We start from the raw sequence: 45775 nt of genomic DNA, 5'->3' as shown, positions 1-45775 counted from the left end.
GTTAGATCTTGAAAAAGATTTCGATATTGATTTTGATGCTACGCCAGGGTATGTCAATGTTGCTGACAGGAAAAAGGAAGAGAAGAAATGATAAGTATTTAAACATAATTAGCAATTAATGATGGACTATAAGTAAGTCCTGCTTGCTTAACGACATCTGGATATATTATTAATTGTTTTAATATATTCTTCTCTCTAAAGTTAATTTCCATTTCAACATCCTTATTCCAATTAAATTTACCTGAACTTCGCAAAATTGACTGAATTCTGGCATAAGCATATTGGATAAATGGACCAGTATTTCCATTAAAATCGAATGATGCCTTTGGATCAAATAAAATTCTTTTTTTTGGATCTACTTTAAGAATAAAGTACTTTAAAGCTCCCAAACCTATCTGACTAAAAAGCTTTTTAGGATTTTCAATTCCCTCAATTTTTCCATGTTCTTCTGATATTTTCTTCGCAGAATTATACATAGTATTGATCAAATCATCAGCATCAACAACAGTCCCTTCTCTACTTTTCATTTTTCCAGTTGGAAGATCAACCATTCCATAACTTAAATGAAAGAGATTATTTGACCAATTATAACCAAGTTTTTTTAAAATTAAAAAAAGTACTTTAAAGTGATAATCCTGTTCATTCCCAACAGTATATACAACTCCACTGATTTTAGGGTAGTCCAAAAGACGCTGAAAAGCGGTACCTAAATCTTGAGTCATGTAAACTGAAGTTCCATCTGATCTTAAGAGTAATTTCTCATCTAATCCATCAGACTTTAAGTCTACCCATATAGATCCATCTTTTTTTGGGTAAAAGACTCCTTTTGAAATTCCTTCATTAATTATTTTTTTTCCTAGAAGATAAGTATCACTCTCAAAATAATTGAAATCAAAATTGACCCCTAGTTTTTTGTATGTTGTTTCAAAACCATCGTAAACCCATTTATTCATTCTACTCCAAAGCTCTTTAACATCCTTATCGTCAGCTTCCCATTTTCTTAAAAATTCTTGAGATTGTAAGAAAATTGGTGCATTTTCTTTAGCATATGCTTGTGTTTTACCCTCATTAATTAATGATTTAACTTGATCATTATACTCCTTATTATAAAGAATATAAAATTTACCAACAAAATGATCACCCTTCATTTTTTTATCAGATGGTGTTTTATTTTCGCCAAAAAGCTTCCATGCAATCATTGATTTACAAATATGAATACCTCTATCATTTATTATTTGAGTTTTTAGAATTTTTTTACCATTTGCTTTAAGAATTTGAGAAACAGAATATCCAAGTAAATTATTCCTAATATGCCCTAGGTGAAGTGGTTTGTTTGTATTAGGGGAAGAGTATTCAATCATTATTAATTCAGAATCATTTGTTGACTCGATATGACCAAATTTTAAATTATTTTTTTCTTTATATAAAAAAGTGGTGTAATATGACGAATGTAGAGATAGATTTAAAAAACCACTAACAATATTAAAATCTTTGACAATATTTAATTTTGATTTAAGCTCGGAGCCAATAGATTCCCCTAATTGATTTGGATTTGTTTTCAGTCGATTTAATAAAGGGAAAAGCACCAAAGTAATGTCTCCTTCGAAATCTTTTTTTGTAGCCTGAAATTCAAAACTCTTGACAGAAATATCATAAGTTGTATTTATAAATTTTTCAACGATTTGGCCTATTTTTTTTTCCATATCTAAAATATGAGTAAATATAATTAAACTCATTTTATTGATCGCACGCATGCCAATAAAGTACTATCTTTATTTACGATGTTAGTTAATTTATCATACAAAGACCTTAAAATAAAAAATAAGGTTGACTCGGCTGTGGGGCCTCCTTTTTCATTAACAGAAAGGTTTATGAAAAAGGGCGTAGGTTCTCCAAGGTTATTAATTGAGGAAACATCAATAGATATTCACAATTTATTAGTCTTAGATCAAAATTTAAATTATTGTAATATTGAGATGCGACCGTATGGAATAATAATCAGGTTTAGAAGTTTATTGGAAACTTTTGGCTTGGTCATTCCTTACTATAAATTGAATATTTATAAAGGTAAATCAAAGCAATACTCATTATACATTGACAGTACGTTTATTAAAATTGATGCCTCTAAAAAAGAAATACATCTTTTTTTAAAAAAAATTATAAACGATAAAATAAAGCTTATTTCAGAAAGACCTAATCCTTAGATGTAATTTTTCTTGAAATACTTCCATTGTAAATTTGACGGGGACGACCAATAGGTTCCTTGTTTAGCCTCATTTCTTTCCATTGCGCGATCCACCCAGGCAATCTTCCAAGCGCAAACATCACAGTAAACATTTCAGTTGGTATATCTAGAGCTCTATAGATGATTCCTGAATAAAAATCAACATTAGGATATAATTTTCTATCAACGAAATATTTATCGTTTAAAGCTTCATGTTCTAGTTTTTTGGCAATATCAAGAATAGGATCTACTATACCAAGATCCTTTAAAACATCATCAGCAGTTTTTTTAATAATTTTTGCTCGCGGATCAAAGTTTTTATAAACCCTATGACCAAAACCCATTAGACGAAATGGATGATTTTTATCTTTGGCCTTTATCATAAATTTACTTGTGTCTCCTCCATCTCTTTTTATCAGCTCTAACATTTCAATAACTGCTTGATTTGCTCCTCCATGAAGTCTACCCCACAAAGCAGAGATACCAGCGGAAATAGATGCGAATAGTCCAGCTTCAGATGAGCCAACTATCCTCACAGTAGATGTAGAACAGTTTTGTTCATGATCTGCGTGTAAGATTAAAAGTTTATTAAGTGCGGATGATATTACTGGATTATTTTGATATTGCTCGTTTGGCTTGCTAAACATCATCTGAGCTAGATTTTCAACATAAGGAAGAGAATTATCCGAATAATTTAAAGGTAAACCTTTAACTTTTCTATGTACCCATGCAGTAATTACTGAAAATTTGGCAATTAGCTGGACAATGGCTTGATACATTTTTTCTTCAGAATTAACATCAACAGATCCAGGGTTAAATGAAATAAGTGCTGAAGTTAATGAGGCTAGGACTCCCATAGGATGAGCACCGTGAGGAAAACTCTTTAAAATACTAGTAATATCTTCATGAACTAAGCATTCTTTTTTTATGTCCTTTTCAAATTTTTTGATTTCAATTGATGATGGCATTTCTCCAAAAATTAACAAATAGGAAACTTCAATAAAACTCGAATTATTTGCTAGTTCCTCTATATCATAACCTCTATATCTTAAAATTCCATTTTCTCCATCCAGATAAGTTATCTCACTAAGACAAGATCCTGTGTTTTTATAACCAGGATCTAAAGTTATAAGTCCTGTTTCTTGTCGTAATTTTTTTATATCAATTCCTATTTCTCCTTCTGAACCTTTTACAAGAGGAAATTCATAGTCTTTATTTTTGTAATTAAATCTTATATTTTTTTCCATTATTTATAGTACTTTAAATTTAAAAACCAGTCCTAAATATCTATTTTAAAAGCTTTAGAACCTGGATAATATGCTTTTTTTCCTAATTCCTCCTCTATTCTAAGAAGTTGATTATATTTTGACATTCTATCGCTTCTTGATGCTGATCCAGTCTTAATTTGACCAGTAGACAAAGCTACTGCAAGATCTGCAATAGTATTATCCTCTGTTTCCCCTGATCGATGGGACATTACTGATGTTAGTCCAGAATCGTGAGCCATATTAACAGCAGCTATTGTTTCGGTTAGGGTTCCAATTTGATTTACTTTTATCAGTATAGAATTGGCATAATACCCATCAATTCCCCTTTTTAATCTTTTAACATTAGTAACAAATAAATCATCACCCACTATTTGAATATTATTTCCAATCATTTCTGTTAAATATTTCCAACCATCCCAATCATTTTCATCCATTCCATCTTCGATAGAAATTATAGGATATTTGTGAGCTAATTCCGATAAATATTCAGCTTGCTCTGCTGAGTTTCTAATTTTAGCATCTTTACCTTCAAAGATTTGATAATTATATTTGCCATCTTCATAAAACTCTGAAGAAGCACAATCCAAAGCAATTTTTACATCTAGGCCTGGATTATAACCCGACTTATTTATAGCTGAAATTATAGTATCAAGCGCATCCTCAGTCCCTTGAAGTTTGGGAGCAAAACCTCCCTCATCACCAACTGCAGTACTAAGGTTTCTTGATTTTAGTACTTTTTTTAAATTGTGAAATATTTCAGTTCCAATTTGTAAAGCATGAGAAAAGTTTTTTGCTCCAATTGGTATAATCATAAACTCCTGAAAAGCAATGGGAGCATCAGAATGTGAACCACCATTTATAATATTCATCATAGGAACAGGTAAAGTTTTAGCGTTTTCTCCTCCAATATATCTATACAAGGAAAATCCAGATTCTTTAGCTGCAGCTTTAGCAACTGCTAAAGAAACTCCTAGAATTGAATTTGCTCCTAGGTTTGATTTGTTTTCAGTTCCATCAAGATCTATCATAAGTTGATCAATTTCCTCCTGACCATAAACAGATAATCCGATAATTTTTGATGAGATAGTTTGATTAATAATATCAACTGCTTTTTTAACACCTTTACCCATATAATCCGATCCACCATCTCGTAATTCAACAGCCTCATGCTCACCAGTTGAAGCACCTGAAGGAACAGACGCTCTTCCTATACTTCCATTTTGCGTAATTACATCGACCTCAACTGTAGGATTACCTCTAGAATCAAAAATTTGTCTTGCAATAACTTTATCAATTTTACTCATAATTATGATTTAAAATTTTTTATTAGTTTGATGAAATCATCAAACAAATAATTTGAATCGTTTGGGCCTGGAGCAGCTTCTGGATGATACTGAACCGAAAAACAATTTTTAGATTTAATCCTTATACCAGCAACAGTTTGATCGTTCAGATGCGAGTGCGTTATAATGATGTTCTTATTTGATTCTGCTGCTGCTCTTTTTATAGCAAAACCGTGATTTTGAGATGTTATCTCACCTTTTCCTGTTTCGTGATTAATAACAGGGTGATTTATACCTCTGTGGCCATTAAACATTTTATAGGTAGGAACTCCATTTGCTAAAGCAATAATCTGGTGGCCTAAACAAATTCCAAAGAGAGGAAAGTTGTTTTTAATAATCTCTTTTGCAAGATTTTGAGCCTGTATTAATGGTTTAGGATCTCCTGGTCCATTTGAAATAAAATATCCATCAGGGTTCCATTCAGAAAGAATTTCAAAAGACGAGTTGAACGGAAAAACCTTTACATAAACATCTCTTTTAATTAAGTGGTTTAATATGTTTTTTTTAACGCCTAAGTCTAGTGCTGAAACTTTAAATTTCGCATCTGGATTTCCAACAAAATAAGGTTTTTTGGTTGAAACTTTAGATGCCAATTCCAAACCATCCATATTAGGAAGATTTTGCAATTCGATTATTAGATCATCTATACTATCTAACTTTGTGGTTATTAATGAGTTCATAGCACCATTATCTCTTATATAACTAACCAAAGCTCGGGTATCAACGTCACAAATACCAACAATTTTGTTATCCTTAAAATAAGTGAGCAGATCTGATTCGGCAGAAGGTCTAGTTTGGGTAAAACTAAAATTTTTACAGATTAGTCCTGAAATTTTAATATTATCAGATTGTGCATCATTATTTAAAACTCCATAATTTCCAGTATGAGCATTTGTTGCAACAATTATTTGTCCGAAGTAGGAAGGGTCTGTAAATATTTCCTGATAACCAGTCATACCTGTATTAAAACAAATCTCACCGAAACCTGTTCCGTCTAACCCTATAGATTTTCCAAAAAATTTAGTACCATCAGCTAGGACAACAACTGCTTTCTTTAAGGCTTTGTATTTCATATATTTTATTTAACAAAATAAAAAAAAAAAAGGATAATCTAAAATGATTATCCTTTTCAATTGTAACACTAGAAAAGGTTAATTTAATTACCTTCTTTAGTAGATGAATCATTTTTATTAGAATCGATATTAACAGAAGATGATTCAGTCGATTTCTTAGACTTTCTTCTTCTTGTTGTCTTTTTCTTAACTTCAGAATTACTTGAGTATATATCATTAAAGTCAACAAACTCTATAAGAGCCATGTCAGCATTATCACCTAAACGATTTCCCATCCTAATTACCCTAGTATAACCACCTGGGCGATCCCCTACTTTATCAGATACAACTCCGAATAACTCTGTGACAGAATCCTTACTTCTCAATTCGCTAAAAGCAAGTCTTCGATTATGGGTTGTATCATCTTTTGCTTTAGTAATAATTGGTTCAATAAAAATCTTTAGAGCTTTAGCCTTTGTGACTGTTGTGTTTATTGATTTGTGCTCTATGAGAGAACAAGCCATATTTGAAAGCATGGACTTACGATGGGCTTTTTTTCGGCCTAAATGCATTACTTTTTTTCCGTGTCTCATAATGTTTTATATAAAAAATGTAGATTAATCCTTATCTAATTTATACTTTGAAAGATCCATACCAAAAGAAAGACCTTTTAAAATTACTAGTTCCTCTAATTCAGTCAGAGATTTTTTACCAAAATTTCGAAACTTCATTAAATCATTTTTATTGAAAGATACTAAATCGCCAAGAGTATCAACCTCAGCAGCCTTTAGGCAGTTAAGTGCTCTAACAGATAAATCCATATCAATAAGTTTAGTTTTCAAAAGCTGACGCATATGAAGGGATTCTTCATCATAAGTTTCAGTTTGAGCGATTTCATCGGCTTCAAGTGTAATTCTTTCATCTGAAAATAACAAAAAGTGATGAATTAAAGTTTTTGCAGCCTCAGTAAGTGCATCTTTTGGATTTATAGAACCATCAGTAATAATTTCAAATACTAATTTTTCATAATCAGTTTTTTGTTCTACTCTAAAATTCTCAATAGTGTATTTAACATTTTTAACTGGAGTGTAAATTGAATCGATAGCAATTACCCCTAAGTCCGCAGATGAATTCTTATTTTCTTCTGCAGGAACGTATCCACGTCCTTTCTCAATAGATAATTCCATGTTTAGTTGAACACCTTTTTCAAGATTACAAATAACATGTTCGGGATTTAAAACTTGAAAACCTGAAATAAATTTTTGAAAATCAGCAGCTTTTAATTGGTCCTGACCTGCAATATTAATAGTAACTTTTTCGTCATCAACATCATCAATCTGACGTTTAAATCGAACTTGTTTTAGATTTAAAATGATATCTGTAACGTCTTCAACAATTCCTTGAATTGTTGAAAATTCATGATCAACACCCTCAATTTTTACCGAGGTAATTGCAAATCCTTCAAGAGATGATAGAAGTACTCTTCTAAGTGCGTTTCCTACTGTTAAACCATAACCTGGTTCAAGTGGACGAAACTCAAATTTACCTTCAAAATCTGAAGAATTTATCATGACAACTTTATCGGGTTTTTGAAAATTTAATATAGCCATAGTTATTACTTATTTTTTTATTTTGAATATAGTTCTACTATCAATTGTTCTTTTATATTTTCAGGTATTTGAAGACGCTGAGGAATTGTTACAAATGTACCCTGAAGGGTATCTCTGTTCCAAGTCAACCATTCATATACACTTGAGTTATTATCTAAAGAATTAATTATGATCTGTAATGATTTTGATTTTTCTCTTACTCCTATAACATCGCCAGGTTTGAGCTGATAAGACGGTATATTTACAATATTATCATTAACGGTGATATGTCTATGTGATACGAGTTGGCGTGCACCACTTCGAGAAGGAGATAAACCTAAACGAAAAACAGTGTTATCCAAACGAGATTCACACAACTGAAGTAAAACTTCACCAGTTACACCCTTAGATCTATTAGCTTTTTCAAATAAATTTTTAAATTGTCTCTCTAAAATCCCGTAGGAGTACTTTGCTTTTTGTTTCTCCATTAATTGGACAGCGTATTCAGACTTTTTACCACGTCTACGGTTATTACCATGTTGACCTGGTGGATAATTTCTTTTTTCAAAAGATTTATCTTCACCAAAAATAGCCTCACCGAATTTTCTAGCTATTTTAGTTTTTGGACCAGTATATCTTGCCATTTCTTAGTATTTAAGCATTTGTAAGTTATGAATTAAGGTCTTATCCTTCGATAACATTACAAACACGATTAATATATTAGACGCGCCTTCTTTTAGGTGGACGACATCCGTTATGAGGTAATGGAGTAACATCAACAATTTCTGTTACTTCAATACCGTTATTGTGAAGGGTTCGAATAGCAGATTCTCTTCCATTACCTGGACCCTTAACGTATACTTTAATTTTTCTTAAACCAGCTTCTTGGGCTACTTTAGCACAATCTTCTGCAGCTGTTTGAGCTGCGTAGGGGGTGTTTTTTTTTGATCCTCTAAAGCCCATTTTACCAGCTGATGACCATGAAATAACTTCGCCTTTTAGATTTGTGAGAGATATAATTATGTTATTGAAAGAGGCATTTATATGAGCTTCACCCGTAGCCTCTACAATGACTTTTCTCTTTTTACTTGTTGTTTTTGCCATTGTTAAATATTATTTAGTTACTTTCTTTTTATTTGCAACAGTCTTTCTTTTACCTTTTCTTGTTCGAGAATTATTTTTGGTCCTTTGACCTCTTAAAGGAAGACCAGATCGATGACGAATACCCCTGTAACAACCTATATCCATTAATCTTTTGATATTAAGCTGAGTCTCTGATCTTAATTCACCTTCGATCTTAAAACTTGAAACAGAATCACGTATACGCCCTGTTTCTTCATCTGTCCAGTCCTGAACTTTTGTATCCTGACTTACTTTTGCCTGTAATAATATTTTAGCAGCTCTACTGCGTCCAACACCATATATATAAGTAAGTGATATAACTCCTCTTTTTTGTTTTGGAATATCAACTCCTGAAATTCTTGCCATAATTTATCCTTGTCTTTGTTTGAATCGAGGATTCTTTTTGTTAATAACATATAAAGTACCTTTTCTTCTTACAATTTTGCAATCGGCACTTCTTTTCTTAATAGACGCTCTTGTTTTCATAAAATAACTATTTATTAAAATCTATACGTAATTCTTGCTTTTGATAAGTCATATGGACTCATTTCTAATTTTACTTTATCACCGGGTAAAAGCTTAATATAATGTAATCTCATTTTACCTGAAATATGGGCAGTGACAACATGACCGTTCTCTAATTCAACCCTAAACATTGCATTTGACAATGCTTCTATAATATTACCCTCCTGTTCTATTGATGCCTGCTTAGCCATAATTATATTGTTGGAGTTATTGTTCTACGGTTTTTCCCTGTTTTCATTAGTCCATCATAATGACGATTTAATAAATACGAATTGATCTGTTGAATCGTATCTATCGCAACACCAACCATAATTAACAGTGATGTCCCTCCATAAAACAACGCCCATCCTTGCTGCATTCCTATTAACTTTACAACAACGGCAGGAAAAACTGCAATTGCTGCTAGAAATAGAGAACCCGGGAAAGTTATATGAGACATAACTGTGTCTAAATAATTTGATGTTTCAATTCCGGGCTTGATACCGGGGACAAAACCACCACTTCTTTTTAAATCATCAGACATTTTATTAGTAGGAACAGTTATTGCAGTATAGAAGAAAGTAAATATTACTATCAACAAACCAAATAAAATATTATACCATAAACCAAAAATATCTGAAAATTCAGCCTGCATCCAAAGTCCTATATCCGAATCACCTAAAAAGCTTCCTAAATAGACTGGAGCAAACATAAGGGCTTGAGCAAAAATAATTGGCATTACACCAGAGGCATTTAGCTTGAGAGGTATGTATTGTCTTGAACCAGCTATATTTTGTTGGGACGTCCCACTAGTAGTTCTTCTAGCATACTGAACTGGTATTTGACGAACAGCCATTACTAAAAGTATTGAAAATAAAATAATTACTATCCATAAAACAAGCTCAATTAGAACAAGCATGAGACCTCCATTATTTTCACTGACTCTTGAGATAAATTCTTGAGTAAAAGAAAGTGGAAGATTTGCAATAATTCCAACCATTATTAATAATGAGATCCCATTACCAATTCCTTTATCAGTTATTTTTTCACCCAGCCACATTGCAAAAATAGTTCCAGTAACAAGAATTGTTACTGATGTGAAAATAAATAACGGACCTCTCCCTAGGATAAAAGCACTATCAGGAACACCTAAAGCACTTAAACCAAATAAGTATGCTGGCGCTTGAACAACACAAATAGCAATTGTCAACCACCTTGTAATTTGATTAATTGTTTTACGACCACTTTCGCCTTCTTTTTGAAGCTTTTGAAGGTAGGGAATTGCAATACCCATTAACTGTACAACAATTGAAGCCGAAATATAGGGCATAATACCTAATGCAAATACAGAAGCATTAGCAAAAGCTCCTCCAGTAAACGCATTTAAAATTCCCAAAAGCCCACCAGCATCTGATTTTTGAGCTAAGGATGCAAGCTGAACCGAGTCTATTCCGGGAATAACGATTTGAGCACCCAAACGATAGACCAATAATAAAAACAAGGTGACTCCGATACGCTTTCGAAGCTCATCTATGTTATATATATTTATTATGGTTTCTAAAAACTTTTTCATACTATTCAATACTTATAATTTCACCACCTACCTTTTCAATCGCTGCTTTTGCAGTAGCAGTGAATTTATGAGCTGAAACCTTTATTGAAGATTTAATTTCTCCTCTTCCTAATATCTTTATGAGATCATTTTTTTTCGCTAAACGCATGGAAACAATATGATCGATAGTAAGGTCTCCTTTTATTTTTTTTAAATCGATTAGTTCTTGAATGGTATCAATATTAATACCGGTATATTCTTTACGATTTATATTCTTAAATCCAAATTTTGGGACTCGTCTTTGTAATGGCATCTGACCACCTTCAAATCCTAGTTTCTTTGAATATCCAGAACGTGATTTGGCACCTTTATGACCTCTTGCGGCGGTCCCACCTTTTCCCGAACCTTGACCTCTTCCGAGTCTTTTGCTATTCTTGTGGGTTGAACCACTTGCAGGCTGTAAATTACTTAAACTCATTTTTTTTTATTTTTAAGCTTCAACAACTGAAACCAAATGTTCTATTTTTTTAACCATTCCTAAAATACTCGGAGTAGCATTGTGAATAACCTCTTTACCAATACCTCTTAAACCAAGAGCTTCTAGAGTTCTTTTTTGAGATTTAATTCTTTTAATACTACTTTTTACTTGTTTAACTTTTATTTTTTCCATTTAAATAAATTAACCATTAAATACTTTATCGATAGATACTCCTCTTTGGTGAGCAATCGTTTCGGGGCTTCTTAGTTGAAGTAAAGCATCAAAAGTTGCCTTTACAACATTGTGTGGATTAGAAGATCCTTGGGATTTTGAAAGAACGTTATGAACACCAACTGCTTCTAAAACCGCTCTTACAGCACCTCCTGCAATTACTCCAGTACCTTCAGACGCCGGTTTTAAAAAAACTCTAGCCCCACCATATTTACCTTTTTGTTCATGAGGTAAAGTGCCTTTTTGAATCGGAATTCTAACTAGGTTTTTCTTGGCATCTTCAATAGCTTTTGATATTGCTTCAGCTACTTCTTTAGACTTACCTAAACCTTGTCCTAATACACCATTTTCGTCACCTACTACAACAATAGCAGAAAACCCAAACGCCCTTCCACCTTTAGTTACCTTTGTTACACGTTGAACACCAACTAGACGATCTTTTAGATCTAAGCCTGCAGGTTTAACATATTCGATATTACTATAATTTTGATACATATATTTAATCAATTAAAATTTAAGACCTGCTTCACGAGCTCCATCAGCAAGAGATTTTACCCTTCCGTGATATAAGTAACCTCCGCGATCAAACTTGACAGCATTAATACCCACTGCTATTGAACGTTCCGCAATCAATTTACCAACCATTGCTGAATTTTCAATTCTTGATGAACCGGCAACATCTTTTTCTCTTGAAGAAGCAGTTGCAAGAGTCATACCATTTTTATCATCAATCAGTTGAGCATAGATTTCTTTATTACTTCTAAAAATAGCTAATCTGGGTTGTGTTGAACTACCTGATATAGTTTTTCTAATTCTTTTTCGGATTCTATCTCTACGTTGTGTCTTTGTTAGTGCCATATTATAAAATTATGCTGATTTACCTGCTTTTCTTCTAATTTCTTCTCCCACAAATCGAATACCTTTTCCTTTATAAGGTTCAGGTTTTCTAAATGATCTAATTTTAGCAGCTACAAAACCAATTAATTGTTTGTCATATGAAGTGAGTTTAATTAATGGGTTTTTCCCTTTTTCTGAAATTGTTTCAACTTTAACTTCGGAAGCAATATTTAATACAATGTTGTGCGAATAACCAAGAGCTAAATCAAGAAGCTGCCCCTGATTTGATGCTCTGTAACCAACACCAACCAATTCTAATTCTTTTATGAATCCCTTAGATACTCCTTCAATCATATTATTGACTAAAGCTCGATAAAGACCGTGTTTTGCATTAGAATCTTTTGTTTTAAGTGGATTTATAACATTTATAACTCCATCATTATATATAAAGTTTACATCAGAATAAATCTGAGACAACTCACCAAGTTTACCTTTTACGGTTATTAGTGCATCTTGGATGTCAACAATAACTCCTTCGGGTACTACTATTGGATTATTACCTATTCTAGACATTTCTTTTCAATTTCCTATTATTAATATACATAGCAAAGCACTTCGCCTCCTACATTTTGTTTTTCTGCTTGTTTTCCAGTCATTAAGCCGCTCGAGGTAGAAATAATTGAAATCCCTAATCCATTCAAAACTCTTGGAAGGCTGTCACTACCGGAGTATTTACGAAGTCCTGGAGTGCTAATTCTTTGCAACTGTTTGATCACAGGATCTTTAGTGTTTAAATCGTATTTTAGTGCGATCTTTATATTTCCTTGATTATTTTTTGTTTCCTCAAACTTATAACTCAGAATAAAACCTTGATCAAATAGGATTTTAGTCATTTCCTGTTTTGTGTTGGATGATGGTATATCTACTACTCGGTGCCCAGCACTGTTTGCGTTACGAATTCGAGTTAAATAATCTGCAATTGGATCTGTATTCATATCTTTTTTTTTTACCAGCTAGCTTTAGTTACACCGGGAATTAAACCTTGATTAGCCATTTCTCTGAAAGTGACACGTGAAAGTCCAAACTGTCGAATGTAACCTTTTGGACGTCCAGTAAGCTTACATCGATTGTGAAGACGAACAGGGGAGGCGTTTTTTGGAAGTTTTTGAAGTCCTTCATAATCTCCCGCGTCCTTTAGAGCTTTGCGCTTAGCGGAATATTTTGCGACTATTTTAGCTCTTTTAACTTCGCGAGCTTTCATTGATTCTTTTGCCATATTAATTCTTTTTAAAAGGAAGACCTAACTCATTTAACAATGATTTTGCTTCTTTGTCTGTATTTGCATTGGTGACAAATGTAATATCCATTCCACCTATTTTATTCACTTTATCAATATTAATTTCAGGAAAAATAATTTGTTCTGTAACCCCAAGATTATAATTTCCTCGACCATCAAAACCAGTAGACTTTACACCTTGAAAATCTCTAACTCGAGGTAAAGCGACGGTTACGAGTCTATCTAAAAACTCATACATTCTTTCTCCACGAAGTGTCACCTTAGTCCCTATGGGCATACCTTTTCTTAACTTAAAGGAGGCTACATCTTTTTTAGATAAGGTTGGAACAGCTTTTTGTCCAGAAATTTGTGTTAGCTCATCAACAGCATAGTCAATTAGCTTTTTATCCGATACAGCTGCACCTACTCCTTTACTTATAACAATTTTGTCAAGCCTCGGGACTTGCATTATATTTGAATAACTATACTCTTCTTTCAAGGAGTTAATTATTTTCTCGTTATATTCTTTTTTAAGTCTAGGTTGATAGTCCATAATTATAAAACTTCATTTGATTTTTTTGAATAGCGAACCTTTTTACCGTCTTCGGTTCGATAGCCAATTCTAGTTATATTACCATCAGTGTTAAGTATTGAGAGATTTGAGATATGAATTGGAGATTCTTTCTCAACTATACCACCTTGAGGACTTTGAGCGCTAGGCTTAGTATGTTTTTTCACTAGATTAACTCCCTCAACAATAACTCTGTTGGACTCAGAAATAATTTTAACAACTTTTCCATCGCTACCTTTTTGAGCACCAGCAATTACTTTTACGTTATCTCCTTTTCTTATTTTAAATTTTTTCATTATATAAATTTATAACACCTCCGGTGCTAATGAAACAATTTTCATAAACTGTTTATCTCTTAATTCTCTCGCTACAGGACCAAAAACTCGAGTTCCTCTCATTTCACCAGTTTCATTTAAAAGCACACATGCATTATCATCGAAACGAATATATGATCCATCTGCACGTCTAATTTCTTTTGTAGTTCTAACTACAACAGCAGTAGAAACTTGTCCTTTTTTTACTGTTCCTGACGGTGTAGCATCTTTTACAGTAATAACAATTTTATCACCAACAGAAGCGTAGCGTCTTTTAGTACCTCCCAAAACTCTAATAGTTAGTACTTCTTTTGCTCCCGTATTGTCAGCAACCTTTAATCTTGATTCTTGTTGTAACATTTTATTTTGCTCTTTCTATTATCTCAACCAACCTCCAGTTTTTTGACTTACTCAAGGGGCGAGTTTCCATTATTTTGACCGTATCACCGATATTACAATCATTTGTTTCATCATGTGCAGTATACTTTTTAGTCTTTAAAACATATTTACCATACATTGGATGTTTAGTTCTTTTTACTTCAGCAACAACAATAGATTTCTCCATTTTATTACTGGTAACAGTACCAATTCGTTCTTTTCTTAGGTTTCTACTTTCCATAATAATTGTTACTTATAGGTTTATTTTTTTGCACTTTTAGCTGTTAATAAACGTGATATTGTTCTTCGTACATCTCGAATCTGAATTGGATTTTCAAGTGGCGAAATTGAATGAGTCATTTTGAGTTCATTTAATTTTTTTTTAAACTCCTCTAACTTATCGTTAATATCATCTGCCGAAAATTTTTCTACTTCTGATTGTTTCATCGTTATTCATTTATGGTTTGATAGTCCCGAGCGATAATAAATTTAGTACGAACTGGAAGCTTTTGGGCTGCAAGCCTGAGGGCTTCTTTTGCAATATCTAAGGAAACACCTGCTACCTCAAACATTATTCGACCTGGTTTTACAACAGCTACAAAATATTCTGGAGCTCCTTTACCTTTTCCCATCCTAACTTCTAATGGTTTCTTTGTTATTGGCTTATCTGGAAATATTTTAATCCACAATTGACCTTCACGTTTCATATGGCGGGTAGCAGCAATCCTAGCTGCTTCAATTTGCCTTGATGTTATAAAATGAGAATCATTAGATTTAATACCAAACATACCGTTTGACAATTGATTACCTCTTTGAGAAAGACCTTTCATCCTTCCCTTTTGTGCCTTCCGAAATTTTGTTCTTTTAGGTTGTAACATATTCCCTACAATTCAAATTATTTTCTTCCGCGGCGCTGTTGACGACCCCCAGATTTATTGTTATTTTTTGAGTTTAATCCTGACTTTTTTTGCATTCCAACAAGAGGGGATAATTCTCTTTTGCCGTAAACTTCTCCCTTCATAATCCATACTTTGACTCCCAAACGACCATATGTAGTATGTGCTTCAACTAAAGCATAATCAATATCTGCTCTAAAAGTTGATAGTGGGATACGACCTTCTTTGTATGACTCACTTCTTGCCATTTCTGCACCATTTAAACGTCCAGAAATTTGAACTTTAATTCCTTCAGCATTCATCCTTATGGAGGAGGCTATGGACATTTTAATTGCACGACGGTATGAAATACGATTTTCTATTTGACGAGCAATACTTGAAGCAACAAGCTTTGCATCAAGTTCTGGTCTTTTGATTTCATGGATGTTGATTTGCACATCTTTATCAGTAATTTTCTTAAGCTCTTCCTTTAACTTATCAACTTCGGACCCTGCTTTGCCAATGATAATTCCTGGACGAGCAGTTGTTATAGTAATTGTAATTAATTTTAGAGTTCTTTCAATAATAACGTTTGAAACACTAGCCTTAACTAATCGAACAAAAATATATTTTCGGATTTTATCATCCTCGGCTAGTTTATCTCCATAATCCCTACCACCATACCAATTCGAGTCCCAACCTCTTATAATTCCTAATCGATTTCCAATAGGATTTGTTTTTTGTCCCATAATTTAGTCTTCAATATTATTTGCACCCAAAACGAGTGTTACATGATTTGATCTTTTTCTGATTCGATGAGCACGACCTTGAGGAGCAGGACGAAGACGTTTTAGCATACTTCCACTATCAACCTTAATTTCTTTGACAAAAAGCTCAGCATTTTCAACATCACCTTCTTCATTCTTAGCTTGCCAATTTGATATTGCAGAAAGTAAAAGTTTTTCTAATCTTCGAGATGCTTCTTTAGGGCTAAATTTCAAAATAGATAAAGCCTTATCTATTTTTTCCCCTCTTACCTGATCCGCCACTAACCTCATTTTTCGTGGAGAGGTTGGACAATTGTTTAATTTTGCAAATGCAAGATTTTTCTTACTTTCTTGTATGAGTTCAGCGCTCTGCTTTTTTCTATTTCCCATATACTATCTTTTTCCTTTATTTTTAGCACCTGCATGTCCTCTAAACGAACGTGTTGGTGAAAATTCTCCTAATTTATGACCTACCATATTCTCTGTAATATATACAGGAATGTGGGTTTTTCCATTGTGAACACCTATTGTCTGACCAACAAAATCAGGGGTAATTAAGGATGCTCTAGACCATGTTTTGATAACAGTTTTCTTATTATCTTCAATGTTTTTGCCAATCTTAGCATTTAAGCTGTGATGAACAAAAGGACCTTTTTTAAGTGAACGTGCCATATCTTATTTTTTTCTTCGCTCAATGATGAACTTATTACTTGCTTTTGTTTTAGTACGTGTACGAAATCCTTTTGCAGGTATTCCATTTCTTGAACGAGGGTGGCCACCCGAAGCACGTCCTTCTCCACCTCCCATTGGGTGATCAACAGGATTCATTGCGACTGGTCTAGTTCTAGGGCGACGACCTAACCATCTTGAACGCCCAGCTTTACCTGAAACCAACAATTGATGATCAGAATTAGACACTGCTCCAATTGTTGCAAAACATATTATTTGAATAAGTCTAGTTTCACCGGAAGGCATTTTAATAGTAGCAAACTTACCATCTCTAGCCATTAACTGCGCAAAGGAACCAGCGCTTCTTGCAATAACAGCTCCCTTCTCAGGTTGAAGTTCAATACATGAAATTATTGTTCCAAGTGGAATTTTTGAAAGTGGTAAAGCGTTTCCTATATCTGGAGATGATTTATCACCTGAGGAGACTGTTTGTCCCACTTTTAATCCATTTTGTGCAATTATATACCTTTTTTCACCGTCTTTATATTCTACAAGAGCAATGAAAGAACTTCTATTTGGATCATACTCAATGGATTGAACAGTGGCACTGATATCAAATTTATTTCTTTTGAAATCAATAATTCTATAACGTTTTTTGTGACCACCTCCACGATGACGAATAGTCATTTTACCTTTGTTGTTTCTACCCCCACTTCGCTTTTTTGGTTCCAATAAAGTTTTTTCAGGTTTATCAGTAGTAATTGCATCAAAGCCATTTACTACTCTAAATCTTTGGGCGGGCGTTACTGGTTTTAATTTTCTAACTGACATCTATGTGTTATTATAAATTACTATAAAAATCAATTACATCACCGTCTGCTAAATGAACAATAGCTTTTTTTAATGCATTAGTTTTGGCTTGTTGAATACCGGTCTTAGTATGTTTTGTTTTTCGTTCGGGGCCATAGTTCATAGTTCGAACTTTCTTAACACTAACACCATATGATTTTTCAATTTCTTTTTTTATCACAACTTTATTAGCTTTTGGGTCAACAAGAAAAGTATAACGATTATTTAGTTCGCTATCAGATGTTGCTTTTTCAGTGATAATTGGTTTAATTATAATGTTCATATACCTAAACTTTATTCAAAATTAATTCTAATTCGACAATAGCACTTTCAGATAAAACCAAGTTTGACGAATTAGATATCTTGTAAGTATTTAATTCTGAGTTGGTTACGACTTCAGAGTTTTTTAAATTGCGCGATGACAAATATACATTTTTATTTTGCTCTCCTAGTACCAGTAAGGATTTTTTATCATCCAGGTTTAGTGCTTTTAAAACGTTTAGATAAGAAGAAGTTTTTGGCTCAGAAAACTCGAAGTCTTCTAAAACAATAATTGCTTTTTCTTTAGCCATGATACTGAGCGCAGATTTTCTAGCTAAACGCTTAACTTTCTTATTTACCTTTTGGCTATAATCCCTTGGCGAAGGACCAAAAACTCTCCCTCCCCCCCTAAATAATGGATTTTTAATACTACCAGCTCTCGCAGTTCCTGTTCCTTTTTGTTTCTTAATTTTTCTAGTTGAACCAACAATTTCAGCACGCTCTTTTGACTTATGCGTCCCTTGTCGCTTGTTTGCTAAATGTTGTTTAACATCTAAGTAAATAGCATGATTATTTGGTTCTAATCCGAAAACTGAAGGATCAAGCTTTACTTTTCTTCCAGTCTCTTTTCCTTTTATATTTAGAATAGCTATTTCCATCATTTACTTATTATTACGTATGAGTTTTTGTGACCTGGAACACATCCTTTTACAACAAGAATATTTTTTTCTGAAACAACTTTAACAACACGAAGATTTTGAACTTTAACAGATTCATTACCTGTTTGACCAGCCATTCGCATACCTTTAAATACTCTAGCTGGGTATGAAGCCGCACCAATAGAACCCGGTGCACGAAGACGGTTATGCTGACCGTGAGTAGCTTGTCCTACTCCAGCAAATCCATGTCTTTTAACTACTCCTTGAAAACCTTTTCCTTTAGACGTTCCAGAAACATCCACAAATTCTCCCTCGACAAAATGATTCACATTTATTTGGTCACCCAATTTAAAATCTTCACTAAAATTTTGAAATTCAATAAGTTTTCGCTTGACAGGAGTATTAGCTTTCTTAAAATGCCCAATAGCTGCATTTGAACTGTTCTTTTCAGACTTGTCATCGAAACCTAACTGAAGAGCTTCATACCCATCAATATCTTTAGTTCTGACTTGGGTAACCACACAAGGACCAGCTTCTATAACTGTACATGGAATATTCTTTCCATTTACATCGTATAAAGATGTCATTCCTATTTTTTTTCCGATTAATCCAGACATGATTACTTTTGTTATTTAATTATACTTTAATTTCTACTTCAACACCGCTAGGCAATTCCAATTTCATTAACGCATCAATTGTTTTGGAAGATGAGCTGTAAATATCTAATAAACGCTTGTAGTAGCAAAGTTTAAATTGCTCACGAGATGTTTTGTTTACGTGTGGCGATCGCAATACAGTGAATATTTTTTTATTTGTAGGGAGTGGGATAGGCCCAGTAACTACAGCACCAGTTGTTTTTACTGTCTTTACGATTTTATCAGCAGATTTATCTACTAAATTGTGATCGTAGGATTTTAATTTTATTCTAATTTTTTGACTCATCGATCGTTTAATTAAACATTTTTACCTTTTACTTCAGCAATTACAGCTTCAGATATATTTGATGGTGTTTCTGCATAATGAGAAAATTCCATAGTTGATGTAGCTCTTCCTGATGAAAGAGTCCTTAGTGATGTGACGTAACCAAACATTTCAGATAAGGGAACCTCAGCTTTCACAACTTTTGCACCTGCTCTATCGTCCATAGCATTGACTTGACCACGTCTACGATTTAAATCCCCAACAATATCTCCCATATTAATTTCTGGAGTAAGAACTTCTAACTTCATAATTGGCTCCATTATAACAGCTTTAGCAGCTTTAGCAGAATTTTTAAAACCTAACTTAGCTGCTAGTTCAAAAGAAAGTGAATCTGAATCAACGGCATGAAAAGATCCATCTTTCAAAGTTACTTTCATTGAATCAACTTCAAAGCCAGCTAAAGGACCGTTGTTCATTGACATTTTAAATCCTTTTTCAACAGAAGGGATATACTCTTTAGGCACGTTACCTCCTTTTATGAGGTTAACAAATTCAAGTCCTGACTTACCATCTTCAGCAGGCTCAATCTCAAAAACAATATCAGCAAATTTACCTCTACCTCCAGATTGTTTTTTATAAATTTCTCTGTGTTGTGCCTTAATAGTCAAAGCTTCTTTATACTCAACTTGAGGCTTACCTTGATTAACTTCAACTTTAAACTCTCTTCTAAGTCTATCAACTATAATATCAAGATGAAGTTCTCCCATCCCAGATATAATTGTTTGACCAGAAGCCTCATCAGATTTAACTTGGAAGGTAGGATCTTCTTCAGCTAACTTAGCTAAAGACATACCTAATTTATCAACATCTGCTTTCGTTTTTGGCTCAACAGCAATTCCAATTACTGGATCAGGAAAATCCATACTTTCTAATACGATAGGATGTTTTTCTACAGTAAGCGTATCACCAGTTTTAATATCTTTAAACCCAACTGCAGCTCCGATATCTCCAGCTTCAATAAAGTCGATAGCATTCTGTTTATTTGAGTGCATTTGGTAAATACGTGATATCCTTTCCTTGTTACCAGATCTATTGTTTAAAACGTAAGAACCCGCATCAAGTCTACCTGAATAAGCTCGAAAAAATGCTAAACGACCAACGTATGGGTCAGTTGCAATTTTGAATGCAAGAGCGGCGAAAGGCTCTTTTACACTCGGCTTTCTTGAAATTTCTAATTCTGTATTTGGATCTGTACCGATTATAGCTTCTTTATCTTCAGGAGATGGTAAGTAACGACAAACAGCATCTAGCAGGAATTGAACTCCTTTATTTTTAAAAGAGGAACCACAAATCATTGGGATAATACTAATATCCTGTGTAGCTGCTCTTAGGGCATTATGAACTTCATCCTCAGTAATACTTTCAGGATCATCAAAAAATTTCTCAAGTAAAACTTCATCGTATTCAGCGACCGCTTCAATTAATTGGTTGCGTAGCATTTCGGACTCTTCTTTTAAGTCAGCTGGAATATCAACAACATCAAAGGTTGATCCATAATTGTCATCGTGCCATACTATCGCCCTATTTTTAACTAAATCTACAATACCTTTAAAATCATCTTCATCTCCTATATTTAATACAATAGGGACAGCATTTGACTTAAGCATATCTTTAACCTGCTTACAAACTCCTAAAAAATTGGAACCTTGACGGTCCATTTTATTAACAAATCCTATACGAGGAACTTTATAGTTGTCTGCTAAACGCCAATTAGTTTCAGATTGGGGTTCAACTCCATCTACAGCTGAAAAAAGAAAAACAAGACCATCAAGAACCCTCAGTGATCTGTTAACTTCAACTGTGAAATCAACGTGACCAGGAGTATCGATTATATTAAAATGATAATCATTGGCATCGGACTCGGGTTGACCTTGCTCGGAAGGAAAAGACCATGTACATGTAGTTGCGGCTGAAGTAATAGTTATACCCCGCTCTTGCTCCTGTTCCATCCAATCCATCGTAGCAGCACCATCATGAACCTCACCAATTTTGTGACTTACCCCTGTGTAAAAAAGTATTCGTTCTGTGGTTGTGGTTTTACCTGCATCGATATGAGCAGCTATTCCTATATTTCTTGTATATTTTAAATCTCTTGACATTTTAAATAATATTTAAATAAATTAGAATCTAAAATGTGAGAATGCCTTATTAGCTTCAGCCATTTTGTGAGTATCTACTCTTTTTTTAACAGCGGATCCTTCTTCTTTTTCAGCGGCAATACATTCATTAGCTAGTCTAAGTGCCATTGATTTTTCATTGCGCTTACGAGCTGCAGTAATTAACCATTTCATGGCTAAAGAGACCTTTCTGTCTGCACGTATCTGCATTGGAATTTGGAATGTTGCTCCACCCACTCTTCTACTTCTTACTTCTACATGAGGCATGACGTTTGACAGTGCATCTTTCCATATTTCAACGGCAGTTTTTTCAACATCCTCTTGCTTTCTCTCGTCAATTATATTAATCGCATCATAAAAAATGGTATACGCTGTGGACTTTTTTCCATCCCACATGAGGTTGTTAACAAACCTTGTAACCAGTTGATCCTTAAACTTTGGATCTGGCAATAATGGACGTTTTTTTGCTTCTCTTTTTCTCATTGTAAATAGTTCAAGAAATTTTTATTTTTTTGGTCGTTTAGCCCCATATTTTGATCTCCTTTGAAGGCGGCCTTCAACTCCCGCCGTATCGAGGGCTCCGCGGACTATATGATAGCGAACTCCTGGCAAATCTTTTACCCTTCCACCTCGAACTAAAACAATAGAGTGTTCTTGAAGATTATGACCTTCTCCAGGGATATAGGCATTTACCTCTTTCCCGTTTGTTAATCGAACACGAGCAACTTTTCTCATGGCTGAGTTCGGTTTTTTTGGAGTGGTAGTATATACTCTTGTACATACCCCCCGGCGTTGTGGACATGATTCCAAAGAAGCGGATTTACTCTTCTTTGTATTTGTCACTCTTCCTTTTCTTACTAATTGTGCAATAGTTGGCATAAATGTATATCAATTTTTATTATTGAAATCCCCTTTTTGGGCGTGCAAATGTAGAATTTTTTTTTTGTCTTTCAAATCCATAAACGGTGTTTTTTAAAAAAAAATGATATTTAGTGGTTAATTACAACCAGTGTTTTCAATAATTTTTATTTTATATTAAAAAAACGAAAAAGTTATATTGTTGATTTAACAATATTTGTAAGAAGATCTTTCAATTTAATTTTTTAAATTTACATTCTTAAAAATCCTATCATGGTAAAACATTTTATTGCATCATTATTTTTGATTTTGTCTAGCAACTATTTATCTTCTCAAGCTACACCTAACCCATCAATGGGACCTGCAGGTGTATTTGATAGAACAGATTCCAGAATGATGGATGCAATGAGAGATTTAAAAAATCGTAGAGCCAGAAAAGCTGCACCGCCCACAGGAGTAAAAGGATCCTACTATTTTAATGAAAAATTTCAGCTATCAACAGTAATATATTTTGATGAAATACTTAAAGACAAAGCTTTCCTTAGATATAATGCTGCGAATGATGAAATTGAAATGGGAAACAACGTCAATCAAAAAGATGCAGAAGAAGTCCTTTTAAAAAGTGCAAAAGTAAATGCAATAATTGATAACGAAGAATACAAACTTTTACCTCATCGACTAAAAGAAAGTAATTATCCTGTAATTGGTTATTTAGTTGTCTTGGTCGATAATGAAAAATATTCGTTATTTCTTAAACGTAAAAAAGTTTTCATGAAAGCAGTCGAAGCAAGAACATCCCTAGACAGGTCTTTTCCTCCTAGATTTGTAGACGATGTTTCATATTACTTCAGTTCAAATGAAAATACACCCATTCCATTGAGAGTAAGTAAATCCAATCTTCGTAAAATCTCTGAGGAAAATGGATCTAAAGTTAAAAATTTCATAAAGGAAAATAATATTAAAATTAAATCTTCAGAAGGTTTAATTAAGGTATTTAACTTCATGAATTCCTTGTAAATCAATCAAAGTCAATATATGGTAGGAATTGAATCGAAACACATCCATTTCACATATTAACTAACTGAAAACTAGTTGAAAACATAAATTTTTGGTTTTTCTTAACATTTGACCTATATTTATAGCCACAAATTTTTTTACAAACAAATTATTAATTAATCAAACTTTAAAGTATGAAAAGCTTATTTAAACTGATAATGGTTTCTTTGCTTGTGACGCAAGTTGCGTTTGCACAAAAAACTGTTACCGGTGTGGTCTCAGATGACCAAGGTATGCCGCTCCCAGGAGCTACAGTTCTTGAGCAAGGTACTAGCAACGGTGTTTCAACCGATTTTGATGGTAATTATTCCATTGAAATAGCTGAGGGCAATGTTCTTGAATTTAGTTTTGTTGGATATGAAACTTCAGCAATAACTGTAGGATCTGACGATCAAATTAATGTATCGTTAGCTCAAGGCAATGAATTAGAAGAGGTTATTGTAACTTCTCTTGGTATTAAGCGTGAGAAGCAAGCCTTAGGGTATGCGGTATCGGAAGTTGAGTCAGATCAACTAGAGCAGCGTGCTGAAGGAGATATTGGACGTGTACTGGCTGGTAAAGCATCTGGTGTTCAAATCACCAATGCATCTGGTGTTTCTGGATCTGGAACAAGTATCGTTATTCGTGGATTCAATACGTTTAGCCAGGGTAATCAACCTCTATTTATAGTAGATGGTGTTCCTTTCTCAAGTGACACAAATGCTCAAGGTAGTTTTGTCGATGGAAACAGTGGATCTTCACGTTTCTTAGATATCGATCCGAATAACATTGAGAGTGTTAACGTTTTAAAAGGTCTTGCTGCATCTAACTTATATGGAACTCAAGGTCGTAACGGTGTAATCTTAATTACTACTAAATCAGGAAGTGCTGGTTCAGGAATTAAGAAAACTGAAATAACTGTTAACACATCTTATTTCAATGTTGAATTAGCATCTAAACCAGATTACCAAATGCAATATGGTAACGGTTTTGACCAATCCTTTGGATGGTTCTTCTCTAACTGGGGTCCTAGCTTCGATGAAGGTGGTCCTGCAGGTTGGGGTGGTCAATCCTCTATTAATGGATCCGGAACATGGGATTCTGCGTTGATTGGTCCTAATGCTGGACAAAATGTTACCAAAGGTTATTTAAAACACCCGTATGTAACTCAGAGTTCAGCTACTGGAACATATGATATACTTGAACTTATTGGTTTAAATCAAACATCTGAATACAAATGGCAACCGTACGACAGTGTTGGTGGCTTTTTTCGTACTGGTCACACAGCATCTACCAACATGAACATGCGTGGAGCAAGTGATGATGGATCAGTATCTTATAACATTAACTATGGTAATCTTGAAGACCAAGGATTTACTCCTGAAAATTCTTTAAGAAGAAATACATTGAGTTTTGGTGGTCGTGCTGCTTTAAGTAATGGATTTACAATAAATGGAACATTAAACTACACAAACACAAACTTTAAGTCTCCTCCAGTTGCTGCTGGATATGGATCTAACGTAGGTGGTGAAGGTGCTTCTGTTTTTGCAAATGTATTTTATACTCCACGTTCTGTAGACTTAGTTGGTCTTCCTGACACTAATCCTGTTACACAAGGATCTTTATATTACCGTAATAATAACGGTATACAAAATCCAAAGTGGACTACTAAAAATGCAGCTAACACTCAGTTAGTAGATCGTGTATTTGGTGGTGCTAACATTTCTTACAACCTAAGTGATAACTTGAGTGCATCTTACCGATACGGTCTTGATGTTTACTCTGAGAATAATGTAAACTATGCTAATAAAGGTGGTAAGACAGGTAGTTTAATTAACCAAAATGGTGTATACGAAACTTGGAATAACAGAAAAAGTATAAGTGACCACAATCTATCTATAGCAGGTAGTTATAAATTAGGTCCTCTTGGAATGGACTTCACGGTTGGTTATACGACTCGTGGGGATGTTTTTGATCAAAACGGAACTAGATCAATTGGTCAACAAGTTTACGGAGTGCTTCGTCACTTTAATTATGAACAACAAGATGAATTACAATATTACGAAGCTCGTAATATTAAAGGTTTGTATGGACAAGCTTCATTTGATTACAACCGTTTTGCATACTTAACAGTATCAGCTCGTAAGGATGAAGTATCCAACCTTTCAATAGATAATCGTTCAATCGTATATCCATCTGCAAGTGTTTCATTCCTTCCAACTTCAGCTTTACCATTTCTTAAAAGTGATTTGGTAAACTTGTTAAAAATTCGTGCTAGTTACGGTACATCTGCTAACTTCCCAACTGGATATCCAATTGCTGCAACTTTAAATCTTGACACTCAAGATTTCTTGACTGATGCTGGTGGACAAGTAATTACAAATACTTCTGGATCACTATTAGGTAACCCTAATTTAAAACCAGAAACTATTAGTGAGATCGAATTTGGTCTTGAAGGTAGATTCCTTGATAGTAGATTAAGTGTTGATTTTTCTGTATACAGTAAGTCAACTGAGGACTTAATAATAAGACGTCCACTTGATCCATCTACAGGTTATACTGCAACTCAAACAAATATTGGTGAAATAGAAAATACAGGTGTTGAATTAGACTTAGGTATTGACATCATAAGAGGTGAAACTATAAACTGGAGTACTTTTATTAACTATTCTGCGAATGAATCTATAGTATTAGACCTTGGTCTTGATACAGAGGAAATTGTTTATTCTGGATTTAGTAATCTAGGAAATGTTGCGAAAGTTGGTGAATCTTTAGGTTCAATTGTTGGATCAGCAATTACTAGAACTGATGCAGGAGGTAGACTAGTTAATAACCAAGGTAGTTACGATACTACTTTTGGAACTAACATTATTGGTGATGCCAATCCTAACTTCTTACTTAATATAAGTAATAGTATTTCAGTAGGTAATTTCTCTTTTAACTTTTTAATTAACCATGTAAATGGTGGAGATATTTACTCAATGACTGTAGCAACAATGCTTGGTCGTGGTTTAACAACTGATACGTTAGATCGTGAACTTTCATTTATTTTACCTGGTGTAAATTCTGCAGGAGAAGTAAATACAAAACAGATCAACAACTCAACATTCTACTTTAGTAATGTATTGTATGGTCCAGATGAACTTCAAGTTTATGATGGAAGTGTATGGCGTTTAGGTGAAATTTCACTTACTTATGACATGCCTCAATCAATTATAGATTTAACTCCATTTGGAGGAATAAGCTTTACTGCTTCAGGTTACAACCTTTGGTATAATGCTTATAACACTCCAGAAGGTGTGAACTTTGACCCGAATATCGCGGGAACAGGTGTAGGTAACGGACGTGGATTTGACTATTTGAATGGTCCTAGCGCTAAGAGAGTTGGAGCTAGTTTGAAACTTACTTTTTAAATAATGAAAAACAATATAATCATGAAATCAATGAATAAATTTTACGCAATTTGCCTTGGTGCTATGCTTGTGTTAAGTTCATGTGAGACTGCAGATTTAGATCTTACTGTGAACCCAAATGCATTAGATCCTAGCCAGGCAAGTGCTGACTTTTTCTTGAATGGTATTCAAGAAGATTTTGCTGGATGGGCTCACTCATTCGGTGGTGTTGGTGCCGATTTTTCTCGTATAGAATATATGGGCGGAAGAACCTATGCTAACGTATACTCACCTAACTCGTTCGATGGTCGTTGGGCAGGCGCATATCAAGGTATGCTTGAAGATATAAGACTTATGAACCTTTTAGCAGCCGATCGTCCCTATGCATTAGGTATGGGAGAAGTAGTTGAAGCTTACTTATATTTAACTCTAGTAGATTATTTTGGAGATGTACCCCAAGTTGATGCATTAAGCGCAGCCGAAGGTATATTGAATCCAACTGCATCTGCTGGTGCTGATGTATATGCTCATGCAATTACTAAATTAGATGCTGCAATTGCTCACTTTACTACTGGTGGAGGAGCTCCTGAAAACGACTTCTTTTACGGAGGAGACGGATCTAAATGGATTAAAGCTGCAAATAGTTTGAAGAAAAAGGCGTACTTAAATACAGGGAATACATCTGCATATAATGCTATTACAAATTATATAAAAGATGGTGCAGATGACTTTGCTTTCCAATGGGGAACTAGTCCTGCACAGCCTGACACACGTCATCCATACTACAGAAGTAGTTATACACCTACCGGTGGAGGATCGTATATGTCTAACTGGTACATGGAAACTATGAAAACTGGTATTTTAGGAAATACAGACCCTAGAATTAACTATTACTTCTATCGTCAAGTTGAAGGTGTTCCTGGATTTGATGGATTCGCTTCAGATGAAGAAGTTTTAGAGTGTGGACTTGAAGGTTACTTTAACCCTTACCCAGCAGGAGTAGTATTCTGTTCGCCAGGTGGAGGTTATTGGGGACGTGATCATGGAAATGATAACGGTATCCCACCAGATGGATTCCAGAGAACACTTCATGGTAGCTACCCTGCTGGAGGAAAATATGACGATCGTTCGTATGAATCGCAGAAAAACGGAGCTGGCGCTGGTGGTGCTGGTATAACTCCAATTATGATGTCTTCATGGATGCATTTTATGGATGCTGAAATTGCTGGTGTTGGAACTGCTGCTGGAACTACTGCGGTATTGGCTGGAATAGCTGATTCAATGGCAAAAGTTTCTGGATTTGCAGGTTCACCTGCTATGACTCAGACTGCAATTGATACTTATACTACAGCATTTGCTACAGCTTGGACTGGTGCAAGTACTGCAGAAAAAGGAAACATGTGGGCTAAACAATTTTGGATAGCATTATGGGGTAATGGTACAGATGCATACAATGCATACAGACGTACTGGATTACCAACTGATGTTCAACCAAACATTGAGCCTCAGCCAGGTGCATTTCCAGTATCAATGTGGTATCCAAATAGCTATACTGCTAGAAATTCAAATGCTACTCAAAAAAGTGATTTGACTGGAAAAGTATTTTGGAACACTCAAAGCCCTAACCTTAAATAAAAACACAAATGAAAAAAATAATAACTCTATTTAGTTTATTGTTAATAACAGTTTCTTGTCAAGAACCTGATAATTCAATTAACGATGTACTTGACAACTATGTAACAGGAGCGGTATTGAGAGGATGGAATCCAACAGGGGACTATAACTTCTTTGCACCTTCAACATCTGTATTCACAGTTGAAATCGAAGAGCATGATGAAGAGAATGGTGCTTTAATGCAAGACGTTCAAGTTTATGTTGCACTTAATGGTGCAGGTGAAATTTTACTTAGAACATTAACACCTACAGATTTTGCTGTTGGTCCAAATGGACTTCCTAGATATCAGTTAACTGTTACACTTGCTGAGTCTATTGCTGCTTTAGGTTTAACATCTAGCCAATATACTGGTGGAGATGCTGTGAACATTCGTTTAGCATTAAACCTAACGGATGGTCGTACCTATACTGCAAAAGATGCTGCAAGTTCACTAACAGGATCCTACTTTAAGTCACCTTATGTATATAATATGACGATTAAGTGTATTCCAACTGGTGCTGTAGCTGGTGATTATACCATTAACATGATTGACTCATGGGGTGATGGTTGGAATGGTGCTTCTATAACTGTAACAATTGATGGTGTTTCACAAACCGTAGGTCTTCCTGATGGTGCGACAGGTACACAAACAATTACAGTTCCTGCAAGTGCTTCAACAATGTCATTTGCATACGTAAGCGGTGCATGGGATAGTGAGGTTACCTACGATATTATATTTAATAATGGTGGTGGAAACCAAACTGCAATTGGAGAGACTAATCCTTTACCTGGAGTAAAAGTATTAAGTGTTTGTCCATAATTGACAAATCAAATACTATTTAAAAAAAGGGAGATCAAATGATCTCCCTTTTTTTTTATAAAAATTTAATAGAGTAATTTTGATAGATGGAAGAAAAAATTGAAATATATGGTATTCATTCTATAATTGAGGCGATAGCATCAGGTACTAATATTGAAAAAGTATGGTTATTGAAAGGCAATAAAGGGTCTTTGTTTCAAAGACTAGAGCAATCGATAAGACAAAATAATATATCTCATTCGTATGTTCCAAAAGAAAGGCTAGAACGATTTAAGAATAAAAATCATCAAGGTGCAATTGCTAGAATTTCAAAGATTGAATTTATTGAAATTGAAAAGCTAATTGATAGTGCATTTACAAAAAATAAATTCCCAACTTTCATATTACTTGATGGAATTACAGATTCAAGAAATGTTGGTGCTATTTTAAGATCATGTGCTGCAACTAGTGTAAATGGGTTAATTATTCCTCAAACTGGAAGTGCTCCAATAAACGATACTAGTATAAAAACATCTGCGGGTGGAGCATTTAAAGTTCCAATATCAAGAGTGAATCATCTGAAAGATGCAGTTTATCTTTTAAAATCATATGAAGTACAAGTAATTGGAATAAGCGAAAAGTCAAAAGAAAACTTATTTGATTTAACGTTTAAAAAGGCGTCTGCTATAATAATGGGTTCAGAAGACAAAGGGATTCAGAGTAGTCTTTTAAAAATTTGCGATACTGCTGTTAAGTTACCTATGGATAGAGGAATAGATTCATTAAATGTATCGGTTGCTTGTGGAATTGTTCTTTATGAAAAAAAAAGACAACAATTGGTTTCAAATGAATAATACTCCTTTAGCTGAGAGAATGCGTCCGAAATCCTTAAAGGATTATGTAGGTCAAGATAAATTACTCGGTCCGAAAGGAACTTTAAAAAATATAATAGAAAGTGGACTAATTCCATCAATGATCCTGTGGGGTCCACCGGGTACTGGAAAAACAACTTTAGCAGAGTTACTATCAAAGATTCAAGAAAGACCTTTTTATCAAATTTCTGCAATCAATGCAGGGGTCAAGGATATTAGAGATATCATTGAAAAATCCAAAAACAGAGGAGGTTTGTTCACAAAAAAAAATCCAATACTTTTCATTGATGAAATACATAGGTTTAGTAAATCACAACAGGATGCGCTTCTGGGTGCTGTAGAAAAAGGAATTATAACTTTAATAGGAGCAACTACCGAAAATCCAAGCTTTGAGGTTATAAATGCTTTATTATCTAGGTGTCAGGTTTTTATATTGGAACCCCTACCTGTGAAGGCTCTTCGCGAAATTATTAAAAGAACATTATCACAAGACATATTTCTATCAAAAAAAAATATTATAATTTCTGAAGATGATGCTATTATTCGGCTTTCCGGAGGAGATGCAAGAAAGCTATTGTCAGTTTTAGAATTAGTTATAAGTGTAGTGGGCACTAATTCTGACAATATTGATCTTACAAATGAAAAAGTAATGGATGTTGTTAAATCAAATATGTTAATGTTTGACAAGGGAGGAGACCTACATTACGACATAATATCTGCATTTATAAAATCCATAAGAGGTAGTGATCCAAATGCAGCAATATATTGGTTGGCTAGAATGATTGAATCTGGAGAAGATATAAAATTTATTGGAAGAAGATTGCTTATTCTTGCATCTGAAGATATCGGAAATGCGAATCCTAATGCATTATTAATTGCTAAATCAACTTTTGATTCAATTAATATTATAGGTCTTCCAGAGGCAAGAATAATAATTAGTCAGTGTGTTATATATCTTGCTAGCTCAGTAAAAAGCAATAGTAGCTATAAAGCAATTAATAAAGCTCAAGAGGTTGTTAAAAAAACAGGGGATCTTCCTGTCCCTCTTCATTTAAGAAATGCTCCCACAGCCCTTTTAAAAGATTTAAAATATGGTAAGGACTATAGTTATAATCACGACCACTCTAATAATTTTATATATCAGGAATACTTACCAAAAGAAATACAAAATACAAGCTTTTATATTCCTGGGAAAAACCCAAAAGAGTCAACACTACGTAGTTATTTAAAAAGTCTTTGGAAAGATAAATACAACTATTAACGACTTCTCCAGAAGAATGGCGTAAACAAAATTAATACGGTAAATAATTCTAATCTTCCTAACAACATTAAAAATGAAGCCCACCATTTACCAATATCAGGTAGGAGAGCATAGTTAGAAGATGGTCCAAAATCTCCAATTGCTGGACCTACGTTACCCAGACTAGCGGCTGACACTCCAAAAGCAGATTCATAATTTAACCCCAGTGCACTAAAAACCAAAGCACCTAATGCAAAAGTTAGCGTATATAGAATAAAAAAACCTGAGATATTGTATATAATATTTTGATCTACTATTGATCCATTAAAGCGAGATCTCACAATTGCACTTGGATGTAGAGATTTTTTAAATTCTAAAAATCCACTTTTAATCATTAATAAATGTCTAACGATTTTTATCCCTCCAGAAGTTGAACCTGCTGATCCACCAACAAACATAAGTCCAAAGAAAAACATTGTTAAAAAGGGAGTCCAGCCAGCAAAATCTCCAGAAACAAATCCTGTTGTAGTTATAACGGCAACAACTTGAAAAAGAGAATGTCTAATAGTACTTTCCAATTTACCAAAAACTTGAGGATGTTCAAAATTTGATTTTGACAAGTCTACATTGTTAAACACAACAAAAGCTACAATAATAACTGAAATTAAAGTAAAAGTAAAATACGTTTTAAATTCTTCATTCTTTAATATTTTTTGAATTTTTCCAGTAAAAGCAAAATAACTTAAAACAAAATTTGTACCAGAAATAAACATAAAAAATATTATTATATATTGAATCAATGGATTATAGTTCCAATATGCTATACTAGCATTTTTAGTAGAAAAGCCTCCAGTTGCAATTGTACTCATGGAGTTATTAATAGCATCAAAAAAGCTCATTCCAGCTATATTCAATAATAATGTTTCAGTTAAGGTAAGTCCTACATATATATACCATAGTCTTTTAGCTGTATCTGTTATTCTTGGATGCAGTTTATCTCCAGTAGGGCCTGGAGCTTCAGCACTAAAGAGTTGCATACCTCCTACACCCAATAGAGGCAATATAGCTATTGTCAAAACAATTATTCCCATACCTCCTATCCAATGAGTGGTACTCCTCCAAAAAATTATACTCTTAGGTAGGTCTTCAATGTCATTAAGAATTGTAGAACCTGTGGTAGTGTAACCAGAAGTTGTTTCAAAAAAGGCAAAGGAAATTTCAGGAATTGTTTCCGTTAATAAATAAGGCAACATTCCTGAAAAAATCATCAAGACCCAACCTAAAGTAACTATTATATAGCCCTCTCTTTTTTGGATGTGTTTTTCATGATTTTTAGTAATGAACATTATTATTAATCCAAAAATAAAAACACTAGATCCAGCTGAAAAAATTTGTAGGGTAACTCCATCTTTAAAAATCAAACTTACCAAAGCAGATAAAAACATAAATCCTCCATTAAAAAGAAGTAAAACTCCCATTAAATAGATAATTATTTTATAATTAATTCTATTCATTGTTAAGAAAATAAACTTTCTACTTTTTTTATTGAACGATGCAAGCAACATACTAAAACTCTGTCCCCTGATTCTATTACATAATCTCCCAGCACAATTTTACCTTCTCCAGACTTTATTACTCCACCAATAGTTGCAGTTCTAGGGAAATCCAAATATTTTATTTTAAATCCTGTCACCTTGGATCCTGGTTTTACGATGAACTCAAGTATTTCAGCATTAAAATTATTAAGAGTAGTCATGTCAACAACTTCTCCTTTTCTTATGTACCTAAAAATTGTATTTGCTGTTAAAAGTTTTTTATTAATTAGTGTATCGATGCCAATTGATTGAGATAGGGAAAAATAGTCCATGTTTTCAACTAAAGCTATGGTCTTTGAAACATTTTTAGAAGTTGCCATTAAACATGACATGATATTTGTTTCTGAATTTTCAGTAACAGCAATAAAAGCATCCATTTCTTCGATAGACTCCTCATTAAGAAGTTCTACACTTCTTCCATCTCCATGAATCACGAGAGTTTCAGGGTGTGATTCGGCAATATCAAATGCTTTATTTTTTTCTTGTTCAACTAAAGTTACTTTAAATTTATTGTCACACAGAGCACTTGCAGTACCTCTACCTATTTTACCACCCCCTAGTATCATTACTTTTTTTATGGATTTCTTCTCTTTTCCAGTTAGCTTATATAACTCTTCTACTCCTTCTTTCAATGTTATAAAAAAAGCAGTATCGCCAGCCTCGAACATAGTATCTCCTCTTGGAATCATTGTTTGCTGAGTTCCTTTTCTTTTTAATGCAATAGGCATAAAATGTAAGTCAGGAAAAATATTTGCAGAATCTTTTACTGATTTTCCTACAAAAAGTGCATCGTCGCCAAGATTTGTCCCTATTAAGGTTAGTTCTCCATTTTCAAATTCATAGCTATTACTGAATGCGGATTGATCTAATAACTGCATAATCTCCTCTGCAGCTAGAGCTTCGGGAGAAATTAGCACGTCAACTCCTAATGTTTCAAAATTTATAGTATCATTTTTTTTTAAAAACTCTAAAGTTGAAATTCTAGCGATTGTTTTTTTACAACCCAATTGTTTTGACAGAGCGGCTACAATAATATTTGTTGTTTCTTCTGAAGTTACAGCTATAAATAAATCAGATTCACCAACCTGAGCTTCCTGAAGCACTTTTATAGACACACAACTACCTCTGATTGTTCTGATGTCAAGATGGCTTTCAGCATAGTGTAATCTATCTTTATCGACATCTAAAAGTGTTATATCTTGAGACTCAAAAGAGAGTAATTTAGCAAGATGAAATCCAACCTCTCCAGCACCAGCAATAACTATTTTCATATTTTTGTAGCCAAAACTATTTTACAAATATACTAATTCAAATAGTTAGTTATTAAATTATGATGAAAATGAAATCAAAAAAGCTAAATTTTAAAATCAAATTACATTTTCAACAATATTTTAGTGATTAATAGGTTTAATACTTTTGAAGTCTTAATTGAGATACATTTTTAAATAAATTTGAATATAAACTACAAAACATACAGTTTTTTAATATTATCATTATTAATATTTGAGGTTAAAGCTCAATATCCTACTCTAAGAGAGAGGATAATCAATCTTCCAAATTTTGATGAAAAATTACTTCATTATGGTTATTATGTTGGGGTTAATTCATACGACTATAAATTCGAATACATTAAAGATTATTATCGGATCAATAATTATCCTGATATTCAAGTAGAATCAATGACTGGGTTTAATGTAGGACTGATCGGAGATCTTAGAATAAATAAGTTTTTTAATTTAAGAATAGAGCCAGGTTTAATTTATGCTCAGCGCAATTTAAGGTATCCAGGTCTGCCAAGTTTTACATCTGAAAATGATCAATTAAGAGAAGTGAAATCTACTTATATTCATATTCCATTACTCATAAAGATGAGTGCAAAAAGAATAAATAATTTTAAGCCCTACATAACTTTTGGTGTTTCTGCTGATTACAACTTATCTAGTAATTCAAAAAATACTGACGACAATTCGAGTAATGTTTTCAGAACAGTTCCCAAAAGCTTCAACTATGAGTTGGGTTTGGGGTTTGATTTTTATTTATATTATTTTAAATTTTCTCCATCAATTAGAGGGATTTTCTCAATGGAGAATGAACTAATAAAAGATAATGATTTAACAAGTCCATGGACTGGAAATTTGAAAAATATGTTTACAAGAGGGTTTATAATAAATCTTACATTTGAATAATTAAGAAATCTGTCTAAATCTCTCTCCCAAAATAACAGCAACAGAGGAAGCGACATTTAGGCTATCAATCTTTAAATTATTTTTGGGAATTGTGATAAGAGTATCAATTGTCTTATTCACCTCGGAAGAAATACCATTAGATTCATTACCAAAAACAAAAATTGATTTTGTTTTAAAGTTCAAATCATAGATTGAACTTCCTTTTAAATGTGCCCCATATATATTGAGTTTTGATGATTTTAAAAATAATGGTAATTCTAAATAATGACATCTTACTCTTGAAATAGAACCCATTGAAGATTGAACAACTTTTGGATTAAAACAATCAACGGAATTTTTACTACAAAATACATCTTTAATTCCGTACCAATCACATGTTCTTAGTATTGTTCCAAAATTCCCAGGATCAGAAATTGAATCTAAAACTATAGTTGTATTTGATTTATTACTATTGGTATTTTTATATTGAGGTCTGTTAAAAACTCCAAGATAATTACTTGCATTCTTTAAATGAGTTAATTTTTGCATTTCATTTTTAAGAATTACACTAGCGGGCAAAATTGAATTATTTTCTGTAGTAAATAAAAAAGAGAAAGAGAAGTTTTCTTCAACTAATTCGTTGACTATTTTTTCACCCTCTGCAACAAAAAGATCTGACCTTTGTCTAAATTTCTTTTTCTTTAGGTTTTGTATTTGATTAATAAGACTTTTCGTAACCATTCAAAAAATGTATTTTTGATTATAAATTTAATGCAATTGAACTATATAGTGCCAAAACTACATAACATACTTTTTATTTTAGTATTATTTACAGGTTGTGGTAGTGAAAAGTTATTAAAAAGAGATTCTAATCTTTTGTTTGAAAACAGACTATTTATTTATGATGAAGAAGAATCTAGTGAAACTGTTAATCAATTAATTTCACCAAAACCAAACACCTATTTTTTAGGAATTCCTCTTAAACTTCAATTATATAAATTATCGAAAGAATTTCCAGATATGGAGTTTAAAAATTGGCTAAATAAAAAACCTAAAAGAAAGAAAAGATTGAGTTCGTTTTTATCTCCTAAGCAATTATTTCAGCTAGAAAAATATTTTATAGGATTAAATACTTGGATGAAAAATAATGGGGAAAAGCCAAGCCTGGTTGATAGTATGTTAATTACGGAAAATGTAAAAAGACTCAATCAATTCTATAAAAACAAAGGATATTTTGATGTAGAAACAAATTTTGAAATAAATGATTTAAAAACAAAAAATAAAGAAATAAAATACAAAGTTGAACCCAAGGAAGTTTATATTATTGAAGACTATATTGATAAAATAAAATCTAATGAATTGAAAGATTTGTTTTTAAATAATTTAAATAAAAGCTATCTAAAGTCTGGAAATCCATTTAATATTGAAAAAGTTGAAAAAGAAAGAAACAGATTAATAAAATTATATAGAAACAATGGAGTTTACAATCTTCAGCAAAACAGTGTTCAATTCACTGCTAAAATTGATAGTACTGGGCAAGATAAAATGATTAATATTATTATAGAGATCGATCCAATTCGGAAAAGAATTAATGATACTTTACAAGATATAGTTTACAGAAAACATACCATTGATTCCATATATATTTATATAGAATCTTTAGATAATACTAATTTAAATTATGATTTTAAATCCTTTTATAAAGGGTTTAAAATTAATTCAAAAGAAAAATTAAAATATAAAAATAAATCAATCACTGATCCTATTTTCATAAACAGCGGAGAGCTATACAGCGATAATGATAGAGAAAACACCTATCGATATTTCAATTCTTTGAGAAATTTTAAATATCCTAGCATAACATACGAGGCAAATTCAGACACCACACTAATTGCTTCTATTTTTTTGACTCCCAAAGAGAGATTTTCATTAGGGATAGATTTTGATATTTCTCATTCAAATATTCAAAATTTGGGAATGGGCTTAGGAATTAATACAGGTATAAGAAATATTTTTAAAGGAACCGAAATATTAGACTTTAGAATTAAAAGTACTCTCGGAGCTTCAAGAAATTCTGCTATTGAAAATGATCGATTTTTTAATCTATTCGAGCTTGGAGCAGATATTAAAATAAAATTTCCAAAAATTATTTCTCCCTTACCAATATCTTTTGAGAAGTTTATCCCTAGAGAAATGGATCCTAATACTCAAATAACTTTTGGAACAACTCTTCAAGAAAACATAGGATTAGACAAACAATATTTTGGAAGCAGTTATGATTACAAATGGAGTCCAAAAAAAACACAAAATATAAGTTTTAAACTTATTGATTTAGAGTTTGTTAACAATAAAAATATTGAGAATTATTTTAATGTTTATAAAAATTCATACGATAGGCTAAATGAAATAGCAATAAATACTGTTAATACCAGTCAATTTATGAATAGTGATGGAAATCTAACTATTCCTGATGGGGCAGATTCTTTTATTGAAAAAATTCAGAGTGGGGGTTTACAACTTAATAATCAATCTGATCTAGATAGAGTTAACAGCATAAGTGAAAGAAAACAACGTCTTACCACAAATAATTTAATTTTGGGTTCTTCGTTGAGCTTGAATATAAATAGTCAAAAAAGCATAATAGATGAAGATTTTTATCAATTAAAATGGAAAATTGAATGGGTTGGAAATTTCTTAAATAGAATATTAGAATTCTCTTCTGAAAAAAATGATGAAGGAAAATATACTATTAACGGAGTATCACCATCTCAATATGTAAAAACTGAGATAGATTATATTAAACATTTTCAAACTGGAAGAGATCGAATTTTGGCATTTAGATTTTTTGGAGGAATAGCTTTGCCAACTGGAAACTCAACAAATATACCTTTTTCTAGATCCTACTTTGCAGGAGGGGCAAACGACAATAGGGCATGGAAAGCATATAAACTTGGGCCTGGAACTAATAACAACAGGAATGAATTTAATGAAGCAAACTTAAAAATATCAACTAATTTAGAATATAGATTTCCATTACTAGGACCATTAAAAGGAGCATTATTTATAGATGCTGGAAATATTTGGAATATAGCTGATAATATAAAAGATCCAGAAGCTACTTTTGATAATCTATCCGACTTAAGTGAAATTGCAGTAGGTTCTGGTTTTGGAATAAGATACGATCTTGATTTTTTTATTTTTAGATTTGATACCGCATTTAAAACTTATAATCCTTCTCTTGATAAACAAAATAGATGGCTAAGCCAGTTTTCATTAAAACAGGCAGTATTTAATATTGGTATTAACTACCCTTTCTAATTTAAATTTATAATTTTACTAAAAATATATTTATGAACTTATCCTTCCCTCCTGGTGTTATTACTGGAAAAAATGTCCAAGAAGTTTTTAAATTTGCTAAAACAAAAAACTTTGCCATTCCAGCAGTAAATGTTATTGGATCAAATTCAATAAATACAGTTTTAGAAACAGCATCAGAATTAAATAGTCCAATTATAATTCAATTTTCTAATGGAGGTGCTTGTTTTAATGCAGGTAAAAGTCTTTCAAATATAGATCAAAAAGCTGCAATTGCAGGATCAGTTGCAGGTGCAAAACATATACATGAGTTAGCTAAATTATATGGAGCTTATGTTATTCTTCATACTGATCATTGTTCAAAAAAACTTTTACCCTGGATTGATGGTCTTCTTGATGCAAGCGAAGATTATTACAAACATAATGGGTGCTCTCTTTTTAGCTCTCACATGATAGATTTATCTGAAGAACCAATAGAAGAAAATATAAAAATATGCAAATCTTATCTCAAAAGAATGAAACCTTTGGGCATGACTCTTGAAATAGAATTAGGAATTACTGGGGGAGAAGAAGATGGAGTTGATAATAGTGAAGTTGATGTATCTAAACTCTACACACAACCTGAAGAAGTTTCATATGCGTTTGAAGAATTAAGAAAAGTAAGTTCTCAATTTACAATAGCAGCAGCTTTTGGAAATGTTCATGGGGTTTATAAACCTGGAAATGTTAAATTAACTCCAACAATTTTAAAAAAATCGCAAGAATACATTTCAAAAAAATATAATCTTCCTGAAAATACTGTTGACTTTGTTTTTCACGGAGGGTCTGGTTCTTCTTCAGGACAAATTAAAGAATCTATTGGTTATGGTGTAATTAAAATGAATATAGATACTGATTTGCAGTTTGCTTTTACTGAGGGAATTAGAGATTATATGACTGAAAATATAGAATATATTCGTTCGCAAATAGGAAATCCCGATGGAGCAGATGAGCCAAATAAAAAATATTATGATCCAAGAAAATGGCTGAGGTTAGGAGAAGAAACATTACGAGTTAGGTTAGAGAAAGCTTTTGAAGATTTAAATAATGTTAATACATTAGATTAATTATAAATTATTATGAGTTGGTTTAAAAGAAGTGAAAAAGGAATTCTTACCAAAACTGAGGAAAAAAAAGATATTCCAAAAGGTTTATGGTATAAAACCCCATCAGGTAAAATCGTTGAAACTCAGCAATTAGCTGAAAACTTTTATGTAAGTCCTGAAGACGATTACCATGTTCATATTGGAAGTAAAGAGTATTTTGAAATTATTTTTGATGAAAATGAATTCACAGAACTAGATAAAAACCTAAAACCAAAAGATTTTTTAAATTTTATAGATAATAAAAAATATAAAGATCGAATAAAAGATGTTCAGAAAAAAACTAATCTTAATGATGCTATTAGAACTGCTGTAGGATTATCAAAAGGTAAAGAGCTGGTAGTTTCATGCATGGATTTTGCTTTTATCGGTGGGTCAATGGGTTCTGTTGTTGGTGAAAAAATTGCTAGGGCTACTGATTATTGTATAGAAAACTCACTTCCCTTGCTAATAATTTCTAAATCTGGTGGAGCTAGAATGATGGAATCCGCAACCTCTTTAATGCAAATGGCAAAAACATCCGCAAAATTAGCACACTTGGCTGAAGCTAAATTACCTTTCATTTCATTGTGTACAGATCCAACTACCGGAGGAACTACAGCTTCTTTTGCAATGTTGGGTGATATAAATATAGCTGAACCCAAAGCCCTAATTGCATTTGCTGGACCAAGAGTTGTTAAAGATACGACAGGTAAGGACCTTCCGGATGGATTTCAAACAAGTGAATTCCTTAAAGAAAAAGGTTTTTTAGACTTCATAGTTCACAGAAGTAACATAAAAAACGAAGTAAATAAATATATAGATCTAATTCTTAATCAAAAAATTAGAGAATAATTTTAAATTCTTAATTTTAAAATATTTATATTCGCAAACTGCTTTAAGCATACATAAAAATCATTTAAATAATATTGGCATGTATTTAACAAAAGAAATAAAAGAAGAGATTTTCAATAAATATGGAAAATCTAAATCCAATACTGGGTCAACAGAGGGACAAATTGCCCTTTTCTCACACAGAATAAACCATTTATCGAATCATTTAAAAAATAATAGAAAAGATTTTAATACCGAGAGATCATTAGTTGGTTTAGTAGGTAAAAGAAGAAATCTTTTAGATTATTTAAAATCAAAAGATATTGAAAAATATCGTTCTTTAATAAAAGAGTTAGGAATACGAAAATAAATCCAAAATTAAATGGGTTTTCACCTTAGTTTTTCATTGGTTGCATAACACACAACACTTAATTAAAACCTTGAAAAATGAAACCAAAAATATATAAAGAAGAAGTTAAACTTCCAGACGGACGTATAATATCAATAGAGACCGGTAAGTTAGCAAAACAAGCTCATGGCTCAGTTGTTGTTCAAATGGGTAAAGCTATGTTGTTATGTACAGTTGTATCTAACTACAAACAATCAGATGTAGATTTTTTACCACTAACAGTTGATTACCGTGAAAAATTTGCAGCAGCTGGACGTTATCCTGGTGGTTTTTTTAAAAGAGAAGCTAGACCAAGTGATGGTGAAGTTTTAACAATGCGATTAGTCGACCGAGTATTACGCCCACTATTTCCCAAAGATTATCATGCAGAAACTCAAGTAATGATTCAACTTATGTCTCACGATGATGAAGTTATGCCTGATGCGTTAGCGGGGTTAGCTGCTTCTGCAGCAATTCAATTAAGTGATTTCCCTTTTGAATGTGCAATATCTGAAGCTCGAGTAGCCAGAGTAAATGGTGACTTTATCATTAACCCGTCTCGTGCCCAATTAGCAGATTCTGATCTTGATATGATGATTGGAGCTTCTGCTGATTCAGTTATGATGGTAGAAGGAGAAATGAAAGAAATTTCTGAAGAAGAAATGGCTGATGCTATAAAATTTGCTCACGAGGCTATTAAGGTACAAGTTGATGCTCAATTACGTTTAGCTGAAGCTTTTGGAAGAAAAGAAGTTCGTGAATACGATAGTGCTGAGACAAATGAAGATTTAGAAAAACGCATTCATGAGATGGCTTATGAAAAATGTTATGCAATTGCTAAAAAGGGGACTTCTAAATCAGAACGAAGTACTGCATTTGCAGAAATTAAAGAGGAGGTTAAATCTTCATTTTCTGATGAAGAAATTGATGAATTTGGACACTTAATTGGAGGATATTACAGAAAAACTGAAAAAGAAGCTATTCGTGAATTAACATTAAGCGAAGGAGTTCGTTTGGATGGTCGTAAAACAGATGAAATTAGACCCATTTGGTGTGAAGTAGACTACTTACCTTCTACTCATGGATCTGCAATCTTTACAAGAGGAGAAACTCAAGCTTTAGCAACAGTGACTCTGGGAACATCAAGAGATTCAAATAAAATTGATATGCCTTCTTATGAAGGTGAGGAAAATTTCTATTTACATTATAACTTCCCACCTTTTTGTACTGGTGAAGCCCGTCCTTTAAGAGGAACATCTCGTAGAGAAGTTGGTCATGGAAATTTAGCTCAAAGAGGTTTAAAAGGAATGATTCCTGATGATTGTCCTTATACCGTTAGGGTTGTTAGTGAAGTTTTAGAATCAAACGGTTCGTCCTCGATGGCAACTGTTTGTTCAGGGACAATGGCATTAATGGATGCAGGTGTTCAAATTAAAAGACCTGTTTCTGGTATTGCAATGGGACTAATTTCAGATGGAGATAGATATGCTGTTTTAAGTGATATATTAGGTGATGAAGATCATCTAGGTGATATGGATTTTAAAGTTACTGGAACATCGGATGGTATTACTGCATGCCAGATGGATATTAAAATTAAAGGACTTCCATACGAGATATTAGTGAAAGCATTAAAGCAAGCTAAAGATGGAAGGCTCCATATTATAAATAAAATTACTGAAACGATTGAAAAACCTAATATTGATGTTAAATCACATTCACCTAAAATGGTCACTAGAAGAATACCTAACGAATATATAGGTCCTTTTATTGGGCCAGGAGGTAAAGTTATTCAGGAACTTCAAAAAGTGACAGGCTGTACAATAGTTATTAATGAAGATCCTGAAACTGAAGAAGGAATTGTTGAAATTCTTGGAACTAATCAAGAAGGAATTGAATCTGTATTAACTAAAATAGATTCTTTACTATTCAAACCAGTTAAAGGAGATACTTATTCAGTTAAGGTTATTAAGATTTTAGATTTTGGAGCTGTTGTTGAGTATAATGATGCCCCTGGAAATGAGGTTTTACTTCATGTAAGTGAAATTGCGTGGGAAAGGACTGAAAATGTAGGTGATGTTCTGAAACTTGGTGATATTTTAGAAGTCAAATATTTTGGAGTTGACCCTCGAACAAGAAAAGAGAAAGTTTCAAGAAAAGCGCTATTAGATCGACCTCAAAGAAAAGAGTAAAATCTTTTTAACTTGTTTATTCAAAAAATCTCCATTTTATGGAGATTTTTTTTGTTTAATGAAACCTTTATATGATTATTACGTATAAAAAGTATAACATAAATTATAATATGAGACAATTAAAAATAACAAAGCAAGTCACCAATAGAGAAACCGCTTCTTTAGATAAATATCTTCAAGAAATTGGCAAAGTAGATCTAATAACTGCCGAAGAAGAAGTTGAATTAGCCCAAAGAATAAAAGCTGGTGATCAACTTGCCTTGGAAAAACTTACAAAAGCTAATTTACGTTTTGTTGTCTCAGTAGCAAAACAATATCAAAATCAAGGATTGACCCTTCCAGATCTTATAAATGAGGGTAATCTAGGATTAATAAAAGCCGCTCAAAGATTTGATGAAACTCGAGGTTTTAAATTTATTTCTTATGCTGTTTGGTGGATACGTCAGTCAATTCTTCAGGCTCTTGCTGAACAATCAAGGATAGTAAGATTACCCTTAAATAAAATTGGTTCAATTAATAAAATTAATAAAACTTATGCATTCTTAGAGCAGGCCCACGAACGCCAACCTTCTCCGGAAGAGATTGCGAAGGAACTTGATATGACTATAAATGATGTTAAGGAATCATTAAAAAACTCAGGGCGTCATGTTTCTATGGATGCTCCTTTGGTAGAAGGTGAGGATTCTAACTTATATGACGTTCTAAATATTGGAGAGTCTCCCAACCCAGACAGAGCTCTTCTTCATGAATCATTACGTACAGAAATTGAGCGTGCTCTTGAAACATTAACACCTAGAGAAGCAGATGTGGTTAGATTGTACTTTGGCCTAGGGAATCAACACGCTATGACATTAGAAGAGATAGGTGAAACTTTTGATTTAACCAGAGAAAGAGTAAGACAAATTAAAGAAAAAGCTATAAGACGTCTCAAACACACTTCAAGAAGTAAAATTTTAAAAACTTATCTTGGATAAAAAAAATTATGAAAAACCTCATAGCTCCATCTATTCTTGCAGCTGATTTTGGAAATCTGCAAAGAGATTGCAAAATGATTAATGAGAGTGATGCCGATTGGTTTCATATTGATATAATGGATGGTGTTTTTGTTCCAAATATTTCGTTTGGTATGCCTATACTTGATTCAATAAATAAATATGCTACTAAACCTCTCGATGTTCACTTAATGATTGTTGAGCCTGATAAATACATTAAAACATTCGCAAATCATAATGCAGAGATTTTAACGGTTCATTATGAGGTATGCAATCATCTTCACAGAACAATCCAAGAAATCAAAAATAATGGAATGAAAGCTGGGGTTGCACTGAATCCACACACTCCAGTTAATGTTTTGGATTCTATAATAAATGAAATTGATTTAGTATGTCTGATGAGTGTAAATCCTGGATTTGGAGGTCAAATATTTATTGAAAATACATTTGAAAAAATTCATCAGTTGAAAAAACTAATTGAATTAAAAAAGTCAAATGCTAATATTGAAATTGATGGAGGAGTAACTGATCAAAATGCAGTTAAATTAATTGAGTCTGGAGCGAATATCCTTGTTGCTGGTAGTTACATCTTCAAATCAAACAATCCAGTAAATACAATTCGCAACCTAACGTCAATTGTTAATTAGTGCTATTAATAGACGCTTACACCATTGAATTTTTATCAAATGAATGGATAACCAACATTTTAATATCTGCATCTTTTATCATATTCTTTTTAATTATTGGTAAATGTTTAAGCCACAAATACAATCTGTTAATTGTAAAATTATTGTGTTTTGTTTTGTTTTTAATTACAATATTTCATTTTTTTTATCTATTGTTTCTTGATATTTGGAATATAAAAGAACATCTTCCATTACATTTGTGTAGTATAAATGGAATAATTTCTATTTTCATTTTGTTAATTCGTTCCAATAAAGATCTATTTGAATTTAACTTCTACGGGGGGGTCATAGGTGGGGCTGTAGCAATAATTACTCCCCAATTAAATGATTATGACGGAAGCTTAACTCAATATATTATATATTTTATAAGTCATGGACTAATCATAATAATTCCTCTTTATCTGTATTATTATTTAAATTTTAAATTACGAAGATTATCTTGGTTGAGATCAGTTATTTATCTAACTATAATTGGTCTAATCTTTATTCCATTGAATTCATTTTTGAAATCCAATTATATGTACGTAAATTCTCCGCCAAAAGTAAATAATCTTTTAATTATTGGTGAATGGCCAATTTACCTTGTAAATCTTGAAATAATAATAATTTTTTTGTTTTTTATAACTTATTGTGTATTCACAAAAGTTTCATTCTTTACACCTTCAAAATAATTTCTAAAAAAAATGTCCAAAGAGAATCAAAAAATTATATTTAAATAAACAG

At 32.8% G+C, this 45775-nt stretch carries 54 protein-coding genes and 1 pseudogene; 16 read left to right on the top strand and 39 right to left on the bottom strand.

Features of this window, described 5'->3' with window-relative positions:
• Positions 1-75: 75 nt before the first annotated feature.
• Positions 76-1736: pseudogene (gene argS, locus AC3ATN_RS00560) on the bottom strand (arginine--tRNA ligase); the annotation flags it as partial.
• A 45-nt stretch (positions 1737-1781) separates the two neighbouring features.
• Between argS and AC3ATN_RS00555 the strand changes: the two are divergent.
• A complete protein-coding gene (locus tag AC3ATN_RS00555; protein ID WP_487531245.1) occupies positions 1782-2204 on the top strand; it encodes a hypothetical protein in 423 nt (140 codons plus the stop codon).
• Here AC3ATN_RS00555 and AC3ATN_RS00550 read toward each other — a convergent pair.
• The 35 genes from AC3ATN_RS00550 to rpsL all read right to left on the bottom strand — a co-directional run bounded on the left by AC3ATN_RS00550 (position 2194) and on the right by rpsL (position 22796).
• On the bottom strand, positions 2194-3471 hold the full coding sequence (locus AC3ATN_RS00550; RefSeq protein ID WP_487531243.1) for a citrate synthase: 1278 nt from the start codon (positions 3469-3471) through the stop codon (positions 2194-2196). The two genes, AC3ATN_RS00555 and AC3ATN_RS00550, sit on opposite strands and share 11 nt — an antisense overlap.
• Positions 3472-3503: 32 nt before the next feature.
• A complete protein-coding gene (gene eno, locus AC3ATN_RS00545) occupies positions 3504-4796 on the bottom strand; it encodes a phosphopyruvate hydratase (protein ID WP_487531242.1) in 1293 nt (430 codons plus the stop codon).
• A 2-nt stretch (positions 4797-4798) separates the two neighbouring features.
• Complete coding sequence (carA, locus tag AC3ATN_RS00540) at positions 4799-5908, bottom strand: glutamine-hydrolyzing carbamoyl-phosphate synthase small subunit (protein WP_487531240.1); 1110 nt, start codon at positions 5906-5908, stop codon at positions 4799-4801.
• Positions 5909-5991: 83 nt separating this feature from the next.
• Entirely contained in the window at positions 5992-6480 is a 489-nt protein-coding gene (rplQ, locus tag AC3ATN_RS00535; protein WP_487531239.1) for a 50S ribosomal protein L17, read from the bottom strand.
• Between the two features lie 24 nt (positions 6481-6504).
• Positions 6505-7497: a DNA-directed RNA polymerase subunit alpha gene (locus tag AC3ATN_RS00530; RefSeq protein WP_487531238.1), complete on the bottom strand. Its 993-nt coding sequence runs from the start codon at positions 7495-7497 to the stop codon at positions 6505-6507.
• A gap of 17 nt (positions 7498-7514) precedes the next feature.
• Positions 7515-8120 carry a 30S ribosomal protein S4 gene (gene rpsD, locus AC3ATN_RS00525; protein ID WP_487531237.1) on the bottom strand — a complete coding sequence of 202 codons (606 nt, stop codon included), beginning with the start codon at positions 8118-8120 and terminating at the stop codon, positions 7515-7517.
• 76 nt (positions 8121-8196) lie between these two features.
• A complete protein-coding gene (gene rpsK, locus AC3ATN_RS00520; protein WP_487531236.1) occupies positions 8197-8580 on the bottom strand; it encodes a 30S ribosomal protein S11 in 384 nt (127 codons plus the stop codon).
• Between the two features lie 9 nt (positions 8581-8589).
• On the bottom strand, positions 8590-8964 hold the full coding sequence (rpsM, locus tag AC3ATN_RS00515; RefSeq protein ID WP_487531235.1) for a 30S ribosomal protein S13: 375 nt from the start codon (positions 8962-8964) through the stop codon (positions 8590-8592).
• 3 nt (positions 8965-8967) lie between these two features.
• On the bottom strand, positions 8968-9084 hold the full coding sequence (ykgO, locus tag AC3ATN_RS00510; RefSeq protein WP_487531234.1) for a type B 50S ribosomal protein L36: 117 nt from the start codon (positions 9082-9084) through the stop codon (positions 8968-8970).
• Between the two features lie 14 nt (positions 9085-9098).
• On the bottom strand, positions 9099-9314 hold the full coding sequence (gene infA / locus AC3ATN_RS00505; RefSeq protein ID WP_487531233.1) for a translation initiation factor IF-1: 216 nt from the start codon (positions 9312-9314) through the stop codon (positions 9099-9101).
• Positions 9315-9316: 2 nt separating this feature from the next.
• Positions 9317-10675 carry a preprotein translocase subunit SecY gene (secY, locus tag AC3ATN_RS00500; protein ID WP_487531232.1) on the bottom strand — a complete coding sequence of 453 codons (1359 nt, stop codon included), beginning with the start codon at positions 10673-10675 and terminating at the stop codon, positions 9317-9319.
• Between the two features lies 1 nt (position 10676).
• A complete protein-coding gene (gene rplO / locus AC3ATN_RS00495) occupies positions 10677-11132 on the bottom strand; it encodes a 50S ribosomal protein L15 (RefSeq protein WP_487531231.1) in 456 nt (151 codons plus the stop codon).
• A gap of 12 nt (positions 11133-11144) precedes the next feature.
• On the bottom strand, positions 11145-11324 hold the full coding sequence (rpmD, locus tag AC3ATN_RS00490; RefSeq protein ID WP_487531230.1) for a 50S ribosomal protein L30: 180 nt from the start codon (positions 11322-11324) through the stop codon (positions 11145-11147).
• A 9-nt stretch (positions 11325-11333) separates the two neighbouring features.
• The gene (gene rpsE / locus AC3ATN_RS00485) at positions 11334-11858 is read right to left on the bottom strand and encodes a 30S ribosomal protein S5 (RefSeq protein ID WP_487531229.1); all 525 of its coding nucleotides are present in this window, start codon (positions 11856-11858) and stop codon (positions 11334-11336) included.
• A gap of 12 nt (positions 11859-11870) precedes the next feature.
• A complete protein-coding gene (gene rplR, locus AC3ATN_RS00480) occupies positions 11871-12221 on the bottom strand; it encodes a 50S ribosomal protein L18 (RefSeq protein WP_487531228.1) in 351 nt (116 codons plus the stop codon).
• Between the two features lie 9 nt (positions 12222-12230).
• Positions 12231-12773, bottom strand: coding sequence for a 50S ribosomal protein L6 (gene rplF, locus AC3ATN_RS00475; RefSeq protein ID WP_487531227.1), 543 nt, complete (start codon positions 12771-12773; stop codon positions 12231-12233).
• 20 nt (positions 12774-12793) lie between these two features.
• Complete coding sequence (gene rpsH, locus AC3ATN_RS00470; protein WP_487531226.1) at positions 12794-13195, bottom strand: 30S ribosomal protein S8; 402 nt, start codon at positions 13193-13195, stop codon at positions 12794-12796.
• A gap of 11 nt (positions 13196-13206) precedes the next feature.
• Positions 13207-13476: a 30S ribosomal protein S14 gene (rpsN, locus tag AC3ATN_RS00465; RefSeq protein WP_487531225.1), complete on the bottom strand. Its 270-nt coding sequence runs from the start codon at positions 13474-13476 to the stop codon at positions 13207-13209.
• Between the two features lies 1 nt (position 13477).
• Complete coding sequence (gene rplE / locus AC3ATN_RS00460; RefSeq protein WP_487531224.1) at positions 13478-14029, bottom strand: 50S ribosomal protein L5; 552 nt, start codon at positions 14027-14029, stop codon at positions 13478-13480.
• A 2-nt stretch (positions 14030-14031) separates the two neighbouring features.
• Positions 14032-14343 carry a 50S ribosomal protein L24 gene (rplX, locus tag AC3ATN_RS00455; RefSeq protein ID WP_487531223.1) on the bottom strand — a complete coding sequence of 104 codons (312 nt, stop codon included), beginning with the start codon at positions 14341-14343 and terminating at the stop codon, positions 14032-14034.
• Positions 14344-14352: 9 nt separating this feature from the next.
• Positions 14353-14721 (bottom strand): 50S ribosomal protein L14, encoded by a 369-nt coding sequence (gene rplN, locus AC3ATN_RS00450; RefSeq protein ID WP_487531222.1) that lies wholly within the window; start codon positions 14719-14721, stop codon positions 14353-14355.
• Position 14722: 1 nt separating this feature from the next.
• Entirely contained in the window at positions 14723-14980 is a 258-nt protein-coding gene (gene rpsQ / locus AC3ATN_RS00445; RefSeq protein ID WP_487531221.1) for a 30S ribosomal protein S17, read from the bottom strand.
• Positions 14981-15000: 20 nt separating this feature from the next.
• On the bottom strand, positions 15001-15186 hold the full coding sequence (rpmC, locus tag AC3ATN_RS00440; protein WP_487531220.1) for a 50S ribosomal protein L29: 186 nt from the start codon (positions 15184-15186) through the stop codon (positions 15001-15003).
• Between the two features lie 2 nt (positions 15187-15188).
• Positions 15189-15617, bottom strand: a complete 429-nt coding sequence (gene rplP / locus AC3ATN_RS00435; protein ID WP_487531218.1) for a 50S ribosomal protein L16 — start codon at positions 15615-15617, stop codon at positions 15189-15191.
• Between the two features lie 17 nt (positions 15618-15634).
• Positions 15635-16363, bottom strand: a complete 729-nt coding sequence (gene rpsC / locus AC3ATN_RS00430) for a 30S ribosomal protein S3 (RefSeq protein WP_487531216.1) — start codon at positions 16361-16363, stop codon at positions 15635-15637.
• Positions 16364-16366: 3 nt separating this feature from the next.
• Positions 16367-16771 (bottom strand): 50S ribosomal protein L22, encoded by a 405-nt coding sequence (gene rplV, locus AC3ATN_RS00425; protein WP_487531215.1) that lies wholly within the window; start codon positions 16769-16771, stop codon positions 16367-16369.
• 3 nt (positions 16772-16774) lie between these two features.
• Positions 16775-17053, bottom strand: coding sequence for a 30S ribosomal protein S19 (gene rpsS, locus AC3ATN_RS00420; RefSeq protein WP_487531213.1), 279 nt, complete (start codon positions 17051-17053; stop codon positions 16775-16777).
• 3 nt (positions 17054-17056) lie between these two features.
• Positions 17057-17881: a 50S ribosomal protein L2 gene (gene rplB / locus AC3ATN_RS00415; protein WP_487531212.1), complete on the bottom strand. Its 825-nt coding sequence runs from the start codon at positions 17879-17881 to the stop codon at positions 17057-17059.
• Between the two features lie 10 nt (positions 17882-17891).
• Positions 17892-18182 (bottom strand): 50S ribosomal protein L23, encoded by a 291-nt coding sequence (rplW, locus tag AC3ATN_RS00410; protein ID WP_487531211.1) that lies wholly within the window; start codon positions 18180-18182, stop codon positions 17892-17894.
• A gap of 4 nt (positions 18183-18186) precedes the next feature.
• Positions 18187-18819 carry a 50S ribosomal protein L4 gene (rplD, locus tag AC3ATN_RS00405; protein WP_487531277.1) on the bottom strand — a complete coding sequence of 211 codons (633 nt, stop codon included), beginning with the start codon at positions 18817-18819 and terminating at the stop codon, positions 18187-18189.
• A complete protein-coding gene (gene rplC, locus AC3ATN_RS00400) occupies positions 18819-19436 on the bottom strand; it encodes a 50S ribosomal protein L3 (RefSeq protein ID WP_487531210.1) in 618 nt (205 codons plus the stop codon). The genes rplD and rplC overlap by 1 nt, the downstream gene beginning before the upstream one ends.
• A gap of 19 nt (positions 19437-19455) precedes the next feature.
• Positions 19456-19761 (bottom strand): 30S ribosomal protein S10, encoded by a 306-nt coding sequence (gene rpsJ / locus AC3ATN_RS00395; protein WP_487531208.1) that lies wholly within the window; start codon positions 19759-19761, stop codon positions 19456-19458.
• An 11-nt stretch (positions 19762-19772) separates the two neighbouring features.
• The gene (gene fusA, locus AC3ATN_RS00390; protein ID WP_487531207.1) at positions 19773-21899 is read right to left on the bottom strand and encodes an elongation factor G; all 2127 of its coding nucleotides are present in this window, start codon (positions 21897-21899) and stop codon (positions 19773-19775) included.
• A gap of 21 nt (positions 21900-21920) precedes the next feature.
• A complete protein-coding gene (gene rpsG / locus AC3ATN_RS00385; protein WP_487531206.1) occupies positions 21921-22400 on the bottom strand; it encodes a 30S ribosomal protein S7 in 480 nt (159 codons plus the stop codon).
• A gap of 21 nt (positions 22401-22421) precedes the next feature.
• Entirely contained in the window at positions 22422-22796 is a 375-nt protein-coding gene (rpsL, locus tag AC3ATN_RS00380; protein WP_487531205.1) for a 30S ribosomal protein S12, read from the bottom strand.
• A 252-nt stretch (positions 22797-23048) separates the two neighbouring features.
• On the opposite strand from rpsL, the gene AC3ATN_RS00375 reads away from it, so the two are divergent.
• From AC3ATN_RS00375 to AC3ATN_RS00350, 6 genes are all read left to right on the top strand, one after another.
• The gene (locus AC3ATN_RS00375; RefSeq protein WP_487531203.1) at positions 23049-23792 is read left to right on the top strand and encodes a hypothetical protein; all 744 of its coding nucleotides are present in this window, start codon (positions 23049-23051) and stop codon (positions 23790-23792) included.
• Positions 23793-23965: 173 nt separating this feature from the next.
• A complete protein-coding gene (locus AC3ATN_RS00370) occupies positions 23966-27223 on the top strand; it encodes a SusC/RagA family TonB-linked outer membrane protein (RefSeq protein ID WP_487531202.1) in 3258 nt (1085 codons plus the stop codon).
• 3 nt (positions 27224-27226) lie between these two features.
• Positions 27227-28837, top strand: a complete 1611-nt coding sequence (locus AC3ATN_RS00365; RefSeq protein ID WP_487531201.1) for a SusD/RagB family nutrient-binding outer membrane lipoprotein — start codon at positions 27227-27229, stop codon at positions 28835-28837.
• Positions 28838-28845: 8 nt separating this feature from the next.
• A complete protein-coding gene (locus tag AC3ATN_RS00360; protein ID WP_487531200.1) occupies positions 28846-29676 on the top strand; it encodes a hypothetical protein in 831 nt (276 codons plus the stop codon).
• An 86-nt stretch (positions 29677-29762) separates the two neighbouring features.
• A complete protein-coding gene (gene rlmB / locus AC3ATN_RS00355) occupies positions 29763-30509 on the top strand; it encodes a 23S rRNA (guanosine(2251)-2'-O)-methyltransferase RlmB (RefSeq protein ID WP_487531199.1) in 747 nt (248 codons plus the stop codon).
• The gene (locus AC3ATN_RS00350) at positions 30472-31788 is read left to right on the top strand and encodes a replication-associated recombination protein A (protein ID WP_487531198.1); all 1317 of its coding nucleotides are present in this window, start codon (positions 30472-30474) and stop codon (positions 31786-31788) included. The genes rlmB and AC3ATN_RS00350 overlap by 38 nt, the downstream gene beginning before the upstream one ends.
• Here the strand turns inward: AC3ATN_RS00350 and AC3ATN_RS00345 are convergent.
• On the bottom strand, positions 31785-33281 hold the full coding sequence (locus tag AC3ATN_RS00345; protein WP_487531197.1) for a TrkH family potassium uptake protein: 1497 nt from the start codon (positions 33279-33281) through the stop codon (positions 31785-31787). The genes AC3ATN_RS00350 and AC3ATN_RS00345 overlap by 4 nt on opposite strands.
• Before the next feature lie 2 nt (positions 33282-33283).
• The gene (gene trkA / locus AC3ATN_RS00340; RefSeq protein ID WP_487531196.1) at positions 33284-34633 is read right to left on the bottom strand and encodes a Trk system potassium transporter TrkA; all 1350 of its coding nucleotides are present in this window, start codon (positions 34631-34633) and stop codon (positions 33284-33286) included.
• 180 nt (positions 34634-34813) lie between these two features.
• Here trkA and porT point away from each other — a divergent pair, with 180 nt between their 5' ends.
• The gene (porT, locus tag AC3ATN_RS00335) at positions 34814-35548 is read left to right on the top strand and encodes a type IX secretion/gliding motility protein PorT/SprT (RefSeq protein WP_487531195.1); all 735 of its coding nucleotides are present in this window, start codon (positions 34814-34816) and stop codon (positions 35546-35548) included.
• Here the strand turns inward: porT and AC3ATN_RS00330 are convergent, their stop codons facing one another.
• Positions 35549-36268: a TrmH family RNA methyltransferase gene (locus AC3ATN_RS00330; protein WP_487531194.1), complete on the bottom strand. Its 720-nt coding sequence runs from the start codon at positions 36266-36268 to the stop codon at positions 35549-35551.
• Positions 36269-36304: 36 nt separating this feature from the next.
• Between AC3ATN_RS00330 and tamL the strand changes: the two genes are divergently transcribed.
• The 8 genes from tamL (at position 36305) to AC3ATN_RS00290 (ending at position 45723) form a co-directional block, all read left to right on the top strand.
• Entirely contained in the window at positions 36305-38845 is a 2541-nt protein-coding gene (tamL, locus tag AC3ATN_RS00325) for a translocation and assembly module lipoprotein TamL (RefSeq protein ID WP_487531193.1), read from the top strand.
• A gap of 32 nt (positions 38846-38877) precedes the next feature.
• Positions 38878-39948, top strand: coding sequence for a class II fructose-bisphosphate aldolase (fbaA, locus tag AC3ATN_RS00320; protein ID WP_487531192.1), 1071 nt, complete (start codon positions 38878-38880; stop codon positions 39946-39948).
• A 12-nt stretch (positions 39949-39960) separates the two neighbouring features.
• The gene (gene accD / locus AC3ATN_RS00315) at positions 39961-40818 is read left to right on the top strand and encodes an acetyl-CoA carboxylase, carboxyltransferase subunit beta (protein WP_487531191.1); all 858 of its coding nucleotides are present in this window, start codon (positions 39961-39963) and stop codon (positions 40816-40818) included.
• Positions 40819-40897: 79 nt separating this feature from the next.
• On the top strand, positions 40898-41167 hold the full coding sequence (rpsO, locus tag AC3ATN_RS00310) for a 30S ribosomal protein S15 (protein WP_487531190.1): 270 nt from the start codon (positions 40898-40900) through the stop codon (positions 41165-41167).
• A gap of 77 nt (positions 41168-41244) precedes the next feature.
• On the top strand, positions 41245-43374 hold the full coding sequence (locus tag AC3ATN_RS00305; protein ID WP_487531189.1) for a polyribonucleotide nucleotidyltransferase: 2130 nt from the start codon (positions 41245-41247) through the stop codon (positions 43372-43374).
• A 110-nt stretch (positions 43375-43484) separates the two neighbouring features.
• Positions 43485-44348 (top strand): sigma-70 family RNA polymerase sigma factor, encoded by an 864-nt coding sequence (locus AC3ATN_RS00300; RefSeq protein ID WP_487531188.1) that lies wholly within the window; start codon positions 43485-43487, stop codon positions 44346-44348.
• 8 nt (positions 44349-44356) lie between these two features.
• Complete coding sequence (rpe, locus tag AC3ATN_RS00295; RefSeq protein WP_487531187.1) at positions 44357-45013, top strand: ribulose-phosphate 3-epimerase; 657 nt, start codon at positions 44357-44359, stop codon at positions 45011-45013.
• The gene (locus tag AC3ATN_RS00290) at positions 45013-45723 is read left to right on the top strand and encodes a TMEM164-related integral membrane acyltransferase (RefSeq protein WP_487531186.1); all 711 of its coding nucleotides are present in this window, start codon (positions 45013-45015) and stop codon (positions 45721-45723) included. Before rpe ends, AC3ATN_RS00290 begins: the two co-directional genes overlap by 1 nt.
• Positions 45724-45775: the final 52 nt, after the last annotated feature.

This window comes from Candidatus Marivariicella sp., from assembly GCF_983056325.1.
This window is presented reverse-complemented; position numbering and strand designations above follow the sequence as displayed.

What these genes read in the sequence shown, in the direction of transcription:
- eno (WP_487531242.1), bottom strand. Translation starts at nt 4,796, where the DNA reads ATGAGTAAAATTGATAAAGTTATTGCAAGACAAATTTTTGATTCTAGA.
- AC3ATN_RS00365 (WP_487531201.1), top strand. Translation starts at nt 27,227, where the DNA reads ATGAAAAACAATATAATCATGAAATCAATGAATAAATTTTACGCAATT.
- AC3ATN_RS00550 (WP_487531243.1), bottom strand. Translation starts at nt 3,471, where the DNA reads ATGGAAAAAAATATAAGATTTAATTACAAAAATAAAGACTATGAATTT.
- rplX (WP_487531223.1), bottom strand. Translation starts at nt 14,343, where the DNA reads ATGAAAAAATTTAAAATAAGAAAAGGAGATAACGTAAAAGTAATTGCT.
- rplQ (WP_487531239.1), bottom strand. Translation starts at nt 6,480, where the DNA reads ATGAGACACGGAAAAAAAGTAATGCATTTAGGCCGAAAAAAAGCCCAT.
- rpmC (WP_487531220.1), bottom strand. Translation starts at nt 15,186, where the DNA reads ATGAAACAATCAGAAGTAGAAAAATTTTCGGCAGATGATATTAACGAT.
- AC3ATN_RS00555 (WP_487531245.1), top strand. Translation starts at nt 1,782, where the DNA reads ATGTTAGTTAATTTATCATACAAAGACCTTAAAATAAAAAATAAGGTT.
- accD (WP_487531191.1), top strand. Translation starts at nt 39,961, where the DNA reads ATGAGTTGGTTTAAAAGAAGTGAAAAAGGAATTCTTACCAAAACTGAG.
- rpsD (WP_487531237.1), bottom strand. Translation starts at nt 8,120, where the DNA reads ATGGCAAGATATACTGGTCCAAAAACTAAAATAGCTAGAAAATTCGGT.
- trkA (WP_487531196.1), bottom strand. Translation starts at nt 34,633, where the DNA reads ATGAAAATAGTTATTGCTGGTGCTGGAGAGGTTGGATTTCATCTTGCT.
- rplC (WP_487531210.1), bottom strand. Translation starts at nt 19,436, where the DNA reads ATGTCTGGATTAATCGGAAAAAAAATAGGAATGACATCTTTATACGAT.
- fbaA (WP_487531192.1), top strand. Translation starts at nt 38,878, where the DNA reads ATGAACTTATCCTTCCCTCCTGGTGTTATTACTGGAAAAAATGTCCAA.
- secY (WP_487531232.1), bottom strand. Translation starts at nt 10,675, where the DNA reads ATGAAAAAGTTTTTAGAAACCATAATAAATATATATAACATAGATGAG.
- rplV (WP_487531215.1), bottom strand. Translation starts at nt 16,771, where the DNA reads ATGGGAAATAGAAAAAAGCAGAGCGCTGAACTCATACAAGAAAGTAAG.
- AC3ATN_RS00350 (WP_487531198.1), top strand. Translation starts at nt 30,472, where the DNA reads ATGAAAAAAAAAGACAACAATTGGTTTCAAATGAATAATACTCCTTTA.
- rplE (WP_487531224.1), bottom strand. Translation starts at nt 14,029, where the DNA reads ATGGACTATCAACCTAGACTTAAAAAAGAATATAACGAGAAAATAATT.
- infA (WP_487531233.1), bottom strand. Translation starts at nt 9,314, where the DNA reads ATGGCTAAGCAGGCATCAATAGAACAGGAGGGTAATATTATAGAAGCA.
- AC3ATN_RS00370 (WP_487531202.1), top strand. Translation starts at nt 23,966, where the DNA reads ATGAAAAGCTTATTTAAACTGATAATGGTTTCTTTGCTTGTGACGCAA.
- AC3ATN_RS00330 (WP_487531194.1), bottom strand. Translation starts at nt 36,268, where the DNA reads ATGGTTACGAAAAGTCTTATTAATCAAATACAAAACCTAAAGAAAAAG.
- rplF (WP_487531227.1), bottom strand. Translation starts at nt 12,773, where the DNA reads ATGTCTAGAATAGGTAATAATCCAATAGTAGTACCCGAAGGAGTTATT.
- rpsK (WP_487531236.1), bottom strand. Translation starts at nt 8,580, where the DNA reads ATGGCAAAAACAACAAGTAAAAAGAGAAAAGTCATTGTAGAGGCTACG.
- rpsN (WP_487531225.1), bottom strand. Translation starts at nt 13,476, where the DNA reads ATGGCAAAAGAATCAATGAAAGCTCGCGAAGTTAAAAGAGCTAAAATA.
- rpsC (WP_487531216.1), bottom strand. Translation starts at nt 16,363, where the DNA reads ATGGGACAAAAAACAAATCCTATTGGAAATCGATTAGGAATTATAAGA.
- rpsL (WP_487531205.1), bottom strand. Translation starts at nt 22,796, where the DNA reads ATGCCAACTATTGCACAATTAGTAAGAAAAGGAAGAGTGACAAATACA.
- AC3ATN_RS00360 (WP_487531200.1), top strand. Translation starts at nt 28,846, where the DNA reads ATGAAAAAAATAATAACTCTATTTAGTTTATTGTTAATAACAGTTTCT.
- AC3ATN_RS00300 (WP_487531188.1), top strand. Translation starts at nt 43,485, where the DNA reads ATGAGACAATTAAAAATAACAAAGCAAGTCACCAATAGAGAAACCGCT.
- rpsQ (WP_487531221.1), bottom strand. Translation starts at nt 14,980, where the DNA reads ATGGAAAGTAGAAACCTAAGAAAAGAACGAATTGGTACTGTTACCAGT.
- rpmD (WP_487531230.1), bottom strand. Translation starts at nt 11,324, where the DNA reads ATGGAAAAAATAAAAGTTAAACAAGTAAAAAGTAGTATTAAAAGAATT.
- rpsE (WP_487531229.1), bottom strand. Translation starts at nt 11,858, where the DNA reads ATGTATCAAAATTATAGTAATATCGAATATGTTAAACCTGCAGGCTTA.
- rplN (WP_487531222.1), bottom strand. Translation starts at nt 14,721, where the DNA reads ATGTTACAACAAGAATCAAGATTAAAGGTTGCTGACAATACGGGAGCA.
- rpsH (WP_487531226.1), bottom strand. Translation starts at nt 13,195, where the DNA reads ATGAATACAGATCCAATTGCAGATTATTTAACTCGAATTCGTAACGCA.
- AC3ATN_RS00530 (WP_487531238.1), bottom strand. Translation starts at nt 7,497, where the DNA reads ATGGCTATATTAAATTTTCAAAAACCCGATAAAGTTGTCATGATAAAT.
- AC3ATN_RS00305 (WP_487531189.1), top strand. Translation starts at nt 41,245, where the DNA reads ATGAAACCAAAAATATATAAAGAAGAAGTTAAACTTCCAGACGGACGT.
- rlmB (WP_487531199.1), top strand. Translation starts at nt 29,763, where the DNA reads ATGGAAGAAAAAATTGAAATATATGGTATTCATTCTATAATTGAGGCG.
- fusA (WP_487531207.1), bottom strand. Translation starts at nt 21,899, where the DNA reads ATGTCAAGAGATTTAAAATATACAAGAAATATAGGAATAGCTGCTCAT.
- rpsG (WP_487531206.1), bottom strand. Translation starts at nt 22,400, where the DNA reads ATGAGAAAAAGAGAAGCAAAAAAACGTCCATTATTGCCAGATCCAAAG.
- rplO (WP_487531231.1), bottom strand. Translation starts at nt 11,132, where the DNA reads ATGAGTTTAAGTAATTTACAGCCTGCAAGTGGTTCAACCCACAAGAAT.
- carA (WP_487531240.1), bottom strand. Translation starts at nt 5,908, where the DNA reads ATGAAATACAAAGCCTTAAAGAAAGCAGTTGTTGTCCTAGCTGATGGT.
- rplR (WP_487531228.1), bottom strand. Translation starts at nt 12,221, where the DNA reads ATGGCACTAACAAAGACACAACGTAGAGATAGAATCCGAAAAAGAATT.
- rplD (WP_487531277.1), bottom strand. Translation starts at nt 18,819, where the DNA reads ATGGAAATAGCTATTCTAAATATAAAAGGAAAAGAGACTGGAAGAAAA.
- rpsS (WP_487531213.1), bottom strand. Translation starts at nt 17,053, where the DNA reads ATGGCACGTTCACTTAAAAAAGGTCCTTTTGTTCATCACAGCTTAAAT.
- rplW (WP_487531211.1), bottom strand. Translation starts at nt 18,182, where the DNA reads ATGAACATTATAATTAAACCAATTATCACTGAAAAAGCAACATCTGAT.
- rpsJ (WP_487531208.1), bottom strand. Translation starts at nt 19,761, where the DNA reads ATGAGTCAAAAAATTAGAATAAAATTAAAATCCTACGATCACAATTTA.
- AC3ATN_RS00345 (WP_487531197.1), bottom strand. Translation starts at nt 33,281, where the DNA reads ATGAATAGAATTAATTATAAAATAATTATCTATTTAATGGGAGTTTTA.
- ykgO (WP_487531234.1), bottom strand. Translation starts at nt 9,084, where the DNA reads ATGAAAACAAGAGCGTCTATTAAGAAAAGAAGTGCCGATTGCAAAATT.
- AC3ATN_RS00375 (WP_487531203.1), top strand. Translation starts at nt 23,049, where the DNA reads ATGGTAAAACATTTTATTGCATCATTATTTTTGATTTTGTCTAGCAAC.
- rplP (WP_487531218.1), bottom strand. Translation starts at nt 15,617, where the DNA reads ATGTTACAACCTAAAAGAACAAAATTTCGGAAGGCACAAAAGGGAAGG.
- rpsM (WP_487531235.1), bottom strand. Translation starts at nt 8,964, where the DNA reads ATGGCAAGAATTTCAGGAGTTGATATTCCAAAACAAAAAAGAGGAGTT.
- rplB (WP_487531212.1), bottom strand. Translation starts at nt 17,881, where the DNA reads ATGTCAGTTAGAAAATTAAAACCAGTAACGCCCGCCCAAAGATTTAGA.
- rpe (WP_487531187.1), top strand. Translation starts at nt 44,357, where the DNA reads ATGAAAAACCTCATAGCTCCATCTATTCTTGCAGCTGATTTTGGAAAT.
- rpsO (WP_487531190.1), top strand. Translation starts at nt 40,898, where the DNA reads ATGTATTTAACAAAAGAAATAAAAGAAGAGATTTTCAATAAATATGGA.